The sequence below is a fragment of the Shewanella frigidimarina NCIMB 400 genome (genome assembly GCF_000014705.1).
GTDB lineage: Bacteria > Pseudomonadota > Gammaproteobacteria > Enterobacterales > Shewanellaceae > Shewanella > Shewanella frigidimarina.
The window spans coordinates 115,344-173,014 of the sequence record NC_008345.1; the positions used below are offsets into that span (position 1 = coordinate 115,344).

At 43.0% G+C, this 57,671-nt stretch carries 50 protein-coding genes, 6 tRNA genes and 3 rRNA genes (2 of these 59 cut by a window edge); 48 read left to right on the forward strand and 11 right to left on the reverse strand.

The features are described 5' to 3' along the window. The 3 genes from SFRI_RS00520 to hslR form a co-directional block, all read right to left on the reverse strand. A protein-coding gene (locus tag SFRI_RS00520) for a phosphoenolpyruvate carboxykinase (RefSeq protein WP_081430111.1) crosses the window boundary here: on the reverse strand, positions 1-276 show its 5' end (the start). The gene continues 1,281 nt to the left of window position 1, outside the view; only the first 276 of its 1,557 coding nucleotides appear in the window; it begins with the start codon at positions 274-276; the stop codon falls past the left edge of the window. A gap of 254 nt (positions 277-530) precedes the next feature. Continuing rightward, positions 531-1,391, reverse strand: coding sequence for an Hsp33 family molecular chaperone HslO (gene hslO / locus SFRI_RS00525; RefSeq protein ID WP_011635594.1), 861 nt, complete (start codon positions 1,389-1,391; stop codon positions 531-533). A 25-nt stretch (positions 1,392-1,416) separates the two neighbouring features. Then, positions 1,417-1,815 (reverse strand): ribosome-associated heat shock protein Hsp15, encoded by a 399-nt coding sequence (gene hslR, locus SFRI_RS00530; protein WP_011635595.1) that lies wholly within the window; start codon positions 1,813-1,815, stop codon positions 1,417-1,419. Positions 1,816-2,079: 264 nt separating this feature from the next. Here hslR and gspC point away from each other — a divergent pair, with 264 nt between their 5' ends. From gspC to SFRI_RS00590, 12 genes are all read left to right on the forward strand, one after another. Then, positions 2,080-2,994: a type II secretion system protein GspC gene (gspC, locus tag SFRI_RS00535; protein WP_011635596.1), complete on the forward strand. Its 915-nt coding sequence runs from the start codon at positions 2,080-2,082 to the stop codon at positions 2,992-2,994. 24 nt (positions 2,995-3,018) lie between these two features. Then, the gene (gene gspD, locus SFRI_RS00540) at positions 3,019-5,151 is read left to right on the forward strand and encodes a type II secretion system secretin GspD (protein ID WP_011635597.1); all 2,133 of its coding nucleotides are present in this window, start codon (positions 3,019-3,021) and stop codon (positions 5,149-5,151) included. A 7-nt stretch (positions 5,152-5,158) separates the two neighbouring features. Next, complete coding sequence (gspE, locus tag SFRI_RS00545; protein WP_011635598.1) at positions 5,159-6,703, forward strand: type II secretion system ATPase GspE; 1,545 nt, start codon at positions 5,159-5,161, stop codon at positions 6,701-6,703. 3 nt (positions 6,704-6,706) lie between these two features. Beyond that, positions 6,707-7,939 carry a type II secretion system inner membrane protein GspF gene (gene gspF / locus SFRI_RS00550; RefSeq protein WP_011635599.1) on the forward strand — a complete coding sequence of 411 codons (1,233 nt, stop codon included), beginning with the start codon at positions 6,707-6,709 and terminating at the stop codon, positions 7,937-7,939. A gap of 96 nt (positions 7,940-8,035) precedes the next feature. Continuing rightward, positions 8,036-8,470 carry a type II secretion system major pseudopilin GspG gene (gene gspG / locus SFRI_RS00555; protein WP_011635600.1) on the forward strand — a complete coding sequence of 145 codons (435 nt, stop codon included), beginning with the start codon at positions 8,036-8,038 and terminating at the stop codon, positions 8,468-8,470. 1 nt (position 8,471) lies between these two features. Continuing rightward, complete coding sequence (gene gspH, locus SFRI_RS00560) at positions 8,472-9,044, forward strand: type II secretion system minor pseudopilin GspH (protein WP_011635601.1); 573 nt, start codon at positions 8,472-8,474, stop codon at positions 9,042-9,044. Next, the gene (gspI, locus tag SFRI_RS00565) at positions 9,037-9,474 is read left to right on the forward strand and encodes a type II secretion system minor pseudopilin GspI (protein ID WP_011635602.1); all 438 of its coding nucleotides are present in this window, start codon (positions 9,037-9,039) and stop codon (positions 9,472-9,474) included. The genes gspH and gspI overlap by 8 nt, the downstream gene beginning before the upstream one ends. Beyond that, the gene (gspJ, locus tag SFRI_RS00570; protein WP_011635603.1) at positions 9,455-10,165 is read left to right on the forward strand and encodes a type II secretion system minor pseudopilin GspJ; all 711 of its coding nucleotides are present in this window, start codon (positions 9,455-9,457) and stop codon (positions 10,163-10,165) included. The genes gspI and gspJ overlap by 20 nt, the downstream gene beginning before the upstream one ends. Continuing rightward, positions 10,165-11,151, forward strand: a complete 987-nt coding sequence (gspK, locus tag SFRI_RS00575) for a type II secretion system minor pseudopilin GspK (RefSeq protein ID WP_011635604.1) — start codon at positions 10,165-10,167, stop codon at positions 11,149-11,151. The genes gspJ and gspK overlap by 1 nt, the downstream gene beginning before the upstream one ends. 51 nt (positions 11,152-11,202) lie before the next feature. Then, a complete protein-coding gene (gene gspL, locus SFRI_RS00580; RefSeq protein WP_011635605.1) occupies positions 11,203-12,408 on the forward strand; it encodes a type II secretion system protein GspL in 1,206 nt (401 codons plus the stop codon). A gap of 1 nt (position 12,409) precedes the next feature. Then, positions 12,410-12,886: a type II secretion system protein M gene (locus SFRI_RS00585; protein ID WP_011635606.1), complete on the forward strand. Its 477-nt coding sequence runs from the start codon at positions 12,410-12,412 to the stop codon at positions 12,884-12,886. 9 nt (positions 12,887-12,895) lie between these two features. Beyond that, positions 12,896-13,657 (forward strand): type II secretion system protein N, encoded by a 762-nt coding sequence (locus SFRI_RS00590; RefSeq protein WP_011635607.1) that lies wholly within the window; start codon positions 12,896-12,898, stop codon positions 13,655-13,657. A gap of 168 nt (positions 13,658-13,825) precedes the next feature. Here SFRI_RS00590 and yrfG read toward each other — a convergent pair whose 3' ends face one another. Beyond that, a complete protein-coding gene (yrfG, locus tag SFRI_RS00595) occupies positions 13,826-14,491 on the reverse strand; it encodes a GMP/IMP nucleotidase (RefSeq protein WP_011635608.1) in 666 nt (221 codons plus the stop codon). Positions 14,492-14,568: 77 nt separating this feature from the next. On the opposite strand from yrfG, the gene nudE reads away from it, so the two are divergent. Continuing rightward, the gene (nudE, locus tag SFRI_RS00600) at positions 14,569-15,156 is read left to right on the forward strand and encodes an ADP compounds hydrolase NudE (protein WP_011635609.1); all 588 of its coding nucleotides are present in this window, start codon (positions 14,569-14,571) and stop codon (positions 15,154-15,156) included. A gap of 116 nt (positions 15,157-15,272) precedes the next feature. Beyond that, complete coding sequence (gene cysQ / locus SFRI_RS00605) at positions 15,273-16,082, forward strand: 3'(2'),5'-bisphosphate nucleotidase CysQ (protein WP_011635610.1); 810 nt, start codon at positions 15,273-15,275, stop codon at positions 16,080-16,082. A 240-nt stretch (positions 16,083-16,322) separates the two neighbouring features. Here cysQ and mnmH read toward each other — a convergent pair whose 3' ends face one another. Both mnmH and selD read right to left on the reverse strand, forming a co-directional pair. Then, positions 16,323-17,423: a tRNA 2-selenouridine(34) synthase MnmH gene (gene mnmH, locus SFRI_RS00610; RefSeq protein WP_011635611.1), complete on the reverse strand. Its 1,101-nt coding sequence runs from the start codon at positions 17,421-17,423 to the stop codon at positions 16,323-16,325. After that, complete coding sequence (gene selD, locus SFRI_RS00615; protein WP_011635612.1) at positions 17,423-18,478, reverse strand: selenide, water dikinase SelD; 1,056 nt, start codon at positions 18,476-18,478, stop codon at positions 17,423-17,425. The genes mnmH and selD overlap by 1 nt, the downstream gene beginning before the upstream one ends. A gap of 196 nt (positions 18,479-18,674) precedes the next feature. On the opposite strand from selD, the gene SFRI_RS00620 reads away from it, so the two are divergent. Together SFRI_RS00620 and SFRI_RS00625 are read left to right on the forward strand one after the other, a co-directional pair. After that, entirely contained in the window at positions 18,675-19,289 is a 615-nt protein-coding gene (locus tag SFRI_RS00620) for a TetR/AcrR family transcriptional regulator (RefSeq protein WP_011635613.1), read from the forward strand. Then, positions 19,276-21,132 (forward strand): MFS transporter, encoded by a 1,857-nt coding sequence (locus SFRI_RS00625; RefSeq protein ID WP_011635614.1) that lies wholly within the window; start codon positions 19,276-19,278, stop codon positions 21,130-21,132. Before SFRI_RS00620 ends, SFRI_RS00625 begins: the two co-directional genes overlap by 14 nt. An 81-nt stretch (positions 21,133-21,213) precedes the next feature. Here SFRI_RS00625 and SFRI_RS00630 read toward each other — a convergent pair whose 3' ends face one another. Next, on the reverse strand, positions 21,214-22,323 hold the full coding sequence (locus tag SFRI_RS00630; RefSeq protein WP_011635615.1) for an acyl-CoA desaturase: 1,110 nt from the start codon (positions 22,321-22,323) through the stop codon (positions 21,214-21,216). 156 nt (positions 22,324-22,479) lie between these two features. On the opposite strand from SFRI_RS00630, the gene fabR reads away from it, so the two are divergent. Further along, a complete protein-coding gene (fabR, locus tag SFRI_RS00635; protein ID WP_011635616.1) occupies positions 22,480-23,097 on the forward strand; it encodes an HTH-type transcriptional repressor FabR in 618 nt (205 codons plus the stop codon). A gap of 79 nt (positions 23,098-23,176) precedes the next feature. Here fabR and trmA read toward each other — a convergent pair whose 3' ends face one another. Then, complete coding sequence (gene trmA / locus SFRI_RS00640) at positions 23,177-24,274, reverse strand: tRNA (uridine(54)-C5)-methyltransferase TrmA (protein WP_011635617.1); 1,098 nt, start codon at positions 24,272-24,274, stop codon at positions 23,177-23,179. A gap of 129 nt (positions 24,275-24,403) precedes the next feature. Here trmA and murI point away from each other — a divergent pair, with 129 nt between their 5' ends. Beyond that, positions 24,404-25,183: a glutamate racemase gene (gene murI / locus SFRI_RS00645; RefSeq protein WP_011635618.1), complete on the forward strand. Its 780-nt coding sequence runs from the start codon at positions 24,404-24,406 to the stop codon at positions 25,181-25,183. A gap of 47 nt (positions 25,184-25,230) precedes the next feature. Here murI and SFRI_RS00650 read toward each other — a convergent pair whose 3' ends face one another. Continuing rightward, positions 25,231-25,674, reverse strand: coding sequence for an RNA recognition motif domain-containing protein (locus SFRI_RS00650; protein WP_011635619.1), 444 nt, complete (start codon positions 25,672-25,674; stop codon positions 25,231-25,233). A gap of 646 nt (positions 25,675-26,320) precedes the next feature. Between SFRI_RS00650 and SFRI_RS00655 the strand changes: the two genes are divergently transcribed. The 6 genes from SFRI_RS00655 (at position 26,321) to SFRI_RS21705 (ending at position 31,997) form a co-directional block, all read left to right on the forward strand. After that, a 16S ribosomal RNA gene (locus SFRI_RS00655) occupies positions 26,321-27,863 on the forward strand. Positions 27,864-27,951: 88 nt separating this feature from the next. Continuing rightward, positions 27,952-28,028: transfer RNA gene (locus tag SFRI_RS00660), tRNA-Ile, on the forward strand. Between the two features lie 145 nt (positions 28,029-28,173). Then, positions 28,174-28,249: transfer RNA gene (locus tag SFRI_RS00665), tRNA-Ala, on the forward strand. 341 nt (positions 28,250-28,590) lie between these two features. After that, positions 28,591-31,495: ribosomal RNA gene (locus SFRI_RS00670) — 23S ribosomal RNA — on the forward strand. Positions 31,496-31,646: 151 nt separating this feature from the next. After that, positions 31,647-31,762: ribosomal RNA gene (rrf, locus tag SFRI_RS00675) — 5S ribosomal RNA — on the forward strand. Together the 16S, 23S and 5S rRNA genes with 2 tRNA genes alongside form the textbook arrangement of a ribosomal RNA operon. Positions 31,763-31,871: 109 nt before the next feature. After that, positions 31,872-31,997 carry a hypothetical protein gene (locus SFRI_RS21705; protein WP_011635620.1) on the forward strand — a complete coding sequence of 42 codons (126 nt, stop codon included), beginning with the start codon at positions 31,872-31,874 and terminating at the stop codon, positions 31,995-31,997. Here SFRI_RS21705 and SFRI_RS21145 read toward each other — a convergent pair. Then, positions 31,994-33,020, reverse strand: a protein-coding gene (locus SFRI_RS21145) for an IS630-like element ISShfr2 family transposase (protein WP_076611686.1) whose coding sequence is annotated in 2 segments (ribosomal slippage) — positions 31,994-32,563 and positions 32,565-33,020 — 1,026 coding nt in all. Because the reading frame shifts where the segments join, the coding sequence is not laid out codon by codon here. The two genes, SFRI_RS21705 and SFRI_RS21145, sit on opposite strands and share 4 nt — an antisense overlap. 220 nt (positions 33,021-33,240) lie before the next feature. On the opposite strand from SFRI_RS21145, the gene murB reads away from it, so the two are divergent. After that, positions 33,241-34,257: a UDP-N-acetylmuramate dehydrogenase gene (murB, locus tag SFRI_RS00690; RefSeq protein ID WP_011635623.1), complete on the forward strand. Its 1,017-nt coding sequence runs from the start codon at positions 33,241-33,243 to the stop codon at positions 34,255-34,257. Beyond that, on the forward strand, positions 34,254-35,216 hold the full coding sequence (gene birA / locus SFRI_RS00695; RefSeq protein WP_011635624.1) for a bifunctional biotin--[acetyl-CoA-carboxylase] ligase/biotin operon repressor BirA: 963 nt from the start codon (positions 34,254-34,256) through the stop codon (positions 35,214-35,216). The genes murB and birA overlap by 4 nt, the downstream gene beginning before the upstream one ends. A gap of 36 nt (positions 35,217-35,252) precedes the next feature. Here birA and coaA read toward each other — a convergent pair whose 3' ends face one another. Beyond that, complete coding sequence (gene coaA, locus SFRI_RS00700; RefSeq protein WP_011635625.1) at positions 35,253-36,203, reverse strand: type I pantothenate kinase; 951 nt, start codon at positions 36,201-36,203, stop codon at positions 35,253-35,255. A 223-nt stretch (positions 36,204-36,426) separates the two neighbouring features. Between coaA and SFRI_RS00705 the strand changes: the two genes are divergently transcribed. The 22 genes from SFRI_RS00705 to rplB all read left to right on the forward strand — a co-directional run. Beyond that, a tRNA-Thr gene (locus tag SFRI_RS00705) sits at positions 36,427-36,502 on the forward strand. Between the two features lie 7 nt (positions 36,503-36,509). Further along, positions 36,510-36,594, forward strand: a tRNA-Tyr gene (locus SFRI_RS00710). Between the two features lie 35 nt (positions 36,595-36,629). Continuing rightward, positions 36,630-36,703: transfer RNA gene (locus tag SFRI_RS00715), tRNA-Gly, on the forward strand. Between the two features lie 9 nt (positions 36,704-36,712). After that, positions 36,713-36,788, forward strand: a tRNA-Ile gene (locus tag SFRI_RS00720). 114 nt (positions 36,789-36,902) lie between these two features. After that, on the forward strand, positions 36,903-38,087 hold the full coding sequence (gene tuf / locus SFRI_RS00725; RefSeq protein ID WP_011635626.1) for an elongation factor Tu: 1,185 nt from the start codon (positions 36,903-36,905) through the stop codon (positions 38,085-38,087). Between the two features lie 268 nt (positions 38,088-38,355). Then, complete coding sequence (gene secE, locus SFRI_RS00730) at positions 38,356-38,727, forward strand: preprotein translocase subunit SecE (protein WP_011635627.1); 372 nt, start codon at positions 38,356-38,358, stop codon at positions 38,725-38,727. A 10-nt stretch (positions 38,728-38,737) separates the two neighbouring features. Then, positions 38,738-39,289, forward strand: coding sequence for a transcription termination/antitermination protein NusG (gene nusG, locus SFRI_RS00735; RefSeq protein ID WP_011635628.1), 552 nt, complete (start codon positions 38,738-38,740; stop codon positions 39,287-39,289). A gap of 129 nt (positions 39,290-39,418) precedes the next feature. Continuing rightward, on the forward strand, positions 39,419-39,847 hold the full coding sequence (gene rplK, locus SFRI_RS00740; RefSeq protein ID WP_011635629.1) for a 50S ribosomal protein L11: 429 nt from the start codon (positions 39,419-39,421) through the stop codon (positions 39,845-39,847). A 4-nt stretch (positions 39,848-39,851) separates the two neighbouring features. Beyond that, positions 39,852-40,553: a 50S ribosomal protein L1 gene (gene rplA, locus SFRI_RS00745; RefSeq protein WP_011635630.1), complete on the forward strand. Its 702-nt coding sequence runs from the start codon at positions 39,852-39,854 to the stop codon at positions 40,551-40,553. A 276-nt stretch (positions 40,554-40,829) separates the two neighbouring features. Beyond that, positions 40,830-41,330, forward strand: coding sequence for a 50S ribosomal protein L10 (gene rplJ, locus SFRI_RS00750; protein ID WP_011635631.1), 501 nt, complete (start codon positions 40,830-40,832; stop codon positions 41,328-41,330). 54 nt (positions 41,331-41,384) lie between these two features. After that, a complete protein-coding gene (gene rplL, locus SFRI_RS00755) occupies positions 41,385-41,750 on the forward strand; it encodes a 50S ribosomal protein L7/L12 (protein ID WP_011635632.1) in 366 nt (121 codons plus the stop codon). 235 nt (positions 41,751-41,985) lie between these two features. Next, positions 41,986-46,017 (forward strand): DNA-directed RNA polymerase subunit beta, encoded by a 4,032-nt coding sequence (gene rpoB / locus SFRI_RS00760; RefSeq protein WP_011635633.1) that lies wholly within the window; start codon positions 41,986-41,988, stop codon positions 46,015-46,017. 82 nt (positions 46,018-46,099) lie between these two features. Then, positions 46,100-50,326, forward strand: a complete 4,227-nt coding sequence (gene rpoC / locus SFRI_RS00765; protein ID WP_011635634.1) for a DNA-directed RNA polymerase subunit beta' — start codon at positions 46,100-46,102, stop codon at positions 50,324-50,326. 177 nt (positions 50,327-50,503) lie between these two features. Beyond that, a complete protein-coding gene (gene rpsL, locus SFRI_RS00770; protein WP_011635635.1) occupies positions 50,504-50,878 on the forward strand; it encodes a 30S ribosomal protein S12 in 375 nt (124 codons plus the stop codon). A gap of 82 nt (positions 50,879-50,960) precedes the next feature. Further along, positions 50,961-51,431, forward strand: a complete 471-nt coding sequence (rpsG, locus tag SFRI_RS00775; RefSeq protein WP_011635636.1) for a 30S ribosomal protein S7 — start codon at positions 50,961-50,963, stop codon at positions 51,429-51,431. A gap of 78 nt (positions 51,432-51,509) precedes the next feature. Beyond that, entirely contained in the window at positions 51,510-53,606 is a 2,097-nt protein-coding gene (fusA, locus tag SFRI_RS00780; RefSeq protein ID WP_011635637.1) for an elongation factor G, read from the forward strand. Between the two features lie 69 nt (positions 53,607-53,675). Continuing rightward, on the forward strand, positions 53,676-54,860 hold the full coding sequence (tuf, locus tag SFRI_RS00785; RefSeq protein ID WP_011635638.1) for an elongation factor Tu: 1,185 nt from the start codon (positions 53,676-53,678) through the stop codon (positions 54,858-54,860). A gap of 353 nt (positions 54,861-55,213) precedes the next feature. Then, a complete protein-coding gene (rpsJ, locus tag SFRI_RS00790) occupies positions 55,214-55,525 on the forward strand; it encodes a 30S ribosomal protein S10 (RefSeq protein ID WP_011635639.1) in 312 nt (103 codons plus the stop codon). A 27-nt stretch (positions 55,526-55,552) separates the two neighbouring features. Then, positions 55,553-56,191, forward strand: a complete 639-nt coding sequence (gene rplC, locus SFRI_RS00795; protein WP_011635640.1) for a 50S ribosomal protein L3 — start codon at positions 55,553-55,555, stop codon at positions 56,189-56,191. A 17-nt stretch (positions 56,192-56,208) separates the two neighbouring features. Further along, positions 56,209-56,814, forward strand: a complete 606-nt coding sequence (gene rplD / locus SFRI_RS00800) for a 50S ribosomal protein L4 (RefSeq protein WP_011635641.1) — start codon at positions 56,209-56,211, stop codon at positions 56,812-56,814. Next, a complete protein-coding gene (gene rplW, locus SFRI_RS00805; protein WP_011635642.1) occupies positions 56,811-57,113 on the forward strand; it encodes a 50S ribosomal protein L23 in 303 nt (100 codons plus the stop codon). Before rplD ends, rplW begins: the two co-directional genes overlap by 4 nt. A gap of 16 nt (positions 57,114-57,129) precedes the next feature. Beyond that, positions 57,130-57,671, forward strand: the 5' portion of a protein-coding gene (gene rplB / locus SFRI_RS00810) for a 50S ribosomal protein L2 (protein ID WP_011635643.1). The gene runs 283 nt beyond the window's last position; only the first 542 of its 825 coding nucleotides appear in the window; it begins with the start codon at positions 57,130-57,132; its stop codon lies off the right edge, out of view.

Genomic DNA, 57,671 nt, shown 5'->3' on the forward strand with positions numbered 1-57,671 from the left:
AAGGTAGGCTTCTACCCGGCCCCATAATGCATCAAATTTGCCTGCATCAAACGGGCGGTTTACTTTGCCCCATTCAATGTCGGCTTCTGTATTTGCCTCTTTGACGATAAATCGGTCATTAGGTGAACGACCCGTTCTTTCTCCTGTCTTGGCCACTAAGGCACCATTTGCGGTCAGTTGACCTTCTCCACGAAGAAGCGCGATTTCTACTAGCTGTGCAGTCGTAGGGTTGAGGTGAACGCGGTTAGATACATCCGCCATAGTGTTGATCTCCATGTCTTTTAGGTCGTGTTTCGCTGTGAACTGCTATTGGGGGTTAGGTGTTCAAACTTAGCTTGTTATTATTTTTGCGCGATGGCTATAAGCTAATGTGGGGGATTGTAACGCAAGTTAATGCCGCGGTAACGAACAGTTTGGTAATTTTTTTGAAAGTTTTTGCTGTTTGATGTTTTGTTTAGACGGTTAAGACGTAAAAAAAGCGCGTTAAGCGCTTTTTTTGTAAGTTGTTACGTTGTCGGTAACGATATTGGTTACTGTTGTGACTGGCTGCTATGACTACCAGAATATAACGCTGCAATATCTATCGCATCAAAAGAGTACTTTGCTGTGCAATACTCACAATCCATCTCAATTTTCCCTTCTTCAGCTAGAATCTCTTCAACTTCAGTTTGGGGTAACGTTTTGATTGCTGCAGCACTGCGATCACGAGAACAGCTACATTTGAATGTAACATCAACAGGATCAAATAAGCGTACTTCTTCTTGATGATACAAGCGATGTAATACTTGTTCAGCATCAAGAGTGAATAACTCTTCTGCTTTAATGGTCGAGGTCAATGCTGAGAGATGTTCAAAGTCGTCATTATTACCAGATTTTGCTGGCAATACTTGCAACAACATTCCTGCAGCTTGTTTGCCGTTAGCAAATAACTGTATTTGGGTAGGTAACTGCTCTGATTGATTAAAATACTCTTCTAAGCAAGCAGCTAAGTTTACGTGGTCTAATGACACAATGCCTTGATAACGCTCACCCTCATCTGGAGTTAACGTAATGACCATGTAGCCTTTACCGAACATTTGTTGCAAGCTTGCATCGGCAGCAATATCGCCGTTCCAACGTGCAACACCACGTAATACTTGCTTATTGTTACCATTAATTACCGCTAAAGAAACCGGACCATCGCCCTGTAACTGTACGCTAATGTCACCACTGAACTTGATCGTCGCGGTAAGCAATGATGTTGCGGCCAATAACTCACCGATTAGAGCTTGTAATGCAACCGGATAAATATGTGCAGAAAGCACTTCTTGGTAACTGCTTTCTAATTGGACTATCTCGCCTCGCACATCGGCATTATCAAAAATGTAGCGATGTAAAATATCGTTGTTCATTTGTATTCTCTTACTTTTTGGGCGCCTAGTAATCTTTAAAGCGCATAATCTGTCGTCTTTGTTTTTTATCCGGTTTATGGTCTGGTGCCGGATTGTTCAAAATATTTAGCCGTCGGGCTTCAGCGTTTATAATCCGTTTGCTAATACTCTCAGGTGTTTCTTCGTATAGGGTTTGCGCCACATTAGCACTTTGTCTATGGCCAGATAATTGGAGGACAATAATCTCTTTATCATCATTACCTTGGCGAAGACGGATTTTTGCACCAGCTTCAGCATTCTTACTGGATTTAGTCCGTTGACCGTTGTAATGTACTTTACCGCCATTGATCATGTCTTTTGCGATAGCGCGGGTTTTATAAAATCGTGCCGCCCATAACCATTTATCGAGCCGAATAAAGCTTTTTTCGGGCTGATTTTGAGTCACATGACCTCCAAAACAGGGATGATTTCACAGACTGAGTAACCTAACTGCCATACAATGTGTGTATTATCGTAATAGAGGGCAATATTATGGCTCTTTTTATGGGCGCAAAGTTAGCATATTTGATGGAGATTCGCCAATCGATATGCTCTGGGGTTGTTGCTTTATCCTGTGTGGGTTAGCATGACCGCTACACATATATTTTCGCATTTTATTAACAATTAGAACAGAGACCTGTACCAAGTCGTATAGAGGGTCCAATAACATATGGATTTATTAGATAAACTGATCACCAACGCTGCAAAAATACCACATAAGCTATTGAGTATGATTGTATTTTGGCTTGGCTTGGTCATTGTGTTGCTACTCGCTGCACAGATCACATGGAAGTTGATGCCAGTATCATCGCAGTCTGCGGTGTGGCAACCATCCCCCATATCAGCAGGCACTGCAAAGCGTATTGAGCTTGCCGGTGTACGTAACCTATTGCTTTTTGGTCGCTTAGACAATAATAGCAATAAACCCAAAGCTGAAGTCGTAGAGCAAATCACCGATGCGCCTAAAACAAACTTGTCTATCCAATTGACAGGGGTTGTTGCGTCTACCGAAGAAGCCCAAGGTTTAGCGGTTATTGAATCAAGTGGGCAACAAGAAACCTATAGCTTAGGCGATAAAATTAAAGGGACTTCAGCTTCTTTAAAAGAGGTTTATGCCGACCGTATTATTATTAGTAATAGTGGTCGTTATGAAACTTTAATGCTGGATGGCCTTAAATATACTACCCAAAGCGAAGCTAACTCCCAGTTGCAACAAGCAAAAGTAGGTCAACAGGTAACCCGAGTTGATCGTCGCGATAATCAACGTTTTTCTGAAGATTTGTCTAATTCTCGTGATGAGTTGTTAGCAGACCCAAGTAAAATTACAGACTTTTTAGCTATTTCACCGGTACGTAATGGTGATGAATTAGCGGGTTACCGTTTAAATCCTGGTAAAGATGTCGCGTTGTTTAAGCAAGCGGGTTTTCAAGCTAATGATTTAGCAAAATCAATAAATGGATTTGATCTGACCGATATGGGTCAGGCATTAGAAGTGATGGCACAACTGCCTGAGCTCACCGAAATGGCTGTCATGGTTGAGCGTGAAGGGCAGTTGGTCGAAATCATGTTTAGTTTGCCAGAATAATTTGGCGTTAGAGGATTGAGTAGAATGAATAATAAAGGGATCCGACATAACATTATTGCTGGAATGCTTATGGGCGCTGCAATGATAGCGGCACCGAGTGCTTGGTCGGAACAATATGCCGCCAATTTTAAAGGCACTGACATTCAAGAATTTATTAATATTGTCGGTAAAAACCTCAATAAAACCATTATTGTAGATCCAACAGTACGTGGCAAAATTAATGTCCGTAGTTACGATTTACTTAATGATGATCAATATTACCAATTCTTCCTTAACGTACTTCAAGTGTATGGTTATGCAGTGGTTGAAATGGAAAACCACGTCATTAAAGTCATTAAAGACAAAGACGCCAAAATGGCTTCTATTCGTGTCGCCGATGACAAGTCGCCTGGTGTTGGTGATGAAATGGTCACCCGAATTGTTCCTTTATACAATTCTGAAGCTAAACAACTTGCTCCCTTACTTCGCCAGTTGAATGATAATGCTGGTGGCGGTAACGTTGTTAACTATGATCAATCAAACGTGTTAATGATTTCTGGTCGTGCAGCGGTAGTGAACAAGTTGGTAGAGATTGTTCGCCGAGTTGATAAGCAAGGCGACACCGACGTACAAGTCGTGGCTTTAGATTACGCCTCTGCAGGGGAAATTGTTCGCATAGTCGATACCTTATATCGCTCAAGTGCTAACCAATCACAGCTGCCAGGCCAAGCGCCTAAAGTGGTGGCTGATGAGCGCATGAATGCGGTTATTGTCAGTGGCGATGAAAAAAGTCGTCAACGTGTAATCGAACTCATTAAACGCCTCGATGCTGAACAGGCTAGTACGGGTAACACCAAGGTACGTTATTTACGTTACGCCAAAGCAGAAGACTTAGTTGAAGTATTAACTGGGTTTGCACAAAACTTACAAGATAATAAAGAGGGTGCCAGTACTCAGCAAGGCAACTCAAGTAAGCGTCGTAGTGATATCAATATTATGGCCCACAGCGACACTAACTCACTGGTGATTAGTGCTGAACCAGATCAACTGCGTACCATTGAAAGCGTCATTAATCAGCTTGATATTCGCCGTGCTCAAGTGCTCGTTGAAGCCATTATTGTTGAAATCGCTGAAGGCGATAATGTTGGTTTTGGAGTGCAATGGGGCAGCGAAGCGGGTGGCTTAACGCAGTTTAACAACATTGGCCCAACCATTGGTGAAGTCGGTGCCGGTGTGTGGTCTGCACGCGAAACTGATGGCACTACAGTAACAGTAGGCAATTCAGATGGCGGCTCTACTACCACCACCAATCCAACCTCTGATGGGGATTACACTTTAATCGCGCAAGCATTGGGTAAAGTGAATGGTATGGCGTGGGGCGTGACCACAGGTAACTTTGCGGCGTTAATCCAAGCTGTGTCGAGTGATACAAATTCAAACGTACTAGCAACACCGTCTATTACCACACTAGATAACCAAGAAGCCTCGTTTATTGTCGGTGATGAAGTGCCGATTATTACCGGTTCAACCTCAAGTTCTAACAATGATAATCCATTCCAAACGGTAGAACGTAAGGAAGTCGGAGTTAAGCTCAAAGTGGTACCGCAAATCAACGAAGGTTCATCGGTTAAATTAACTATTGAACAAGAAGTGTCGGGTGTTAATGGTAACACTGGTGTCGACATCAGTTTCTCTACTCGTCGTTTAACGACCACGGTTATGGCAGATTCAGGCCAAATTGTGGTGCTGGGTGGATTAATTAACGAAGAAGTACAAGAAAGTATTCAAAAAGTCCCAATTCTTGGCGATATTCCTTTTATAGGTCATTTATTCAAGTCTTCTTCTAGTAAGAAAACGAAAAAGAATTTAATGATTTTTATTAAGCCCACCATTATCCGTGACGGTATGACAATGGAAGGGATTGCTGGTCGTAAATATAATTATTTCAGAGCATTACAACTGGAACAACAAGCTCGTGGTATTAATTTAATGCCAAATACTCAAGTCCCAGTTCTTGAAGAATGGGATCAAGAGGCCTACTTGCCAGATGAAGTGAATGACATGCTTGATCGCTATAAAAGCGGCAAAGGGCTGAGCACCGATATACGTGATTCAGACCCTGCCTTGCGCACTATCGATGAAAGCATGCAAAAGGACAAGGCTCAAAACAATGACTGATAGCGTGATGACAGAACCATTAGCCCAAGTATCTAGTGAAGTTGCCATGGAAGTTGTTGAAGGTGATGAAGTTTTTCATTCGACGAGTAAAGAGCGCTTGCCGTTTGCTTTTTCGCACCGCTTTCAATTAGTGTTAGCGAAAGAAAACGATCAGCTTTGTCTTTTCTATACCGATAACACACCACTTAGCGCCATGCTAGAGGTACGGCGCTACGCGGGTGTTGAGTTACCGTTAATTAAACTAGAAGTGGCTAAGTTTGAAGCTAAATTGACCCTGGCGTACCAAGCCAACTCTTCAGAAGCGCAACAGCTTATGGAAGATATTGGTAATGAAATGGACTTGTTTACTCTAGCTGAGGAACTGCCACAAACAGAAGACTTGCTTGAGGGCGACGATGATGCGCCGATTATTAAATTAATTAATGCGCTGTTATCAGAAGCAATTAAAGAAGAAGCCTCAGACATTCACGTCGAAACCTATGAGAAACAACTCGTTGTTCGTTTCCGTATTGATGGCGTGTTGAAAGAAGTATTAAAGCCAAATCGTAAATTGTCGTCTTTGTTAGTGTCGCGTATTAAAGTTATGGCACGTTTAGACATTGCCGAAAAACGTCTGCCACAAGATGGCCGTATTTCGTTGCGTATTGCGGGTCGTGCTGTCGATGTGCGGGTATCAACTATGCCATCAAGTCATGGTGAGCGTGTGGTAATGCGTTTATTGGACAAAAATACCGGCAACTTAGACTTACAACAACTGGGTATGACACCAGGCATTCGTGAAAAATTCGATGAGTTAATTCGTAAGCCACACGGCATTATTCTTGTTACCGGGCCTACTGGTTCTGGTAAAAGTACCACTTTGTACGCTGGGTTAACGGAAATAAATTCTAAAGATACCAATATTTTAACCGTTGAAGATCCTATTGAGTATGAGTTAGAGGGCGTTGGACAAACTCAGGTAAACACTAAAGTCGACATGACTTTTGCTCGAGGATTACGCGCAATTTTACGTCAAGATCCCGATGTAGTCATGATTGGTGAAATTCGTGATTTAGAAACGGCGCAAATTGCAGTTCAAGCATCTTTAACTGGTCACTTAGTTATTTCAACCTTGCATACCAATACCGCATCTGGGGCAATTACCCGTCTACAAGATATGGGCGTAGAACCCTTTTTAGTGTCATCAAGTTTGCTTGGCGTGCTTGCACAACGCTTAATTCGAACATTATGCCCACAGTGTAAAGAAGCACATGAGCCTGATGAGCGTGAACGCGAGTTACTGGGTATTACTGCAAACGACACTCGTATCATTTACCGCGCAAAAGGTTGTAAGGCCTGTGGTCAAAATGGTTATCGTGGTCGAACGGGTATTCATGAGTTACTTATCGTTGATGATAATGTCCGTGAGTTAATTCATGGCGGCAGGGGCGAATTAGCCATTGAAAAATATGTGCGTAAATCGATTCCAAGTATTCGCCATGACGGCATGAGTAAAGTACTCGCTGGTGTGACAACGCTAGAAGAAGTATTACGCGTTACACGCGAGGAGTAATCAATGGCGGCGTTTGAATACAAAGCCCTTGATAGCAAAGGCAAGCAACAAAAAGGTGTGATCGAAGCTGATACCGCGCGACATGCAAGAAGCCAGCTGCGTGAGCAGCGCCTTATGCCGCTGGAACTTCAGCCTGTTAGTGAAAAAGAAGCACGTTCACAGCGTGGCGGTTTTAATTTAGCAAACCTATTTAAAAAGCGTATTTCTGTTGCCGAACTGGCATTGATCACACGCCAAATCGCAACATTAGTGGCCGCAGGCTTACCGATTGAAGAAGCGTTAAAAGCCGTGGGGCAGCAGTCTGAGAAAGATCGCTTAGGTAGCATGATTATGGCGGTGCGTTCTCGGGTGGTTGAAGGTTACAGCTTAGCTGACTCAATGGCCGAATTTCCGCATGTATTTGATGATTTATACCGCGCGATGGTAGCGTCGGGTGAGAAATCAGGCCATTTAGAAGTAGTGCTTAATCGACTTGCCGATTACACAGAGCGTCGTCAGCAACTCAAATCCAAGCTTACTCAAGCAATGATTTACCCTATTGTATTAACCGTGGTCGCTATTGGTGTTATTGCCGTGTTATTGGCTGCTGTGGTGCCAAAGGTTGTTGGGCAGTTTGAGCACATGGGCCAAGAATTACCTGGCACAACTCAGTTTTTGATTCTTGCCTCAGATTTTGTACAACATTGGGGGGTTGTGGTCGTACTGCTTATTTTTGCTGCTATGGTGATGTTCCAGCGGCTGCTTACCAATCCGATTATGCGGATGAAATATGATACAGCTCTTTTGCAAATGCCCGTAATTGGCAAAGTCAGTAAAGGGCTTAATACCGCCCGATTTGCGCGAACATTAAGTATTTTGTCAGCCAGCTCGGTCCCATTACTTGATGGGATGCGAATTGCCAGCGAAGTTTTGCAAAATGTTAAGGTGCGCGCTGCTGTTGATGAGGCTACGGCGCGAGTCCGTGAGGGAACTAGTTTAGGCACGGCGTTGACTAATACTAAGCTATTCCCTGCAATGATGTTGTATATGATTGCATCGGGTGAAAAAAGTGGCCAGCTTGAAAACATGTTAGAACGTGCAGCAGACAACCAAGACCGAGAGTTCGAGTCGAACGTTAATATTGCATTGGGAGTATTTGAACCTATGCTAGTCGTGAGTATGGCATCGGTTGTATTATTTATTGTAATGGCCATTTTACAGCCTATTTTAGAGTTAAATAACTTAATCAGCGGCTAGTTTTGAAGTTGTGTATCTTGGTGGGATAACCGTATACCAAGATTAATACTTAATTTTACGCACGAATATATAGACAATTTTTAGAGGAAGTAATTAATGCAACATAATAATAAACAACGTGGTTTCACCTTACTCGAAGTAATGGTGGTGATTGTTATTTTAGGTATTTTAGCGTCAATGGTTGTGCCCAATCTGATGGGTAACAAAGATAAAGCCGATCAACAAAAAGCGGTATCAGATATTGTGGCATTAGAAAATGCATTGGATATGTATAAGTTAGATAACAGTATTTATCCAACCACAGAACAAGGTCTCGATGCGTTGGTGCAAAAACCTACCTCGTCACCAGAGCCGCGTAATTTCCGTGAAGGTGGGTATGTTAAACGTTTACCACAAGATCCATGGCGCAGTGACTATTTATTATTAAGCCCTGGTGAAAATGGCAAAATTGACATCTTCAGCGCAGGACCAGATGGACAACCAGGTTCTGAAGACGATATCGGAAGCTGGAATTTACAAGATTTCCAATAAGATGATTCATCATCGTCAAGCCGGTTTCACTTTATTAGAGGTGTTAATTGTGGCATTGCTAATGGGTTTGGTTGCCTCTGCGGTAACCATGTCTATTAGTGTTGCTGGGCCGGAACAAATGCTCAAAAAACAGGCGCAACGTTTTATGACTGCAACTGAGATGGTACTTGATGAAAGTGTCTTAAGCGGTCAGTTTATTGGCATTGTGATTGACGAAGATCAATATCAGTTTGTGTTTTATAAAGAAGGTAAATGGATGCCTGTTGATCAAGACCGGCTATTATCGGCCAAAAAAATGGATACCGGTATTACCTTAGATATTGTGATCGATGGCATGCCATTAGTTCAAGAAGACGAGCAAAATGAGTCTTGGTTTGATGAGCCTTTTATCGACGAAGAGAGCGAAGAAGATAAAAAGAAACATCCTGAACCGCAAATTTTATTGTTTCCCAGCGGAGAGATGACTCCCTTTGAACTGGGTTTTAATACGATCAATGATGACCGTCAGCCAGTCAATGTGCTGGTTGTGGGTGATGCGTTAGGTCGCTTAACATTAGGGCGTGTAGATGAATAAACTCACATCATATCGACGCCCTCAATACTGGAAAGTTAACAGCTCAGATATTAAAAGCTTACGCGGTAAGAATCGTGGTATGACTTTACTTGAAGTTATCGTTGCTTTAGCGGTGTTTTCCATTGCAGCGGTATCGGTTACCAAAAGTTTGGGCGAACAAATGGCGAACATGCCCATTTTAGAAGAACGAACGTTAGCGCAATGGGTAGCCAGTAATCAAATGGTCGACGTGCGTTTACCTGGTACCTTTCCTGATATAGGCCAAAAAACGGGTCAGTCAGAGCTCGCAGGTCGTGAATGGTATTGGCGCCAAGAAGTGATTAAAACCACCGATGATAAATTTAGAATGATCCGTATTAGCGTCAGTGACGACGACAAATTTAAACGCGTAGTGGCTCAGGTAAGCAGTTATGTCCATAACAAAGCCTAGGCATTTTAGCGGCTTTACCTTACTCGAAATGCTTATCGCGATTGCGATTTTTGCCATGCTGGGTATCGCGGCAAACTCAGTATTGTCGACGGTAATGAAAAATGATGAAGTGACCAAAGAGTTTGCTACTCGGCTTAAGTCATTACAGCAAGGTTTTGGTGCGTTAGAGCGTGATTTGGGCCAAATGGTGGCGCGTAGCCCTAGATTATTTGAAGGTGATCGTGGCAGCCGTTTTTTTCAGGCTGGCGATAATATTCTCGACTCAGAAACCGAAGCACTGGTATTTTACCGTTTGGGCTGGTTAAACCCCGATGGCATGTTACCTAGAGGAAGTCTGCAATCGGTTGCTTATGTGGTTCAAAATGGCCGCCTTGAGCGTTGGTATTATCCTTATCCTGAACCTGTATCAGGTGCTGAGCCATTAAAAAGCGTGGTTATTGACCATGTGCTGTCAATTGAGTATTCGTTTTATATGGATGATAAATGGCAGAAGCAAGTTGATGGAACCGTGATGCCAAAAGGGATTGCGATGGAAATAGAATTAGAAGGTTTGGGTAAAATTCAGCGTCGTTTTTTACTGCCTAAAGGTGCACCAGCAACTAAGTCTGACAACGATAGTGGTAACAATCGTAACGGTTCAAATAGTAAAGATGAAAATGATATCGCAGCCAATGATGGGAAATCCTCATAATGGGCGGCCAAAAGCAACGCGGGGTTGCATTAATAGTAGTGATGCTAATTGTTGCTATGGTGGTGATTATCGCCACCAACATTAGTAGTCGTAATCAGCTGTCAATGCGCCGAACGCTTAATCTAGCACAATACGATCAGGCTTATTGGTATGCCCTTTCTGCTGAAGAGCTGGCGATGAAAGTGCTCAAGCAAGATTTTGAAGATTCAGAGGGAACGGTACATTTACAACAGTATTGGGCCTTGGCCAATGTGGCATTTCCTGCTGAATACGGTGAAATTGTCGGTGAAATACAAGATATGCGGGCATGCTTTAATGTTAATGCAGTCGGTCAGGCATCGGAAAAAACCAAAAATGGGCAGCCCGAAATGACCGTTGCAGCCATACAGTTTCAATCGTTACTGATCAGCTTAGGGGTTGATGAGTTTGGCGCAGAGCAATTAACGTCAACCCTTAAAGATTATATCGATGAAGACACGTTATCTGGCCCATATGGTGCTGAAGATGCCGAATATGAATCGCGTAATGTGCCATATCGTGCAGCCAATACCTTAATGCAGCATCGCAGTGAGTTACGTGCAGTGTTAGGATTCAGCCAAGATGTTTACCTGAATCTTTTACCTTATGTATGTGCAATACCTGGTGAAGACAGCCAATTATTAAATGTAAATACCATTAAGGTCGAGCAAGCTGCTTTACTGGCAGCAATGCTAGAAAATAAAATATCAGTCAGCGAGGCTGAAAATATTATTAACAATCGTCCAGCAGATGGATATGAAAAGATTGAAGAGTTTTGGGAAGGATCGTCACTTAGTGGCATAAAATCCGAAGCGAATGTAAAGTCGAGTTTTGTGGTTGATAGCCAGTACTTTTTATTGAAAGCTGGCGCCAAAGTCGATACAGCAATATTTCGAATGGAAAGTGTCCTGAAGCGTAATGGTAAAGATTTAGATGTGCTCACCCGTCAGTATGGTGGCCAACAATAATAACAAATTCATTGCGTAACAATACGTATTGAGATCGGTGGAGAATAAACAGTGTCTGAACGGCTATTTATCCGGTTAGGAAAATCATCAGAACACCCATGTTCGTGGCTTGTATGGTCAGAACAAGAGCAAGAGATCATCGCTTCTGGTGAATTATCTGATGCCGCCAGTCTCAGCACTTTAGCTGAGCGTGCGGGTAATCGTCCTGTTGATGTACTTGTGCCTGCGGCCAACATGACATTGACACAAATTATGTTGCCCGAAAAAGGTCAACGCCAAGCATTAAAGGCGTTGCCATACATGTTAGAGGAATCATTAGCGACGAATGTAGACAATATGCATTTTGTTGTTGGGCCTCGTGAAGGTGAGCAGCTCAATGTAGCTGCAGTGGCACATGAGCAAATGCAAATTTGGCTTGAATGGCTTCATCATGCAGGCTTAAAAGTAAAACGTATCGTGCCAGATTGTTTAGCGTTGCCGTTAGAGCAATGTCGTTGGGCAGCAATGAGTGTTGGTAGCGAGTATTTAATCCGAACGTCTGAAGGTAGCGGTGTTAGCATGCCTAAAGCATGGTCTGCATTTGCACTGCCAAAGCTATTAATAGCTGCAAAACCTAATGATAATGAATCGATTAGTGTTGCAAGCTACAGTGACGATATTGTATTTGAAGGTGTGGATATTAATAACAAGCCACTAGATTTACCGATGATGGTACTAGCAAAAGGCATTTTGAACGCCCCAATCAATTTACTAAGTGGCATTTATAAACCTAAGCATGAATACAGTAAACAGTTACTCACCTGGAAAAACGCGGCGATTGTAGTGATGATTGCGATTGTTTTAGCCTTAGCAAATAAAGGCATCGCCATCCATCAACTGAATAATCAGACCACAGAGCTGCAAGCTCAAAGCGAAATGATTTTTAAACAAGCTGTACCGGGTGTAAACCGTATTGTTAATATGCGCTCACAAATGGGCAGTGAATTACGCAGCATGCAAGGCCAAGGTGGCGGTGCAGTATTTTTTGAAATGTTAGATGGTTTAAAGCCAGCGTTTAGTAAGGTGCCAGAACTTAAACCGAATACTTTGCGTTACGAAGCCAATCGTAATGAGTTACGAATGCAAGTCACAGCAAAAACGTACGGCCAAATAGATACATTTAAAGAGCTTGTTAGCAAAGACTACCTCCTCGAAGGTGGTGCCATGAATAGTAGCGAAGAAAGCGTTACCAGTACGCTGACGTTAAGGAATAAATAACATGGAAAACATGCGTAGTTGGTGGCAAGGTTTAGCCATTAGAGAACAACAACTTGTTGGTTTTTGTGCCGCAGTATTGGCAATTGGCATTATGTATTGGGGCATTTGGACACCCATTTCGAATGCTCAAGATACCGCCGAACGTGATAACAGCGCAGCGCAACAAACGTTAAATTATGTTAAACAAACCGCCAATAAAATAGCGGGTCTGAAGCAAGCGGGTGCGCAAGCTAAAGTCCGTGGCAGTTTAAGTTCTGTGGTAAATCAAACGGCCGGACAATATAAATTAGAGATCACCCGTATGCAGCCGCAAGGCGATAAAATTCAGCTATGGATGGATGACGTGCCATTTGATGCGTTACTGGGTTACTTACATGACTTAGTAGAGCAAAAGGGCTTAACGTTAGACAGCGTAGATCTAACCGAATCAGACGTTGCTGGCTTTGTAAAAGTAAGACGTATTCAGCTTTCTCAGTAAGGATTTTTTGTGAGCTTATTTTCAAAAATAGTCATTGGCGTCATTATTTACCTCGCGTTTTTATTGGTTTATTTACCTGCGAACTGGTTAGTCAGTATCGCTCCGTTACCTAATAATGTGGTTATCACAGGTGCCGAAGGTACGCTTTGGCAAGGAAAGGCGGCGTTAATCACCATTGAACAACGTCAAATAGAACACGTTAGTTGGCAGTTAAGTCCTTGGGGATTACTGCTTGGTAAAGCCGATATTGATTTTAATATTGGTAATCGAGCTACGGCTGTAAGTGGTAAAGGTAGTGTGAGTTGGTCGTTATCTGGGTTGAGTGCGAAAAATATTCGACTTGATCTACCCGATAGTTTTTTATTAGCGGGAGCCCGTTTACCTTTTAAAACCCAAATTGATGGCGATGTGAGTTTAATGGTTGCAGTGCTAGAGCAAGGTAAACCATGGTGCGAACAATTAAACGGTAAATTATTTTTAAATAACACCAATGTTAAAAATCAATATGGTGCGTACCCTTTAGGTAACATTGCATTGGGGCTCAGTTGTCTTGATGGTCAATTACAAATTGCCACTGATGAAACCCAAAACGTATTAGGCTTAACGGGAACCGCTATTCTAGGCGAGTCAAACTTGGTTAAAGTAAGTGCTAAAATTAAACCGACCGATGCCCAACCTAAAGATTTACGCGATTCGTTATCCTTTTTAGGCCGACAAGACAGCCAAGGTTATTACCCTATCAACTATCAAGGCGTTGTGCCTGGCTTGTAAAATCGGTTGATACTTGAATAACTAATGCCTTGATATCACTATCAAGGCATTTTTATATCGGCAATAATTTATCGAATAACCTTATCAACTACTTTATTAACTATGTTCAGACATCAACCGCTATTTAACGATCATTCACTACTTGGGTCGTTTTTATAGCGACATCGCTTATACCGAGTTCAGTGCCAACGATAGCGGCTGGTAATCTGTAATCGCGGGAAAGTTGGCAAATTCAATATGAGGTTTCTGGCTATCGGGATTTTTAATCCCGAGTTGATAACCTATACCTGCCTTTTTCGATGCCGCTAATATCACTTCGCTGTCATCAATAAATAAACACCGTGACGGATCCAAGTTGAACTTAGTCAGTGCATACTGCCAAAATTGCGGATGTTCTTTGGGATAACCGCTTTCATGGCTCGATAACATTTTATCTAAACCGTGGCCTAAATTGGTATGAGTTAGCTTAAGCGCTAAGCTTTGAGGGTGAGCATTGGTAAACAAAATGCGTTGTTTGCTTGCCCCTGCTAATGCTTGTAAAAAGGGCATACTGTCTTGGCGAAGTTTAATTCTGTCTGCCGATGCATGGTGTAGCGCCAAAATATCGAGTTGTAAATAGCGTTGCCAGTAATCAAGACAATACCAATCTAAGGTTCCTACCACATCATAATAAGCTTGTTTGACGAGTGTATTGGCTTCATCCAAGCTTATTTTGCGTTGCATGCTTAATTGTTGCGGTACAAGATGTAACCAAAAGTGGTTATCAAAATGCAGATCAAGCAAGGTACCATCCATGTCGAGAAGCACCGTATCTATTTTATACCAAGGAAACATGTAAATTCCGGTTGTAGAATATACCTAGAATAGTAAGATTGTACCCTGTATATATTAATTCGTCACATGAGGCTTCAATGACACAGCGGCATAAAAAGCCGGAAATCCTGCATACTGAAATTGTTGCCAAAAGCAGACTGTTTCAAATCGAGCAGGTACACCTTAAGTTTTCTAATGGCGTAGAGCGTCAATATGAAAGAATGAAGGGCGGTAGCAGAGGTGCTGTGATGATTGTGCCTATTCATCAAGGTAATTTACTATTAGCTAGTGAATACGCAGCCGGCACTGATAATTATGAACTCGGTTTTCCTAAAGGGTTGATAGACCCTGGCGAAACAGCAGTTGAAGCCGCTAATCGTGAGCTCCAAGAAGAAATTGGTTTTGGCAGTTATCAATTGACTCATCTAAAAGAGTTATCACTTGCGCCAGGCTACTTTTCCAGCAAAATGCATATTTTTGTCGCTGAAAAACTGTACCCTAGCCGTTTAGAAGGGGATGAGCCTGAGCCAATAGACGTGATCCCTTGGCCATTATCTGATTGGCAGTTATTACTCGAGAATGTTGATTTTTCAGAATCTCGTAGTGTTAGTGCGCTTTTTTTAACTCAGCAATATCTCAATACACCAACAGATAATCTTACAAATGAAGTCAACGGCGTAAAATAGATTATTCACTAGTGGTATTGAGTTAGTCATTAAACAGCAACATCGAATAGGCAATAGCCTTATTTATTGGTGTCCTTGTGAGGTCATCTTTATCGAATCCAGCAATTGGAGTAATAATGAAGCCAGAAGATGTAATTGAGCAAGTTATAGACATCGCAACGGAAGCTGGGCAAAAAATTCGTGATATTTACCTTAAAGGTAACTTCAAGCGCGAAATTAAGTCCGACAATACTCCTGTCACGTCTGCCGATTTAGCCGCGCACGATATTATTTGCCGCCAGTTAGCGGAGCTAACGCCTGATATTCCTATTTTAAGTGAGGAAGCTGCAGATATTCCATTAAGTGTCCGTGAAAAATGGAAACGCTATTGGTTAGTTGATCCATTAGATGGCACGGGTGAGTTTATTGCGGGTAGTGGTGATTTTTCTGTGATTATTGCCTTAGTTGAACATAACCGTCCTATTATAGGAGTGGTTTATGTGCCGATGACTAAGGTGTGTTATTACGCAATAGCCGGGCTAGGTGCTTATAAGCGTGATGGTAAGAACGAGATACGTATCACCAGTAAACAATTAACCGGTGATGAACCAGAGAATTTACGTTTAGCGGTCAGTCGTCGTCAAGATCCGCAATCAGTTTTAAAGTTACTCAATAAACCTAATCATTGTGAGTTAGTGGTGATGGGTGGTGCAGCATTAAAAAGTTGTTTAGTGGCCGAAGGACGTGCTGATTGCTATGTACGCTTAGGACCTACTGGGGAATGGGATACCGGTGCTGCGCAGATCATTATTGAAGAAGCAGGCGGTGCACTGATTGATATTAATTTACAGCCTATGACCTACAATGAGCGTGAAACACTCGAAAACCCAAATTTTATTGTTGTAGGCAGTGCAAATCTCCCGTGGGATATATTGTTAACTAATTAGTTTGTTTATATTTTCAATGAAGATTAATTGATTTTTTGATGTGTTGTTTTTTTAAACATAGGTCAATTTATTAATCATATACTTGGCAACGACATTAAACACGTGATGTAAGTCGTGATGGCTGTGTGCGGTACCAATGAGCCTTGAGCAACTGTTGCCTGATTCATGTTGATTTGAATACTGTATCTGACAAGTTACATATAAAAATGCCCTCATCACGAGGGCATTTTGTGAAATGACTTATGACTTATGTTTATCTAACCATTGATGTATAGCTTGTCTGTCGCCTTGAAAGATAACTCTGTCCTGTTTCTTTTCAAGTTGATATAGATACATCGGGTCATAATAAATATCGAGTAACAGATTTATCCAGTCTAAATGCTTACTGGTATCATTTTGGCTTTGTTGTACGTTTAGCGCATTATCAACCAAGTCCTGCAATTCTTGATGTTGCTTACCGCCTAAGCGTTTACGAATGCCCAATAAGCTTTGAGCCAAATAAGCTTTAAATGCATCGAAACCCGCTTGCTCACCTAATCCAGATACATAATCAGTCAGTTTTTGTTCAACATAGTCATTTAATAAACGCGGCAAACGTGCGTCTAATGGTTCGTCGAGTACGATAATATCAGCTTGCTGCATCGCGCTGTAAAAATGCTTCGGCAGGGCTGAACGACCAATTAGCATACTTTCATCTTCTAATAGCAAATGGTTATGTTGCTGTTGTTGATGCTTCAGCAATGCCACGGCTAAATTATTTTCGAAGTTAATTTGACTGGGTTGCGGATCGATATTTTTGCCAAAGCTAGACCCTTTATGGTTGGCAAGGCCTTCAAGGTCGACAGACTCATCTCGCTGATGGATAACTTCCGTTTTACCACTACCTGTTATACCACTTAAAATCAGCACTTTAGATTGGCTTGGCGCTTGCTCGATAGTATTAATTAAAAAACTACGTATGGCTTTGTAACCCCCTTCAATATAAGGGATGTCCATGCCTGATTCTTTAATCCATTGCTGTGATAGCTTTGAGCGCAAACCGCCACGAAAACAATATAAATAACTGTCAGGATGTTGTGAGAGCTGAGCAAGCCAAGCATCTATACGTTGTTGTTTAACTTTACCTTTCACCAGCTCATGACCTAATGCTATAGCAGCTTCTTGGCCACGTTTTTTATAGCATGTACCCACTTTTTCGCGTTCACCATCTTGCATTAACGGTAAATTAATCGAGTGGCCAAAAGCGCCTTTAGTAAATTCGATAGGCGCTCTTACGTCTATTAATGGACGGTTTTCTAATAGAAGTCTGCCATATTCTGAGCTGGGAATAACCTCGCTCATTAGCTTAATTCCACAAGGACATCGTGTCCGTCAGCGTGAGGCTCATAAGTATTGAGCATACCGATACAAATAGCGTCAATTCCATTGGCTTCTAATAGTGTTTTAAGTTCCTGTTCTGCCTCTGCACTCACGGCAACTAATAGTCCTCCACTGGTTTGTGGGTCGCAAATAATTGCTTTTTGGTCATCCGTTAGTGGCGGTAAATGTTCGCTATAACTGTCAAAATTACGATGAGTACCACCTGGAATACAGCCTTGAGCGAGGTAATCACTGACTTTAGGGAGTAAAGGGACTTGGGATAAAACGATATTAGCTTTAAGTTGTGCGCCTTGGCATACTTCAATTAAGTGACCTGCCAGTCCAAATCCTGTGACGTCCGTTAATGCATTAACCCCAACAATTTTAGCGATATCAATACCAATCGTGTTGAGCTGACACATGGCATTAGGGGCAATTTGGCTGTCTTCATCACGCAGCTTTTTCTGCTTTTGTGCTGTAGTCAGAATGCCAATACCAATCGGTTTGGTGAGGTATAGACGGTCATTCGCTTTGGCAGTGTTGTTCTGTTTTACTCGCTCAAGCGGTATTTGGCCTGTAACCGCTAAACCAAAAATAGGTTCAGGCGCATCAATACTGTGACCGCCAGCCAACATAATACCGGCATCGGCACAAGCTTGGCGTCCGCCATCAACTACTTGTTGGGCTACTTCAGGTGGTAATAAGTTAACCGGCCAGCCTAATATCGCAATAGCCATAATTGGCGTGCCGCCCATGGCATAGATATCGCTGATTGCATTGGTTGCGGCAATTCTACCAAAGGTAAATGGATCATCCACAATGGGCATAAAGAAGTCGGTAGTACTGATAATACCGGTTTGTTCATTGAGTTTGTAAACTGCAGCATCGTCACGGGTTTGATTACCGACTAATAAATTAGGGTCAGTAAACACAGGGAGTTGTGACGCAAGAATAGTGCTTAAGACTTTAGGAGAGATCTTACAGCCGCAGCCTGCGCCATGGCTATATTCGGTGAGTTTTATATCGGTATGAGGCATGGTTGTCTTTCTGTCGCTGGCTTATTGATGATCAATTATAATGTTTCTCAATGATTATTTCTTGGTTATTCGCGGTTTATCAAACTTAGTCGTGTATTTTTAATTAAAAAAATAATTATTGTGAACGTTGTTTTTTATTTTGTTTGCTGTTAATTTATCAACTTAATAAGGTGCATATCATTTTTAGGTTGGTATTGTGGCGAGACGAAAAGAGCATACGCATGAGCAGATCCGCCATATGGCTATTAGTGCAGTGGTTGAGCATTTACAATGTCATGGCGTCGATAACCTAAGTTTACGAAAAGTTGCGACAACCATTGGTTACGTGCCAAGTACGTTAATTAATATTTTTGGTAGTTACCAATACTTATTACTCGCGGTATCTGAGCAAACATTGTTACAGCTTGCTGCGCAGTTACAGTTAATTAAACCGACCACGCCAACCAAAACCATTGAGCAAATGGCAATCGTTTATAGTCAGTTTGCTTTAGCGAATCGACGCTGTTTCCGATTGGTATTTGAATTAACAATGACAGATGACCAACCTTTACCTGCAGCTCACCTCGGGTTGATTAAGTCATTATTTTCTGATGTTGAGTTCCAACTAAGTCAATACTTTCCTTCTGCATGTGAGCAAGAGGTGGAAATGATGAGCCGCGTACTTTGGGGGGGAATACACGGGTTAACGTGTTTGTCATTGGATGGAAAACTATTTGAGACACAATCCTGTTTACAAGACATGTTGACGAGTCATGTAAGTAGTTATATTGATGGAATGAGCATAAAAAGGAATTCAAATGCTGCTAACTAAACGATTTTTTCCCTATTTTGCGACCTTATGCTTAGGGGCGCTTAATGACAACTTTTATAAAAATGTGTTGCTCTTGTTAGTGACGTACAGCCAATTAAATGCATTACCGATTGATGTTAACTTGTTTGTTAATTTGGCCGCTGGCGTATTCATTTTACCTTTTTTCTTGTTTTCTGCTCATGCTGGTATCGTGGCTGACAATATGAATAAGGCAAAATTGATTCGACGGTTAAAGTTGTTAGAGCTGATTATCATGTCGACAGCGGCTATCGCTATTATCAGTCAGAGTTATATGGTGATGTTGCTGCTGCTATTTTTAACCGGCAGCCAGTCTGCATACTTTGGTCCAGTAAAATACTCATTATTACCTCAAGCCCTAAGCGAAGCAGAGTTAGTGAAAGGGAATGCTCTGGTTGAAATGGGCACTTTTTTGTCGATTCTTGTTGGTACCCTAAGCGCCGGTTTGGTGGTGTCTAATGAAAATGGTTTAACGTGGGCTGCAATCATTGTCTGTGTGTTGGCGATTTGTGGTTATCTTGCTAGCCGTGCGATTCCTTCATTGCCTGCCCAAGGTGATTTAAACCCTAGCAAGTTTTCGTTATTTTCTGGCACTTGGCGTTGTATCAATAAAGCGCGACAAACCAAGACTATTTGGATGGCCATTCTCGCCATTAGTTGGTTTTGGTTCTTAGGGGCCACCTATTTGACTCAATTTCCAAATTTTGCCAAGTTGCATTTACATGCAGATGCTACTGTTGTTTCATTGTTACTGGCGTTATTTTCTGTCGGTATTGCGGTTGGGTCATACGTGTGTGAACGTTTTTCGTTTGGGCATGTTGAGTTAGGCTTATTACCATTTGGGGTATTGGGCTTGAGCGTGTTTAGTTTTGACATGATAGCGGCTATTCCGCTTGAGCTTGTTGAACCTGGTTTTGTGTATAGCTTCGAGTCATTTATCGCTAACGCGCAGCATTATCGTGTGATGATCGATTTGTTTCTTGTCGGCCTAAGTGGCGGGATATTCATTGTGCCACTGTATGCGTTTATTCAAACTCGTGCAGAAAAACAAGAATGTGCTCAAGCTATTGCGGCGAATAACATCATTAATGCCTTCTTTATGGTGGGCTCTGCAGTATTATCGATAGTGTTGCTTGGGGTATTTCAGTGGAGTATCCCTGAATTATTTATGCTTGTCGGCGTGCTTAATTTGGTTGTGCTGTTATATGTTTACTCGCAAGTGCCAGAGTTTACCCAACGCTTTATCAGTTATTTGCTGAGCCATGTTATGTATAGGGTGAATGTACGAGGTAGAGAACATATTCCGGCACAAGGGGCAGGAATTATTGTCAGTAATCATGTGAGTTACGTTGATGCGTTAGTCATTATGGGCGCATCGACTCGACCTATTCGGTTTGTAATGGATAAGTCTATTAGCGAAATTCCATTATTAAAGTATTTGTTTCGGCACGCTGGCGTTATCCCAATCTGTTCACCTAAAAAGTGTGAGTCGACATATCTAAATGCATTTGAACAGATACACCAAGCATTAGCTAACGATGAGTTAGTGTGTATTTTTCCGGAAGGGAAGTTAACTCCAGACGGTGAAATTGGTGAGTTTAGACCTGGCATTGATAAAATTTTACAACGGGATCCTGTGACGGTAATACCGTTAGCGTTAACAGGGTTATGGGGATCTTACTTTAGCCATAAAGGTGGGCATGCACTGACCACTTTTCCTAAACGTTTCTGGTCTAAAGTATCGGTGAGTATTGCACCTTCAGTTGACGGAGCTACGACCAATTGCAAAGCGTTACAGCAGCAGGTGACTCAGCAATTTAATTAGCACATGATGTACTAGTGAAGCTGCTCAAAACAAAAAAAGGTCACGTGCGTACGTGACCTTTTAAATGGTTAGGCATTAGCTTTACTGGGCGTAGGCACCTGTGAGGCTTTTCCAATTTCGTTGTTGTTCAAGAAACTGATTACGTAATAATTGCACTTGTTGCTTCAGATTGTGATCTGTAAGTTGCTTACGCTTCGCCTCTAACAAACTCTTTTTGGCTTGATAATAGTCAACTAAGTGTTGCTTCATCAGCTCATACTCTGCTTGAAACTTTTCTATAATTTCATCGCAGTTAGGTAAGTGAGCAACCTGATTCTGAGCTTGTAAAAGTTGCATCTGCAAACGTGCACTTTCAATACGCTCTTGTGGCACTTTACGTAAATCACTCGCTAAACCAAACCAGTTCATAAGCTTGATTAACCATTTGGTTGGATCGTAGTCCCACCATTTGATGCCATTGCGATAATCATTTTCAAAAATATGATGGAAGTTGTGATACCCCTCACCGTATGTAAGTAACGCTAAAAATGCATTATCTCGGGCTGAGTTTTTATCTGTGTACGGTTGTTTACCCCAAATATGGGCTAATGAGTTAATAAAGAAAGTACAGTGATGTACAACCACTAGGCGTAGTAAACCGGCCATAAGAACCATTGATAAAATATCGCCATTTAACCAACCTATAAATGCTGGTAAACCAATATTCATTAAGATCACTAAGGCTAAGTAGTGCTTGTGCTGCCACATAACGATACGATCGTTTTGTAAGTCGCGCACGTTGTTGTAGTCGCTGTAACGACTCGCTTGATACTCACGTAGCATCCAACCTATGTGGCTGTACCAAAATCCCATTTGAGCTGAGTACGGGTCTTTATCATTATTATCAACATGTTTGTGATGGATGCGGTGATCACTACACCAATGCAATGCGCTGTTCTGTAGCGCCAATGCTCCACCTAATGCGTATAAAAAACGAACTGATGCATGGGCTTTATAAGCTTTGTGTGACCATAATCTGTGGTAACCCGCAGTAATCGATAGACCACTTGCGTAAGCGAAAACAACAAATGCAATCCATTCAATGCCATCAAAGCCATGGGTAAAACCACGCCAAGGGATTAATACCACGGCGCCGATAAAAGTAATGGCAAATAACAAGGTATTAAGCCAAATGATTGGAGGTTTTTTCATTTAGTAGGGTTCCAATAATAGGTTTAAATAAGTTGAGCGTACAATTGTACGCTAATTTAACTTAGTGAACTAGTCATGGTCAAGCTTAACAGGGCTGTGTTTCTGTTTTAAAAACGGTATTATCTGTGAATTAATATTGACTGAATGGATTAGTAAATGGGTGTTAGAGCACAACAAAAGGAAAAAACACGTCGTGCATTAGTGGATGCTGCATTTAATCAACTCAGTGCTGAACGAAGTTTTTCCAGCCTAAGCTTACGTGAAGTTGCTCGCGAAGCTGGTATTGCGCCCACATCATTCTATCGCCATTTTAAAGATATGAACGAACTTGGCTTGACCATGGTCGATGAAGGCGGATTAACATTACGTCAAATGATGCGTAAAGGTCGTCAACGTGCGGAAGCTGGTGGTAGTGTGATCCGTATTTCTGTCGACACTTTTATGGAAGTATTAGAGTCAAATCCGAACGTATTTCGAATACTATTACACGAACGCTCCGGTACCTCAGCAGCATTTAGAGCTGCAGTTGAGCGTGAAATTGAACATTTTATTTCTGAACTTGCCCATTACACCGAAGCACAGGCAAACCGAACACCTGTATTAGCGCGTGCTCAAGCTGAAGCGTTGGTTATTTTAGTGTTTAATGCGGGAGCATCAGCTTTGGACTCTAAACGTAGTGAGCGTAAATCATTGGCCGATCAGCTCGTACTGCAGTTGCGTATGGTCGCAACGGGAGCTGAAGCGCTACAGCACAAAATAGACAATCGCGCCTAAGTATAAGCATGACGTGATAGATACAAAAAGGGCGCGAATATTCGCGCCCTAGTATTATGTGTAACTAAAATTAATCAGGTTACTTGCGAACCAGTAATACGCCCGATTCCATATGGTCGGTATATGGAAATTGGTCAAATAGCGCAAAGCGCGTTATTTTATGCGTTTGGCCTAAGGTTAACAAATTGTCATTCAGTGTTTCTGGATTACATGAAATATACAAAATCCGCTCATAACCTTGGATAAGCTTTAATGTTTCAGGGTCAATGCCTGCACGAGGAGGGTCAACAAAGATAGTATTACAATCGTAGCTGTCTAAGTCGATGCCTTCTAAACGTCTAAATTGGCGCTTTTTCGCCATAGCATCACTAAAGTCTTCAGCAGACATGCGAATAATTTGAACATTATCAACGTGATTAATATCGATGTTGTATTGCGCTGCATCAACTGAAGGCTTGGCCAGCTCTGTTGCCAATACACGATTGAAATTTCGTGCCAGTGCAATCGTAAAATTACCATTACCACAGTACAATTCTAGTAAATCACCCTGGCTGTCTTTAGTCGCATCAATAGCCCATTCCAACATTTTTACAGAGACTTTTGCATTCGGCTGAGTAAAGCTGTTTTCAATTTGTTTGTAATGCAATACCTGTTCATTAACCGTTAAGGTCTCAACAACAAAATCTTTGTCTAAATCGATTTTTTGCTTACGCGCACGGCCTATAATGTTGACATTGAATTGAGCAGATAGCTTAGCTTTTAATTGAGTCGCTTGTTCACGCCATTCTTCATCAAGCTGGCGGTGGTACAACAAAGACACTAAAATTTCGCCACTTAACGTCGACAAGAAATCAACTTGAAACAACCGATAACGTAATGCAGGGTTAGGTGTTAATTCTGCAATTAATGCAGCCATCATTTGATTAATGATTAAACCCGCAGGTAAATATTGATCGCAACGCACTTTTGCATTCAGTGCTTTATCAAACATGTAGTAATATAAGTCATCACCTTGATGCCACATCCTAAATTCAGCACGCATACGATAATGCATAGGCTCAGAAGCAAAGACTTCAAGTGCTGGTGGATTGAAATCGGCAAAGGCCTTTTCTAGCTTGATGCGCTTTTGTTGTAATTGTGCATCGTAGTTTTTAGGATCCATTGCAGCTAAATTCATATCGTCCACCTAATTACGTAAAAAAGGGCGCAAATATTATACTAAATGACGCTGATGTCTAGTATTACGCACCTAAGTATAAAGTGACCCGACGATTAATGCTGAGCATATACATATTTGGAGCCCATATTGTCTGGACCTATTTTAGTGTTTGATTCTGGTATCGGCGGATTGTCGGTAATGAACGAAATTAGAAAACAGCTACCACTGCATGATTATTGTTACTTATTTGATAATGCACGTTTACCCTATGGCAATTTATCAGAGCAAGAGTTAATAACTGGATGTGTTGCACTTATTACTCATCATGCGCGACGTTTGAATGCCAGTATTGTGGTGGTTGCCTGTAATACCGCCAGCACTTTGGTATTGCCTCTATTACGCCAGCAATTAACCATTCCTATCGTGGGAGTTGTTCCTGCTATTAAACCTGCGGCAATGTTATCGAAGAAAAAGCACATTGGCTTATTGGCTACGCCTGGAACAGTGAAACGAGATTACACTCAAGCATTAATCAATCAGTTTGCAGGAAACTGTAAAGTTGAATTATTTGGGACTTCAGATTTAGTATTACTTGCTGAGCAGTATGTTGCTCAACAGCAAATAGATATGGACAAGCTAAACGAAATCTTAGCACCAATAGCGGCATCAAATATTGATGTCCTAGTATTGGGCTGTACCCATTTCCCTATGATAGCGACAGAAATAAGTCATTATCTTGGTGAAGGGGTAACACTATTAGATTCAGGGGAGGCGGTAGCAAAGCGGGTAAGGTTTTTACTGAGTAAAGAAAGTAATAGTAATAAACAATTACAAGCGTGTTATACCAAAGATATTGGCCAAGGGCTGAAAGCAGCATTAGTCGATTATGGTTTTAGTGATTTTTCGCTGGTAACCATAACCGACTAACAACACTATTAATTAACGATAGTGCTAAGAACCTAGTTCAATAACGATTAGCTATTTTCTGAATCAGATTCTTGTGATTTAGCTTCTCTTACCTTTAACGTGCGCTCTTGAAAGCTATAGTCGTTTAATTTCGACATTGCTTTTTGAGCTCCCGCCTCAGACATCTCAACAAATCCAAATCCCTTGCGACGTCCAGTTTTACGGTCTCGTACTAAACGAACTGAGTTAACAGGCCCGTACTCACCAAACAATGCCTTTACTTCTCCCTCATGAACACGATAAGGCAAGTTGCCAACATATAGTGTCATTGTAGGACCAACATAAGGTTCGTCAGAAGAGCTTGAACCACTAGATGGCATAAAGGTGAAAATTAACGTTGCAACGACTACACCAGCAATAAACGCTACCGAAGATGATGTGCTGCCAAACTGAGAAAAAACAAAAGCGCCAAGAAGCGCCGCAATCAAAACAATCACGAATGATTTCTGCATAAAATAATCTCTAATGAATATAAAAATGATAAATAACTGTTAAATACTATTACATACTAATTAAAAATTACCAGATAAACCAGACCACTGTTGAAAAATTGAGCTCAAAAGCGACTTAAATATCAAAAACAAGTAATTTACTAATTAGCCAAAGGTGGTTCTTTAATCAAAAAAGTTAAAAAAAGAACGATCTGCATAAAAGTTCAACGCTCGAAACATATCTTGCACAAAAGCGCTTGCACTAAATTTTAAGCTGCCTATAATGCGCATCCACTGACACGGCATACAGCGAAAGCGAAAACCAGTTAGCGTTATTAACAGTCACTTAGTGATGTTGATAACAGGCAAAAAGAAGTTTGAAAAAACACTTGACGCCATAAGGGGAATGCGTAGAATACGCAGCCCTGACCTACTGAAACGGTCAACGCTCTTTAACAATTTATCAAGTAATCTGTGTGGACATTCACAGGTATTGAGTTATTCGAAATTGTCTTCTGTTCTTCGGAATGTTGGCAATCAAAAAATTTAAACTCAATGCAACAATGAATGTTCATAGTAATATGTACAAACATTAATTAGATTCTTCCGAGTCTAATTAATGAAATCAGAATTCATTGAGCCGAAACCTTCGGGTTTCAAAAAACTTTAATTGAAGAGTTTGATCATGGCTCAGATTGAACGCTGGCGGCAGGCCTAACACATGCAAGTCGAGCGGTAACACAAGGGAGCTTGCTTCTGAGGTGACGAGCGGCGGACGGGTGAGTAATGCCTAGGGATCTGCCCAGTCGAGGGGGATAACAGTTGGAAACGACTGCTAATACCGCATACGCCCTACGGGGGAAAGGAGGGGACCTTCGGGCCTTCCGCGATTGGATGAACCTAGGTGGGATTAGCTAGTTGGTGAGGTAATGGCTCACCAAGGCGACGATCCCTAGCTGTTCTGAGAGGATGATCAGCCACACTGGGACTGAGACACGGCCCAGACTCCTACGGGAGGCAGCAGTGGGGAATATTGCACAATGGGGGAAACCCTGATGCAGCCATGCCGCGTGTGTGAAGAAGGCCTTCGGGTTGTAAAGCACTTTCAGTAGGGAGGAAAGGTAATAGTTTAATAAACTATTACTGTGACGTTACCTACAGAAGAAGGACCGGCTAACTCCGTGCCAGCAGCCGCGGTAATACGGAGGGTCCGAGCGTTAATCGGAATTACTGGGCGTAAAGCGTGCGCAGGCGGTTTGTTAAGCCAGATGTGAAATCCCCGGGCTCAACCTGGGAATTGCATTTGGAACTGGCGAACTAGAGTCTTGTAGAGGGGGGTAGAATTCCAGGTGTAGCGGTGAAATGCGTAGATATCTGGAGGAATACCGGTGGCGAAGGCGGCCCCCTGGACAAAGACTGACGCTCATGCACGAAAGCGTGGGGAGCAAACAGGATTAGATACCCTGGTAGTCCACGCCGTAAACGATGTCTACTCGGAGTTTGGTGACTTAGTCACTGGGCTCCCAAGCTAACGCATTAAGTAGACCGCCTGGGGAGTACGGCCGCAAGGTTAAAACTCAAATGAATTGACGGGGGCCCGCACAAGCGGTGGAGCATGTGGTTTAATTCGATGCAACGCGAAGAACCTTACCTACTCTTGACATCCACAGAAGAGACCAGAGATGGACTTGTGCCTTCGGGAACTGTGAGACAGGTGCTGCATGGCTGTCGTCAGCTCGTGTTGTGAAATGTTGGGTTAAGTCCCGCAACGAGCGCAACCCCTATCCTTATTTGCCAGCACGTAATGGTGGGAACTCTAGGGAGACTGCCGGTGATAAACCGGAGGAAGGTGGGGACGACGTCAAGTCATCATGGCCCTTACGAGTAGGGCTACACACGTGCTACAATGGCGTATACAGAGGGTTGCAAAGCCGCGAGGTGGAGCTAATCTCACAAAGTACGTCGTAGTCCGGATCGGAGTCTGCAACTCGACTCCGTGAAGTCGGAATCGCTAGTAATCGTGGATCAGAATGCCACGGTGAATACGTTCCCGGGCCTTGTACACACCGCCCGTCACACCATGGGAGTGGGCTGCAAAAGAAGTGGGTAGTTTAACCTTCGGGAGAACGCTCACCACTTTGTGGTTCATGACTGGGGTGAAGTCGTAACAAGGTAGCCCTAGGGGAACCTGGGGCTGGATCACCTCCTTACCTATACGACTAACTCAATACCTAAAGTGCAGAGATGCATGTGAGTGTTCACACAGATTACTTGATAGAAAGAAAGAGAAATTACGTTGGGTCTGTAGCTCAGCTGGTTAGAGCGCACCCCTGATAAGGGTGAGGTCGGTGGTTCAAGTCCACTCTGACCCACCAATCTTTCCTACTCTGCGTTGGATGATAACTCGTTTAGTAAACTAAACGTCGCTATCAACCGCCTTGATTAGAAACGATTGGCAAGCCAAAATTTTTGGTAAGACCTTCATTGAAGGTGAACGTAAAATCTCAAACTGTATGTAAAGGGGTTATAGCTCAGCTGGGAGAGCGCCTGCCTTGCACGCAGGAGGTCTGCGGTTCGATCCCGCATAGCTCCACCATTACATACAATTGGTAAGAGATGCCAAAGATAAACGAAATTTTATCTTTGGCTTTTTTAAGCCCGCTCTTTAACAATTTGGAAAGCTGATAGTACTAACTAAAGGCGCATGAATGATGATTCGTTGTCGTTTGTGTGATTACGTTAGTGCGAAAAACGTTAATGCGAAAGCATTAACACTTGAGTTCTCAAAACACTGTTTAAGTGTCTTGAATATTCTAAAAAACTAAGGCGAGTCCACTTCCTACCCTGGAGGTGAGACAAGTAAAAACCAGCTGGTCATGATATGACCCAGAGCTCTTCTCTTGTTAATTCAAGGTGTGAAACTCATTTGGGTTGTATGGTTAAGTGACCAAGCGTATACGGTGGATGCCTTGGCAGTCAGAGGCGATGAAGGACGTAATAACTTGCGAAAAGCGTTGGCGAGCTAGTAATAAGCATTTGAGCTAACGATATCCGAATGGGGAAACCCACATGCATAAGCATGTATCACAACATGAATACATAGTGTTGTGAGGCAAACCCGGGGAACTGAAACATCTAAGTACCCGGAGGAAAAGAAATCAACCGAGATTCCCCTAGTAGCGGCGAGCGAACGGGGATTAGCCCTTAAGTCTATGGGGTGTTAGTGGAATGTGTTGGAAAGCACAGCGGCACAGGGTGATAGCCCCGTACATGAAAACTAACCATAGATGAAAACGAGTAAGGCGGGACACGTGACATCCTGTTTGAATATGGGGGGACCATCCTCCAAGGCTAAATACTCCTGACTGACCGATAGTGAACCAGTACCGTGAGGGAAAGGCGAAAAGAACCCCTGTGAGGGGAGTGAAATAGAACCTGAAACCGTATACGTACAAGCAGTGGGAGCGGTTCTTGAGACCGTGACTGCGTACCTTTTGTATAATGGGTCAGCGACTTACATTTTGTAGCGAGGTTAAGCGAATAGCGGAGCCGTAGGGAAACCGAGTGTTAACTGCGCGTTTAGTTGCAAGGTGTAGACCCGAAACCGAGTGATCTAGCCATGGGCAGGTTGAAGGTTGAGTAACATCAACTGGAGGACCGAACCGACTTATGTTGAAAAATGAGCGGATGACTTGTGGCTGGGGGTGAAAGGCCAATCAAACTCGGAGATATCTGGTTCTCCTCGAAAGCTATTTAGGTAGCGCCTCGAGCGAATACCATTGGGGGTAGAGCACTGTTAAGGCTAGGGGGTCATCCCGACTTACCAACCCTTTGCAAACTCCGAATACCAATGAGTACTACTCGGGAGACAGACAGCGGGTGCTAACGTCCGTTGTCAAAAGGGAAACAACCCAGACCGTCAGCTAAGGTCCCAAAGTGTATGTTAAGTGGGAAACGATGTGGGAAGGCTTAGACAGCTAGGATGTTGGCTTAGAAGCAGCCATCATTTAAAGAAAGCGTAATAGCTCACTAGTCGAGTCGGCCTGCGCGGAAGATTTAACGGGGCTAAACATACCACCGAAGCTACGGGTGCATTTCATTAGAAGTGCGCGGTAGAGGAGCGTTCTGTAAGCGGTTGAAGGTGAAGGGGTAACCCACACTGGACGTATCAGAAGTGCGAATGCTGACATGAGTAACGATAAAGGGAGTGAAAAACTCCCTCGCCGGAAGACCAAGGGTTCCTGTCCAACGTTAATCGGGGCAGGGTGAGTCGACCCCTAAGGTGAGGCCGAAAGGCGTAATCGATGGGAAACAGATTAATATTTCTGTACTTCCGCTAACTGCGATGGAGAGACGGAGAAGGCTAGGCTAGCGCGGCGTTGGTAGTCCGCGTTTAAGGTGGTAGGTTGATTTCTTAGGCAAATCCGGGAAATCGTACTTTAATGTACAGGCTGAGAGCTGATGACGAGTCACTACGGTGATGAAGTAGTTGATGCCATGCTTCCAGGAAAATCTTCTAAGCTTCAGGTTAGTGGGAATCGTACCCCAAACCGACACAGGTGGTCGGGTAGAGAATACCAAGGCGCTTGAGAGAACTCGGCTGAAGGAACTAGGCAAAATGGTACCGTAACTTCGGGAGAAGGTACGCTGCTGTTGGTGATGGGACTTGCTCCCTAAGCTGACGGCAGTCGCAGATACCAGGTGGCTGCAACTGTTTATCAAAAACACAGCACTGTGCAAAATCGCAAGATGACGTATACGGTGTGACGCCTGCCCGGTGCCGGAAGGTTAATTGATTGGGTTATCTTCGGAGAAGCTCATGATCGAAGCCCCGGTAAACGGCGGCCGTAACTATAACGGTCCTAAGGTAGCGAAATTCCTTGTCGGGTAAGTTCCGACCTGCACGAATGGCGTAATGATGGCCACGCTGTCTCCAGCCGAGACTCAGTGAAGTTGAAATTGCGGTGAAGATGCCGTATACCCGCGGCTAGACGGAAAGACCCCGTGAACCTTTACTATAGCTTGGCACTGAACATTGAACCTACATGTGTAGGATAGGTGGGAGACTTTGAAGCTTGGACGCTAGTCTGAGTGGAGTCAATCTTGAAATACCACCCTTGTAGTTTTGATGTTCTAACTCTGGCCCCTTATCGGGGTTGAGGACAGTGCCTGGTGGGTAGTTTGACTGGGGCGGTCTCCTCCCAAAGAGTAACGGAGGAGCACGAAGGTTGGCTAAGTACGGTCGGACATCGTACGGTTAGTGCAATGGCATAAGCCAGCTTAACTGCGAGACATACACGTCGAGCAGGTACGAAAGTAGGTCATAGTGATCCGGTGGTTCTGAATGGAAGGGCCATCGCTCAACGGATAAAAGGTACTCCGGGGATAACAGGCTGATACCGCCCAAGAGTTCATATCGACGGCGGTGTTTGGCACCTCGATGTCGGCTCATCACATCCTGGGGCTGAAGTCGGTCCCAAGGGTATGGCTGTTCGCCATTTAAAGTGGTACGCGAGCTGGGTTCAGAACGTCGTGAGACAGTTCGGTCCCTATCTGCCGTGGGCGTTGGATGATTGAAGGGAGCTGCTCCTAGTACGAGAGGACCGGAGTGGACGAACCGCTGGTGTTCGGGTTGTCATGCCAATGGCATTGCCCGGTAGCTACGTTCGGAATCGATAACCGCTGAAAGCATCTAAGCGGGAAGCGAGCCCTAAGATGAGTCATCCCTAGAGCTTTAAGCTCTCTAAAGGGCCGTAGGAGACTACTACGTTGATAGGCAAGGTGTGTAAGCGTTGTGAGGCGTTGAGCTAACTTGTACTAATGACCCGTGAGGCTTAACCATACAACCCAGATGGGTTTTACTAACCTTAGTGTTAGAATGAGGCGCTTAAACAGTGTGAACTCAAGACTCTTAATAAGAGTAAAAGCAATCAGCTTTCCGAATTATTATTTAATGCCTAATGAAGAATTAGTGCGTTAGATAAACAAATTTGTCTGGAAACCATAGAGCTGTGGCACCACCTGATCCCATTCCGAACTCAGAAGTGAAACACAGTATCGCCGATGGTAGTGTGGGGTCTCCCCATGCGAGAGTAGGTCATTTCCAGGCGCCTAATTGACTTGCAAGAGTCGTGAAACAGCCCGCTATTATGTAGCGGGCTTTTTTACGTCTGTCATTGTCCCGTCCTGAGATAAGTTGACACATTGGAGACTTATCTATGAAACCTTCAGTATCAATCAATATAAAACGTACTCAACGAGATTACACGTTAGGCTTTAAATTAGCGGTTGTTAGTCAAGTAGAAAAAGGCGAGCTAACGTATAATACCATTTACATTAATTAATTGGTCAATTTTGTCCACCGTCTAGAACATAGTTGAATCACCCTTTCCGGCTCTGCAATAAATCGATTCCATGCAATGGAACACTGCTCAACAATATCGTCATATCCACTAAAGCAACGATTTGCGAGTTCATTCTGACGAAGCCATTGCCACACTTGTTCTATAGGGTTGAGTTCTGGCGAATAGGGCGGAAGCTTAAGGATACTAAGGTTATCAAAGTCCTCAGTCAGATCTTGTTGATGCCAACCTGCACCATCCATGATGACCAAAGCATGGCGACCCGATTCGGTTGCCTCTGAAATTAATGTTAAATGCTCCCACATATATTCACTGTTGGCATGCGGGGCAATCATAGCCTCTGTCGTGCCCGTTGCAGGACACACCGCACCATATAAATATGCTGATTCGAACTGTTGTTGCCTTACCGCTCGTGGTCGGGTTCCTTTCGTTGCCCAAATGCGGGTCGTGGTATTTTGCTGACCAAATCTAGCTTCATCTTGAAACCAAACATCAATGCGATCTAACGCCACATGACCAGGGGTGTTAAGGATCGTTGACAGCTGGAAGTTTTTTAAAAGCGTCCTGAATATCTTGAGATTGTTTTGGGTGTCGAGAGCGGGTCGTTATCCATGACAATCCTAATTGATGCAGTAATCTGTAGATATTTGCCTGTTTAAAGGTCACCCCAAATTCAGACTGAATAAAAAGACTGACATCTCTTGCCATCAATCTTCCGCCACTCTCAGACAAGCTTTGACGTTGTACAAATTCTTTCAGATTTACCAGTTGTTTCGCCGATAGTTGAGCGGGTCTACCTGGATTATGTTTATCATCTAGGCCGCTAATGCCATGAGTTAAATAATGAGTAACCCAAGTATTTACACTGGTTCTACTGACCTTCAGCATGTTGGCTATAGCAGTACGAGAATGACCTTCGGTAAAATGAAGTAAGGCGAGATAACGCATACGTTTACGTGCGCGTTTCTCAGATTTAACTAATGCTGCAAGATTGAGATTATTCATCGATACTGAAGTAAGGAAATGACGAGCAATTAGATCACATATTTAATGTAAATGGTATTATATCCAACCTACATATGAGTCATCGGTGTCACTAAAGTTATCAGAATAGTTGACGTATACAGCTTTTTCATTGATATGTTTTTAGTGTAATCATGCTAATTTGTTAGCTATTCCCTGCTACAATAGCGATATATTTTTTGAATTTGATGCTTTTCTATTTATGCCTATTTCGCTTACTTCATTAAACACATTTGGTCTTAACCAGCATTGCGACTCTTTAGTTGAAGTGACTAACAAAGATGAGCTAATAAAGACAAGCCTTATGCTGTATCAACAACAGCAAAGTATGCTCATCCTCGGAGGAGGCAGTAACGTAGTATTTACTGACGATTTTCAGGGAACCGTAGTTAAAGTTAGCACGAAGGGCATTACGATTAATGAAGTTGATGATTATTATTATCTCACTATTCAAGCTGGTGAAAATTGGCATCAATTAGTTGAATATTGCTTAACTAAACATATTTATGGTTTAGAAAATATGGCTCTGATCCCCGGAACCGTAGGTGCTGCGCCAATACAAAATATAGGTGCTTATGGTGTTGAGTTTAATCGTTTCTGTCACAAGATTGAATTTTTACAACTCGATACGGGTGACTTAGTACATTATGATAATCAACAATGTGAATTTGGCTATCGCGAATCCATTTTTAAACAACAACTTAAAAACTTAGCCGTCATTACTGAAGTGACTCTAAAGCTGCCTAAGAAGTGGGAACCAGTGGTAAATTACGGGCCATTACAACACTTTGATGCTATGGATGTTACTGCACAACAGGTATTTGATTGTGTTTGCCATGTACGTCAATCCAAGCTTCCCGATCCTAAAGTATTAGGTAATGTAGGGAGTTTCTTCAAAAACCCTGTTGTATCAGTAGTAGATTATCATTCACTTAAAAATCGTTACGAAGACTTAGTGGGTTACCGCCAGGTTGATGACCATTATAAGCTTGCAGCAGGTTGGCTAATCGAGCATGCCGGTTTGAAAGGAATTAATATCGGTGGTGCAGCTGTTCATCAAGATCAAGCTTTGGTGTTGGTTAATCTAGGCCAAGCAACTGGTGACCAAGTATGCCAATTAGCGAAACACATAATTCAGACTGTTTTTGATAAATTTGCGGTCACATTACAACCAGAGCCTAGGATTATGGGCTCAGTTGGGGAGATAGAAGTAAAATGAATGAGCATTGGTCGCGTAAACGGCAAATATTAGCATGTTTGCATCATGAGCGTTTTGTTTCTGGTGAGGTAATTGCGCAATCCTTGTCGCTTACTCGTGCAGCAATTAATCAGCATATAGATGCATTAAAAGATTATGGTATCGAAATTTATAGTGTGAAAGGAAGAGGCTATAAATTAGCAAATCCAGTGTCGTTGGTAAATGAGTCTCATCTTGTTAATGGAATTGATGGCCGTTGTTTTTATTTTGATGAAACGACCAGCACTAATGCTTTTATGCTTGGACATGCCTCAGAATTAAAATCGGGTGATATTTGCATTGCTGAATATCAATCCGCTGGTCGAGGTCGAAGAGGGCGTCAATGGTTGTCTCCTTATGCTCATCATATTTATGCTTCCATGTTTTGGCGTTTAAATAATGATATTAGTCATGCCAGTGGTTTAAGTTTAGTTGTAGGTTGTTCTATTGTTAAATCTTTAGCTGACTTTGGAGTTGAGGGGTTGGGACTGAAATGGCCAAATGATATCTACCTTGATCATAAAAAATTGGCTGGGATTTTAGTTGAGGTCAGCAATTCGTCAGCTCAGAAAACAGAATTAGTCATTGGTTTTGGGATTAATATGAGTATGTCTGTAGAGCAGGGGGAGCTAATAGACCAGCCATGGAACGATCTATCTGGTTTGGTGAATATGCCTGATAAAACGGAGCTATTAATTAAACTACACAAAACCCTTAAGGCTGATTTACAGCTGTTTGAGCAGAAAGGGTTGGAGGCTTTCCTTGATCGTTGGAATAAATTTGATTTATTTATTGGCCGTGAAGTATCACTACTAATGGCACCTAATTCTGTTAACGGTATCTGTCGAGGTATTGACGAGCAAGGGGCTTTGTTACTTGAAAACGAGCAAGGGGTTACACGTTATCTTGGCGGTGAAATTAGCCTGCGAGCAGTAATGTAGATGCTAGAAATGAGCCTGCAATAGGCTCATATATTGTTATTTTCTAAGTAAAACTCGGTCCATTAAGTGGTTTGGGCCTTTTTGTAAGATGAGGTTTGCCCGTTCACGCGTTGGTTGAATGTTGAGTGATAAATTGGGGCCGTTAATCGTATCCCAAATATTTGCAGCAATAGTATTAGCTTCATCATCAGTTAGACATGAATAGTGATGAAAGAATGAGTTTGGATCACTAAATGCGCCTTTCCTAAATTGTAAAAAACGCTGTTTATACCACTCTTTCAATAATGACTCATCAGCATCAACGTAAATCGAGAAATCAACAAAATCTGATACAAACGGCCTTCTTGTATCGATAGGCGTATCCAAACCCGTTTGCAGCACATTTAGCCCTTCTAAAATTAAAATATCGGGCTGACGGATGGCTTGATGTTCATCGTGACATCTATCGTATGTAACATGCGAATAAAGCGGTGCAAGAATCTCTTTTTGCCCAGCTTTAACTGCCGAAATGAATTCAACCAACATTTTCATGTCGTAACTTTCAGGAAAACCTTTACGTTGGAGTAACCCTTTACGTTTAAGGTCTGCAAGAGGATACAAAAAGCCATCTGTGGTAACTAAATCAACTTTAGGATGCTCAGGCCAACGTTGCAATAACGTTTGTAATATACGCGCTGTAGTGCTCTTACCCACGGCGACACTTCCTGCGATACTAATAATATAAGGACCTGGGGAAGCTTTTTGCTCCAGAAACTTATCAAGAACAAGCCCACGCTGCTGTTTTGAGCCGACAAATAAATTCAGTAAACGGCTGAGAGGAAGGTAAATGTCAGTGACTTCATCTAAAGACAGCTTTTCATTCATACCACGCAGATTTTCTAATTCTGCCTGGCTCAATGTAAGCGGCACTGATTTGCGTAATTCAGCCCAATGCTTGCGCTGAAAAGCAAAGTAGAGTGCATCTTGTATTGAGTTAATTGGATTCATAACCATTCCTCTAGGTTGGTCAGGCACATTACACTATCGAATAAATGGCGACAATAGTCTGCGGCTCATTTGTCTTCATCCCCCATTACATTTGCCTACAAATCACACTTTTTAAGTGAAACGAGTGTAAAAAAACGTCATTTGAAACTTTTTTTTGGTTTTTTATCATTTTCCTATTGCACTCCGAGGCACATTTACCTAATATCCGAACCCGAAATGACACGCCGGCATAGCTCAGTTGGTAGAGCAACTGACTTGTAATCAGTAGGTCCCGAGTTCGACTCTTGGTGCCGGCACCATTTTTCTGGAGGGGTTCCCGAGTGGCCAAAGGGATCAGACTGTAAATCTGACGGCTCAGCCTTCGAAGGTTCGAATCCTTCTCCCTCCACCACTTTCTAGGTAGTTAGGTAGCCTAAAATAGGTTGCGCGGATGTCGTATAATGGTATTACTCCAGCCTTCCAAGCTGATAACGCGGGTTCGATTCCCGCCATCCGCTCCAAATTTGTTCGCTGATATGGCTCAGTTGGTAGAGCGCACCCTTGATGAGGGTGAGGTCGGCAGTACGAATCTGCCTATCAACACCACCATGTCATGAATAAACTTCCTAACCCTAAATAATCGATTCGATGTCATTTCTATGCATCGGATTTTTACTATATGTGTTTTCATCACCAAGATAATTGGACTGAGGCAATACCATGGCAAAAGCTAAATTTGAACGTAACAAGCCCCATGTGAACGTGGGCACCATCGGTCACGTTGACCATGGTAAAACAACTTTAACAGCAGCAATCTCTGCCGTTTTGTCTAAAACTTATGGTGGTGAAGTTAAAAACTTCGCTCAAATCGATAACGCTCCAGAAGAGCGTGAGCGCGGTATTACCATTAATACTTCTCACATCGAATATGACACACCAATCCGTCACTACGCACACGTAGATTGTCCAGGTCACGCGGATTATGTTAAAAACATGATTACCGGTGCTGCACAGATGGACGGCGCAATCTTAGTAGTTGCTGCTACAGATGGCCCAATGCCACAGACTCGTGAGCACATCCTGCTTTCTCGTCAAGTAGGCGTACCTTTCATCATCGTATTCATGAACAAGTGTGACATGGTAGATGACGAAGAATTACTAGAATTAGTAGAAATGGAAGTGCGTGAGCTTCTTTCAGAATACGACTTCCCAGGTGATGATTTACCAGTAATTCAAGGTTCAGCTCTTAAGGCACTAGAAGGCCAGCCAGAGTGGGAAGCTAAAATTCTTGAGCTTGCAGAAGCCCTAGATACTTATATTCCAGAACCAGCTCGTGACATCGATAAGCCATTCCTACTACCAATCGAAGACGTATTCTCGATTTCAGGTCGTGGTACAGTGGTAACAGGTCGTGTTGAACGTGGTATCGTTCGCGTATCAGACGAAGTTGAAATTGTTGGTGTTCGTCCAACAACTAAAACAACTTGTACTGGTGTAGAAATGTTCCGCAAGCTACTTGACGAAGGTCGTGCTGGCGAAAACTGTGGTGTGTTATTACGTGGTACTAAGCGTGATGACGTTGAACGTGGTCAAGTACTAGCTAAGCCTGGTTCAATTAACCCACACACAACTTTCGAATCAGAAGTTTACGTGTTGTCAAAAGAAGAAGGCGGACGTCATACTCCATTCTTCAAAGGCTACCGTCCACAATTCTTCTTCCGTACAACAGACGTAACAGGCACAATTGAGTTACCAGAAGGCGTAGAAATGGTTATGCCTGGTGATAACATCAAGATGGTCGTTACTCTGATTTACCCAATCGCGATGGACGACGGTTTACGTTTCGCTATCCGTGAAGGTGGCCGTACAGTTGGTGCAGGTGTTGTAGCTAAAATTATCGCGTAATAGCGACTTTAGTGAACACTAAAAAAGGAAGCCTAGGCTTCCTTTTTTATTTTTAGGGTGAAGTTAGTAACAAAAAACGATTTTTTGATTGATTTGTTAATCTTACTTTGCCTGTATTGTTGCGAACAAAGCTGAATAAGAATACAATCTATGGCCGATTTTTGACCCTGTGCTTATGCATTTTCTGGGAAAGTTCGGAAATGCGGATTTGGTAAATATGTTGTTTACCAAGCTAAGCCCAGGTCGTAGTGAGTAACGGAATTAACCGATGACAACAAATACTGAAAACCAGAGTAATTCTTTGGATATCGTTAAGTGGGGCATAGCTGCATTGCTAATTGCTACTGCTGTTATAGGCAATCAATTTTATGCAGACGCTAATGTTGTAGCTCGTGTTGCTGGGGTAATTATTGCCTTCGCTATTGCAGGCATCATTGCACTGCAGACAAGCAAGGGTAAGCAGGCACAATCTTTTGCTAGAGAAGCCCATATTGAAGTGCGTAAAGTCGTTTGGCCAACTCGCCAAGAGGCGCTAAACACTACCTTTATAGTACTTGCAGCTACTGCAGTAATGGCATTAATCCTTTGGGGATTAGATGCTATATTGTTACGAGTAGTCAATTTAATTACTGGCGTATAGGCATCTGAAAATGACTGAAGTTACAGAAGCGAAAAAAAGATGGTATGTGATCCAAGCCTTTTCAGGCTATGAAGGCCGTGTGCTTAAAACACTGCTTGAACATATCAAAATGCACAATATGGAAGAATACTTCGGTGAGATTTTAGTTCCTACCGAAGAAGTTGTTGAAATGCGTGCAGGTCAACGTCGTAAGAGTGAGCGTAAGTTTTTCCCTGGTTATGTATTAGTCCAGATGGAAATGAACGACGATAGCTGGCATTTAGTCAAAAGTATTCCACGTGTAATGGGCTTTATCGGTGGTACATCCGATCGCCCGGCACCGATTTCTGACAAGGAAGCTGACGCTATTCTTCAACGTCTTCAAGACACTGTTGAATCACCAACTCATCGTATTATGTACGAGCCGGGTGAAGTTGTTCGTGTGTGTGACGGTCCATTTGCTGACTTTAACGGTACTATCGAAGAAGTCGATTATGAAAAAAACCGTATTAAAGTTTCGGTGATGATTTTCGGTCGTTCAACACCAGTAGAATTAGATTTTAATCAAGTTGAAAAAAGCTGATTAAAATAACTACAAAATAAACATTGTTTGCGGGTGCGTATTTTTATATAATTCGCACCCGTTGTTTTCAGGGGAGCGTATTGGCATGTCGCCAACATGCGTTTGAACCCAAATTGAGGAAATGTCGACATGGCAAAGAAAATTGAAGCTTATATTAAGCTACAAGTAGCAGCTGGCGCTGCAAACCCGTCTCCACCAGTTGGACCTGCTTTAGGTCAAAAAGGTGTGAACATCATGGAATTCTGTAAAGCATTCAACGCTCGTACTGAAAAGTTCGAAAAAGGCATGCCAATTCCTGTTGTTATCACTGTATATAATGACCGTTCTTTCACTTTTGAAACTAAGACTCCACCTGCATCTTTCCTACTGCTTAAAGCAGTTGGTCTGAAATCAGGTTCTGGCCGTCCTAATACTCAAAAAGTAGGTACTATCAAGCGTAGCGCAGTTCAGGAAATTGCTGAAACTAAAGCTGCTGATATGACTGGTGCTGATATTGAAGCGATGACTCGCTCAATTGAAGGTACTGCACGTTCAATGGGTTTGGTAGTAGAGGATTAATATAATGGCAAAGCTAACTAAGCGTGCTCGCGTTATCCGCGAAAAAGTTGATGCAACAAAATTGTATGACATCAACGAAGCCGTAGTACTTTTACAAGAATTAGCGACTGCTAAATTTGTTGAGAGTGTTGACGTAGCTGTTAATCTAGGTATCGATCCTCGTAAATCAGATCAAAACGTGCGTGGTGCTACTGTACTTCCACATGGTACTGGTCGTGATGTTCGTGTTGCTGTATTCACACAAGGTGCAAACGCTGAAGCTGCTATCGCTGCTGGCGCTGAACTAGTGGGTATGGAAGATTTAGCTGAAAAAGTTAAAGCTGGCGAAATGAACTTTGACGTTGTTATCGCATCTCCAGATGCAATGCGCGTTGTTGGTATGTTAGGTCAAATCTTAGGCCCACGTGGTTTAATGCCTAACCCTAAAACTGGTACAGTAACGCCAAACGTTGCTGAAGCAGTTAAGAATGCCAAAGCGGGTCAAGTTCGTTACAGAAACGACAAAAACGGTATTATCCATACAACTATCGGTAAAGTAACTTTTACTACTGAGCAGTTGAAAGAAAACTTAGAATCGTTAGTGTCAGCACTGAAAAAGGCTAAGCCTGCAGTTGCTAAAGGCATTTACGTGAAAAAGATTAGCATCTCTACCACTATGGGTGCAGGTGTTGCTATCGACCAGGGTTCTTTGGAAGAAGCGAAGTAATATACAAGGCGCGCGTATTAGTCTATAATGCGCGCACTTTGTGGGTTGAAGCCGCTTTTATGCATTAGTTTTGAACTTTTTGTATATTAGAGTCGGTTTCCGTCCAAGACCGCAGGTGTTAATCGTTAGATTAACTTAATTTCCAGCGTAGACGGTGTCAGGCCCCAGCTAAATTTTTTTACTGGAAAATCTGCACCGTAAGTAATTAAGCACATAAGTGTTTAATTTGGTAAATACTAGAGAAAATTCTCTAGGTAGAATCCAGGAGTAAAGCCAATGGCATTAAGACTCGAAGACAAACAGGCAATTGTTGCTGAAGTCAACGAAGCTGCCAAAGGTGCACTTTCTGCAGTTGTTGCCGATTCACGTGGCGTAACTGTAGGTGCTATGACCGGTCTGCGTAAAGCTGCTCGCGAAAATGGTGTGTTTGTACGTGTAGTACGTAACACTCTTGCTCGTCGTGCAGTTCAAGGTACAGCTTTTGAGTGCCTAGCAGAAACGTTCACTGGCCCAACTTTAATAGCTTTCTCTAACGAGCATCCAGGTGCTGCAGCGCGTCTTTTAAAAGACTTCGCTAAGGGACAAGCAAAATTTGAAGTTAAAGGTGCAGCTTTCGAAGGGATGTTTATCCCTGCAGCTGATATTGATCGTTTAGCGAAACTACCAACATACGAAGAAGCACTAGCTCAGTTGATGATGACTATGAAAGAAGCATCTGCTGGCAAGTTCGTTCGTACATTGGCCGCCCTTCGCGATCAAAAACAAGACGCCGCTTAATTTTAGGCTGGCAGCTTAATAAAATTGAATTCAGAACAATAGGAAATATTTCTAATGTCTATCACTAAAGACCAAATGTTAGAAGCTTTTGCAGCAATGTCTGTAATGGAAGTAGTTGAACTAATCGAAGCTATGGAAGAGAAATTCGGCGTTTCTGCTGCTGCTGCAGTAGTTTCAGGCGGCGGCGACGCTGTTGCTGCTGAAGAGCAAACAGAATTTGACGTAGTACTTACTTCATTCGGCGAAAACAAAGTAGCTGTTATTAAAGCTCTTCGTAGCGCTACAGGTTTAGGCCTGAAAGAAGCTAAGACTATGGCTGAATCTTCTCCAATCGCAGTTAAAGAAGCTGTGTCTAAAGAAGAAGCTGCAACTCTTAAAGCTGATCTAGAAGCCGCTGGTGCTTCTGTTGAAGTTAAGTAAGCTATAATTTAGCTTGCATCACCCAAGTGATTGGGTGAAGGCTGACGGTTTTTTAACCGTTGGCCTTTTTTGCGCTTTATGCGCAGGCGATTTTTTTCACCTTTTGTCGCCAGTTTTAACAGTCCCTAGCAGAGATTACTGGTTAGGTTCTTGTCAACAAGGGTGATAGGCAAACGTGCTGATTTAATTAATATTAATTTCAGTCTTGGTCACATCTCGTAAGCAGAGGAAACCCATGGTTTACTCCTATTCTGAAAAGAAGCGTATTCGCAAAGACTTTGGTAAGCGTCCAAAAGTTTTGGACATCCCTTATTTATTGTCTATCCAGTTAGACTCTTTTAAGAAGTTCACCGATCATGACCCTACGGGTGAGCGTGGCTTAGAAGCCGCATTCCGTAGCGTTTTTCCTATCAAGAGCTTTTCTGGCTATTCTGAGCTGCAATATGTCAGCTACAAGCTAGGTGAGCCAGTTTTTGATGTGAAAGAATGTCAGATCCGCGGTGTAACTTATTCGGCACCACTACGCGTTAAATTACGCATGGTGTTGTTCGACCGTGAAGCTGCTGCTGGCACTGTTAAAGACATTAAAGAGCAAGAAGTCTACATGGGTGATATTCCTATGATGACTAATAACGGTACTTTCGTTATTAACGGTACTGAGCGTGTAATCGTGTCTCAGTTACACCGTTCTCCAGGTGTGTTCTTTGATCATGACCGTGGTAAAACCCACTCTTCTGGTAAGGTGCTGTATAACGCACGTATTATTCCTTACCGTGGTTCATGGCTTGACTTTGAATTTGATCCTAAAGATGCTCTATTCGTTCGTATTGACCGTCGTCGCAAATTACCAGCGACTATTATCTTACGTGCACTTGAATATTCTACTCAAGATATCCTCGATTTATTCTTCGAGCGTATTGAGTTTAAGATTAAAAAAGATTCATTAGTCATGGCACTTGTGCCTGACCGTCTACGTGGTGAAACTGCTGGCTATGACATTAAAGATGCTGAAGGCGCTTTATTGGTTGAAGCTGGTCGTCGCATCACTGCACGTCATATTAAGCAACTTGAAAAAACCAATACTACTGAGCTAGAAGTGCCAGTAGATTATATTGTTGGTAAGTATGCTGCTCAAGACTACATCGATGAAGATACCGGTGAAGTTTTAGTGACTGCAAACAGCGAGATTACCTTAGAAGATTTAGCTAAGTTATCACTTGCTGGTATTAAGAATATTGATACTTTATTTATCAATGATCTTGATCACGGTGCTTATATTGCTGATACATTGCGCATTGATTCAACAACTAACCGCTTAGAAGCACTAGTTGAAATCTATCGTATGATGCGTCCTGGCGAGCCACCAACCAAAGATGCAGCTGAAGGTTTATTCCAAAACCTATTCTTCAGTGAAGAGCGTTATGACCTATCTAAAGTAGGTCGTATGAAGTTCAACCGTCGTCTTGAGATTGCTGAAGACGAAGGTAACGGTGTGTTGTCTAAAGAAGACATCGTATCTGTTATGAAGAAAATCATCGAAATCCGTAACGGTTATGATGAAGTCGACGATATTGACCACTTAGGTAACCGTCGTATTCGTAGCGTTGGTGAAATGGCTGAAAATCAGTTCCGTGTTGGTTTAGTCCGTGTTGAGCGTGCTGTTCGTGAACGTCTATCTTTAGGCGATTTAAACGAGCTTATGCCACAAGACTTAATTAACGCTAAGCCAATTTCTGCGGCAGTGAAAGAATTCTTTGGTTCTTCACAGTTGTCACAGTTTATGGATCAAAACAACCCGCTATCAGAAGTAACGCATAAGCGTCGTATTTCTGCGCTTGGTCCAGGTGGTTTGACTCGTGAGCGTGCTGGTTTCGAAGTTCGTGACGTACATCCAACTCACTACGGTCGTTTATGTCCAATTGAGACCCCAGAAGGTCCAAACATTGGTCTAATCAACTCGTTAGCAAGTTTTGCACGTACTAACTCTTACGGCTTTTTAGAAACACCTTACCGCAAAGTGGTTGATGGTGTGATTACTGATGATGTTGAATACTTATCAGCAATCGAAGAAGGTCGTTACGTTATTGCTCAGGCTAACATCGAAGTTGATGCTGATGGCCGTATGGCAGAAGAACAAATTGCTTGTCGCCACAAAGGTGAATCTACCTTTATGCGCGCAGCTGATGTTCAGTATATGGACGTATCTCCACAACAGATTATTTCTGTTGCAGCATCATTAATTCCGTTCTTAGAACACGATGATGCTAACCGCGCATTGATGGGTGCAAACATGCAACGTCAAGCAGTACCCACTTTACGTGCTGATAAGCCGTTAGTCGGAACGGGTATTGAACGTACTCTTGCTGTTGACTCTGGTGTGGTTGTAGCTGCTAAACGTGGCGGTGTGGTTGATTATGTTGATGCTAGTCGTATCGTAGTTAAAGTAAATGAAGATGAGCTACACGCAGGTGAAGCCGGTATCGACATTTATAACCTAACTAAATATACCCGTTCAAACCAAAACACTTGTATTAACCAACGTCCTTGTTGTTCTGTTGGTGAGCCTGTGGTTCGTGGTGACGTATTGGCAGATGGTCCATCTACCGATTTAGGTGATTTGGCTCTTGGTCAGAACATGCGTATCGCGTTCATGCCTTGGAACGGTTATAACTTCGAAGATTCGATCTTAATTTCTGAGCGCGTAGCGCAAGAAGACCGTTTCACTACTATCCATATCCAAGAGCTTTCTTGTATTGCTCGTGATACTAAATTGGGTAGCGAAGAAATCACTGCTGATATTCCAAACGTAGGTGAGTCTGCTTTATCTAAACTAGATGAATCAGGTATCGTTTATATTGGTGCAGAAGTGAAGGGTGGCGACATTCTAGTGGGTAAAGTGACACCTAAAGGTGAAACACAGTTAACCCCTGAAGAGAAACTACTCCGAGCTATTTTTGGTGAAAAAGCGTCTGATGTTAAGGACAGCTCATTACGTGTTCCTAACTCAGTGAAAGGCACCATCATCGACGTACAGGTATTTACCCGTGACGGCGTTGAGAAAGACAAGCGTGCGCTTGAAATTGAAGACATGCACGTTCGTCAAGCTCGTAAAGACTTAGGCGAAGAGTTCAAGATCCTTGAAGAAGGCGTATTGGGCCGTGCACGTAACTTGTTACTGTCTGTGGGTTATTCTGAAGCTAAGTTAGCTGAGATCCCACGTAAAGACGTATTGATTCAAGTTATCGACGACGAAACTAAACAAACTGAATTAGAGCAGTTAGCTGAACAGCACGAAGAGCTAAAAGCTGACTTTGATAAGACATTTGAAATTAAGCGTCGTAAGATCACCCAAGGTGATGACTTGGCTCCTGGTGTATTGAAGATTGTTAAGGTTTACCTTGCAGTTAAACGTACTATCCAGCCTGGTGACAAGATGGCGGGTCGTCATGGTAACAAAGGTGTTATCTCGAAGATTTGTCCTGTTGAAGACATGCCATACGACGAAGAAGGTAATCCTGTAGACATCGTACTTAACCCATTGGGCGTACCATCGCGTATGAACATCGGTCAGGTACTTGAAGTCCACATGGGCGCAGCAGCTAAAGGTATCGGTAATAAGATTACTGCTATGCTTGAAGAGCAGCGTGAAATTGCCGAACTTCGTGGTTACATCAAGCAAGTATACGAATTAGGTGATGACGTGCTTCAGCGCGTTGATATCGATTCGTTTACTGATGATGAAGTTGTGCGCTTGGCTACCAACCTTAAAGGTGGTATTCCAATTGCAACACCAGCATTCGACGGTGCTAAAGAGAAAGAGATCAAGCAAATGCTTGCTCTTGCAGGCTTACCTGAGTCTGGCCAGTTGACATTATGTGACGGCCGTACCGGTAACGAATTTGAGCGTAAAGTAACCGTTGGTTACATGTATATGCTTAAATTGAACCACTTAGTTGATGACAAGATGCATGCTCGTTCTACGGGTTCATACAGCTTAGTGACTCAACAACCATTGGGCGGTAAAGCTCAATTCGGTGGTCAGCGTTTCGGTGAGATGGAAGTGTGGGCACTTGAAGCATATGGTGCTGCTTATACTCTACAAGAAATGCTAACAGTTAAGTCAGATGACGTTAACGGTCGTACTCAGATGTATAAAAACATCGTCGACGGTAACCATCAGATGCAACCAGGCATGCCTGAGTCTTTCAACGTATTGTTGAAGGAAATTCGTTCACTTGGTATTAATATCGAGTTGGACCAAGAGTAAGCATCGCACTTAAGCAATGTTTGGTAACCAAGGGTGCTTTGCATAAGCAAAGCACCTGGTTTAACTCCTTCAGGAGAGAAACGTGAAAGACTTATTAAAGTTTCTTAAACAGCAAAGTAAGACTGAAGAATTTAACGGTATAAAAATTGGTTTGGCCTCGCCAGATCTAATCCGTTCTTGGTCTTTTGGTGAAGTAAAGAAGCCAGAAACCATTAACTACCGTACATTCAAGCCTGAACGTGAAGGTTTGTTCTGTGCGCGTATCTTTGGTCCAGTTAAAGATTACGAATGTTTGTGTGGTAAATACAAGCGTTTGAAGCATCGTGGTGTTATTTGTGAAAAGTGTGGCGTAGAAGTTACCCAGACTAAAGTGCGTCGTGAACGCATGGGTCACATTGATCTGGCTAGCCCAGTTGCCCACATTTGGTTCTTAAAATCACTTCCGTCACGTATTGGCTTAATGCTAGATATGACGTTGCGTGATATTGAACGCGTACTGTATTTCGAATCATTTGTTGTGATCGAGCCTGGCATGACCACGCTTGAGCGCGGCCAAATGCTAACCGAAGAAACGTATCTTGATGCGTTAGAAGAATACGGTGACGAGTTTGAAGCTAAAATGGGTGCTGAAGCAGTTCTTGAATTGCTACGAGCTATCAACTTAGCTGAACAGATCGAGCAAATGCGCGAAGAGTTGCCTTCAATTAACTCTGAAACCCGTCGCAAGAAGGTCACTAAGCGCCTTAAGCTGATGGAAGCATTCTTCACATCTGGCAACAAGCCAGAGTGGATGATCTTAAAAGTATTACCGGTTCTTCCACCTGATCTACGTCCATTAGTGCCGTTAGATGGTGGTCGTTTCGCGACATCTGATCTTAATGATCTATACCGTCGTGTGATTAACCGTAACAACCGCTTAAAGCGTCTGTTAGATTTAGCTGCGCCTGACATTATCGTACGTAACGAAAAACGTATGTTACAAGAGTCAGTTGATGCGCTATTAGATAACGGTCGTCGCGGTCGTGCTATTACGGGTTCTAACAAGCGTCCGCTTAAATCTCTTGCTGATATGATCAAGGGTAAGCAAGGTCGTTTCCGTCAGAACTTACTTGGTAAGCGTGTTGACTATTCAGGTCGTTCGGTAATTACCGTAGGTCCTACTTTACGTCTGCATCAGTGTGGTCTTCCTAAGAAGATGGCACTTGAGCTATTCAAGCCATTTATTTACGGCAAGCTAGAAGCCCGTGGTTTAGCGACTACGATTAAAGCTGCTAAGAAAATGGTTGAACGCGAACAGGCTGAAGTATGGGATGTGTTAGACGAAGTAATTCGTGAACATCCAGTAATGCTTAACCGTGCACCAACACTTCACAGACTAGGTATTCAAGCATTTGAACCTGTTCTGATTGAAGGTAAAGCAATTCAATTGCATCCGTTAGTTTGTGCGGCATACAACGCCGACTTCGACGGTGACCAAATGGCGGTTCACGTTCCATTAACGCTTGAAGCTCAGTTAGAAGCTCGTGCGCTAATGATGTCAACCAACAACATTTTGTCACCTGCTAACGGTGAGCCTGTAATTACTCCGTCTCAGGACGTTGTATTAGGTTTGTACTACACCAGCCGTGAATGTATTAACGGTCGCGGTGAAGGTATGGCGTTCGCTGATGTGTCAGAAGTAGAAAAAGCTTACGCTACTGGTGTTGCTGAACTACATGCTCGCGTTAAAGTACGGATTACCGAAACGAACATCGCAGATGATGGCGAAAGAACTAAATCAACTCGTATCATTGATACCACAGTTGGTCGTGCTCTTTTATCATTAATTTTGCCTGAAGGCTTATCGTATGATTTGGTTAACCAAAACATGGGTAAGAAACAGATTTCTAAACTGTTGAACACTTGTTATCGTCAACTAGGTCTTAAAGATACAGTTATCTTTGCTGACCAATTGATGTATACCGGTTTCCGTTTTGCAACCATTTCTGGTGCCTCTGTTGGTATCGATGACATGGTTATTCCAGACGAGAAATACACCTTAGTAGCTGACGCTGAAGCTGAAGTGCTTGAAATTCAAGAGCAGTTCCAATCAGGTCTTGTTACTGCCGGTGAGCGTTACAACAAAGTCATCGATATCTGGGCAAGTGCGAACGAAAAAGTTTCAAAAGCGATGATGGAAAACCTGTCAACTGAGACAGTGATTAACCGTGATGGCGTACCTGAGCAACAAGCTTCGTTTAACAGCATCTATATGATGGCTGACTCGGGCGCTCGTGGTAGTGCTGCACAGATCCGTCAGTTAGCGGGTATGCGTGGTTTGATGGCTAAGCCAGATGGCTCAATCATCGAAACCCCAATTACGGCTAACTTCCGTGAAGGTCTAAACGTACTTCAGTACTTTATTTCTACTCACGGTGCGCGTAAAGGTCTTGCCGATACAGCATTGAAGACAGCTAACTCGGGTTACTTGACTCGTCGTTTAGTAGACGTTGCACAAGACTTAGTCGTTATCGAAGATGACTGTGGTGTTGAGCATGGTCTTACAATGAAACCGCTTATTGAAGGTGGTGATGTTGTTGAGCCATTGCGTGAACGTGTTCTAGGTCGTGTAGTTGCTCTTGACGTAATGAAGCCAGGTACTAATGAAGTGCTTGCTCCACGCAACACACTTCTTGATGAAGCATGGTGTAATACGTTAGAAGAACACAGCATTGATGAAGTGATTGTACGTTCTGTAATTACCTGTGACACAGACTTCGGTGTGTGTGCAGCGTGTTATGGTCGTGACTTGGCTCGTGGTCATATTATTAACCACGGTGAAGCTATTGGTGTTGTTGCAGCTCAGTCAATTGGTGAACCTGGTACACAGTTAACCATGCGTACCTTCCACATTGGTGGTGCGGCATCTCGAGCTTCTGCAGAAAACAACGTTCAAGTTAAGAATGCGGGTTCTCTGAAGTTACACAATGCTAAGCATGTTTCTAACATCGACGGTAAGCTCGTTATCGTATCTCGTTCTTCTGAGTTAGCTATCATCGATGAGCTAGGTCGTGAGAAAGAGCGTTATAAAGTGCCTTACGGTACAGTATTAGAGAAATTGGAAGACAGTGAAGTTGCAGCTGGCGAAATCATCGCTAACTGGGATCCACATACTCACCCAATTATTTCTGAAGTTGCTGGTAGCGTGAAGTTCGTTGACATGATTGATGGTGTCACTATGACACGTCAAACAGATGAGTTAACGGGCCTATCTTCTGTCGTTGTGCTCGATGTTGGTGCGCGTACTTCAGCCGGTAAAGAATTGCGTCCAGCAATTCGCTTAGTTGATGCTGATGGTAATGACTTAATGATCCCTGGTACTGAAGTACCAGCTCAATACTTCTTACCGGGTAACGCGATTGTATCGAAAGATGATAACGCGAAAATCAACGTTGGTGATCCATTAGCACGTATTCCACAAGAATCGTCTAAAACTCGCGACATCACCGGTGGTCTTCCACGTGTTGCTGACTTATTCGAAGCGCGTAAACCAAAAGAGCCTGCAATTCTTGCAGAAATCTCTGGTACGATCTCGTTCGGTAAGGAAACGAAGGGTAAACGTCGTCTAGTGATCACTCCAGCTGATGGCAGTGAACATTATGAAGAAATGATCCCTAAGTGGCGTAACTTGAACGTGTTCGAAGGTGAAAAAGTCGAACGTGGTGAAGTTATTGCAGACGGTCCAGAAGCGGCTCATGACATCTTGCGTCTTCGTGGTATCCACAACGTAGCAAACTACATTGTGAACGAAGTACAGGACGTTTACCGTCTACAGGGCGTTAAGATCAACGATAAGCACATCGAAGTTATCATTCGTCAAATGTTACGTAAGTGTTTAATCACTTCAACAGGCGACACTGAGTTCTTAGAAGGTGAGCAAGCAGAAGTATCACGCGTGAAGATTGCTAACCGTGAGTTAATCGCTCAAGGTAAAACACCCGCAACGTTTGAACGTGAATTACTCGGTATTACCAAAGCTTCTTTGGCAACTGAATCATTCATCTCTGCAGCATCGTTCCAGGAGACCACTCGTGTGTTAACTGAAGCGGCCGTTGGCGGTAAGAGCGATCCATTACGTGGTTTGAAAGAAAACGTAATCGTAGGTCGTTTGATCCCAGCAGGTACAGGTTATGCTTATCACAAAACCCGTAACGAAGAACGTGCTAAAATATTAAGCTCTCGTGGCAAAGTGGAAACTACTACAGTAACCGCAAGCGAAGCTGAAAAGAACCTAGCAGATCTACTAAATCTGGCTGGTAGCCAAGATTAAGTTAGTAATTTGTTAAAAAAAGGCGCCAATGGCGCCTTTTTTATTGGAATTTGCACGAAAAGTTGTCTATTTCTTGACAGGCAGCCATTACCTTTCTAAAATTCCGCGTCCCACCATTGTGGGATATAGATTTTTCACACCTAATTGTTGAGTTTAAATCAACTGTCGGAGCTATACATGGCAACTGTTAACCAGTTGGTACGTAAGCCACGCACGCCAAAAGTCGAAAAGACTAATGTGCCTGCGTTGAACGCGTGCCCACAAAAACGTGGTGTTTGTACTCGTGTGTACACTACAACACCTAAAAAACCTAACTCTGCACTACGTAAAGTAGCTCGTGTGCGTCTAACTAACGGTTTCGAAGTAACTTCGTATATCGGTGGTGAAGGCCATAACTTGCAAGAGCACAGTGTAATTCTAATCCGTGGTGGTCGTGTTAAAGACTTACCTGGTGTGCGTTACCACACTGTTCGTGGCGCATTAGACTGTGCTGGCGTGACTTCACGTCGCCAAGGCCGTTCTAAGTACGGTGCTAAGCGTCCTAAGTCTTAACGTATCCCGTTTAAGTAAGGCCAAGCTAGTATTTATTTGACATTCCAGTTTTGGAAATACCTGAAGCATACGGAGAATTAATATGCCAAGACGTCGCGTTGTAGGACAACGTAAAATCCTACCAGATCCAAAGTTTCACAGTGAGTTGTTGGCTAAGTTCATCAACGTCATTATGCAGGACGGCAAAAAGTCGACTGCAGAAAAAATTATCTACAAGGCACTAGATGTTGTCGCTGAAAAGAAAAGCGAAAATCATTTAAGTATCCTTGAGGCAGCCCTTGATAACGTTCGCCCATCAGTCGAAGTTAAATCTCGTCGTGTTGGTGGTTCTACTTATCAAGTACCATGTGAAGTTCGTCCTGTGCGTCGTAACGCACTAGCGATGCGCTGGTTAGTTGAAGCTGCTCGCAAGCGTGGTGAAAAATCTATGGCTCTACGTCTAGCAGGTGAAATGCTAGATGCGTCTGAAAACAAAGGTACTGCGGTTAAGAAGCGTGAAGACGTGCATCGCATGGCTGAAGCTAACAAAGCCTTTGCCCATTACCGTTGGTAATATGATGGAGCGGACTTCGGTCCGCTCCATATTGTTGATATTGCTAAAGCCAAAAGCTTTAGCTGAGAGGGTATAATAGTGGCTCGTACAACCCCAATTGAGCGTTATCGTAATATCGGTATTGTAGCTCATGTGGATGCAGGTAAAACTACCACAACAGAACGTGTTCTGTTCTATACCGGTATGTCTCATAAAATCGGTGAGGTGCATGACGGCGCCGCCACGACAGATTGGATGGTACAAGAGCAAGAGCGTGGTATTACTATCACCTCAGCCGCTGTAACCACATTTTGGCGCGGAATGGAGGCTCAGTTCGCTGAACACCGAATTAATATCATCGATACCCCAGGTCACGTAGACTTCACTATTGAAGTCGAGCGTTCATTACGCGTACTCGATGGCGCTGTAGTAGTCTTCTGCGGCTCGTCTGGCGTTGAACCACAATCTGAAACCGTATGGCGTCAAGCTGACAAATACCACGTTCCGCGTTTGGTGTTTGTTAATAAGATGGACCGTGCAGGTGCAGATTTTGACCGTGTAATAAATCAAATTCGTAACCGCCTTGGTGCGACTTGTGTGCCAATTCAATTGAATATTGGTGCAGAAGAAAACTTCAAGGGTGTTATTGATTTAATTAAGATGAAAGCCATTAACTGGTCTGAAACCGATCAGGGTATGACTTTCACTTATGAAGACATTCCTGCAAATCTAGCAGCAAAAGCTGCAGAAATGCATGAGTATCTCGTGGAAGCAGCAGCTGAAGCCTCTGATGAACTGATGAATAAGTACCTTGAAGAAGGTGAGTTATCAGAAGTCGAGATCAAAACAGCGTTGCGTCAGCGCACAATTAACAATGAGATCGTGTTAGCCACTTGCGGTTCTGCATTTAAGAACAAAGGTGTGCAAGCGGTACTCGATGCGGTAGTTGACTTCTTACCCGCTCCTATTGATGTTCCTGCAATTACAGGCATCGATGAAAGCGAAAATGAAGTAAAACGCCCACCAGATGACAATGCCCCTTTTGCGGCTTTAGCATTTAAAATTGCGACTGATCCATTTGTTGGTACACTGACCTTTATCCGCGTGTATTCAGGTGTACTTGAATCAGGTGCTGGTGTTTATAATTCTGTTAAACAGAAACGTGAACGAGTAGGTCGAATTGTGCAAATGCACGCAAATGACCGAACAGAACTGAAAGAAGTACGTGCTGGCGATATTGCAGCTGCTATCGGTCTTAAAGATGTAACAACCGGTGATACTCTTTGCGATAATAATCACAGAGTGATTCTTGAGCGCATGGATTTCCCTGAACCCGTAATTACCATAGCCGTTGAGCCACGTTCAAAAGCAGACCAAGATAAAATGGGAATTGCGCTGCAAAAATTAGCAGCAGAAGATCCATCATTCAAAGTTGAGACTGATGAAGAGTCGGCACAAACACTAATATCTGGTATGGGCGAATTGCATCTAGACATTATCGTTGACCGTATGCGTCGCGAATTTGGTGTAGAGTGTAACGTAGGTAAACCTCAGGTTGCTTACCGTGAAACAATTCGTTCTAAAGTAGAAGTGGAAGGTAAATTCGTACGTCAATCTGGCGGACGTGGCCAATTTGGTCATGTTTGGTTAAGAATTGAACCACTCGAAGAGGGTGCGGGCTACGAATTTGTTAACGAGATTGTAGGTGGTGTAGTTCCTCGTGAATTCATTCCTGCCGTTGACAAAGGTATTCAAGAACAGATGAAGAATGGCGTATTAGCCGGCTATCCTGTACTTGATGTGAGAGTCAGTTTGTTTGATGGTTCATATCATGATGTGGACTCGAACGAAATGGCGTTCAAAATTGCAGGTTCTATGGGCTTCAAAAAGGGTGCGCTAGAAGCTACCCCTGTGTTGCTCGAACCTTGTATGAAAGTAGAAGTAACTACACCTGAAGATTATATGGGCGATGTTGTGGGTGATTTAAACCGCCGTCGTGGCATAATTGAAGGTATGGACGATGGCATCGCAGGTGTTAAACTTGTCCATGCAGTAGTGCCTCTATCTGAAATGTTTGGTTATGCGACTGATTTGCGCTCTGCATCTCAGGGTCGTGCTTCATACTCTATGGAGTTTTTGAAGTACACTGATGCACCGCAAAACATTGCAAAAGCGATTATAGAATCTCGTAACTAATATTGGTTACGGCATCAATGTTATATTGCTCGAATTAATCGAGCACTTCTGAAAAGAAAGGAATATATCGTGGCAAAAGCTAAATTTGAACGTATTAAGCCTCACGTAAACGTGGGCACCATTGGTCACGTTGACCATGGTAAAACAACTTTAACAGCAGCAATCTCTGCCGTTTTGTCTAAAACTTATGGTGGTGAAGTTAAAAACTTCGCTCAAATCGATAACGCTCCAGAAGAGCGTGAGCGCGGTATTACCATTAATACTTCTCACATCGAATATGACACACCAATCCGTCACTACGCACACGTAGATTGTCCAGGTCACGCGGATTATGTTAAAAACATGATTACCGGTGCTGCACAGATGGACGGCGCAATCTTAGTAGTTGCTGCTACAGATGGCCCAATGCCACAGACTCGTGAGCACATCCTGCTTTCTCGTCAAGTAGGCGTACCTTTCATCATCGTATTCATGAACAAGTGTGACATGGTAGATGACGAAGAATTACTAGAATTAGTAGAAATGGAAGTGCGTGAGCTTCTTTCAGAATACGACTTCCCAGGTGATGATTTACCAGTAATTCAAGGTTCAGCTCTTAAGGCACTAGAAGGCCAGCCAGAGTGGGAAGCTAAAATTCTTGAGCTTGCAGAAGCCCTAGATACTTATATTCCAGAACCAGCTCGTGACATCGATAAGCCATTCCTACTACCAATCGAAGACGTATTCTCGATTTCAGGTCGTGGTACAGTGGTAACAGGTCGTGTTGAACGTGGTATCGTTCGCGTATCAGACGAAGTTGAAATTGTTGGTGTTCGTCCAACAACTAAAACAACTTGTACTGGTGTAGAAATGTTCCGCAAGCTACTTGACGAAGGTCGTGCTGGCGAAAACTGTGGTGTGTTATTACGTGGTACTAAGCGTGATGACGTTGAACGTGGTCAAGTACTAGCTAAGCCTGGTTCAATTAACCCACACACAACTTTCGAATCAGAAGTTTACGTGTTGTCAAAAGAAGAAGGCGGACGTCATACTCCATTCTTCAAAGGCTACCGTCCACAATTCTTCTTCCGTACAACAGACGTAACAGGCACAATTGAGTTACCAGAAGGCGTAGAAATGGTTATGCCTGGTGATAACATCAAGATGGTCGTTACTCTGATTTACCCAATCGCGATGGACGACGGTTTACGTTTCGCTATCCGTGAAGGTGGCCGTACAGTTGGTGCAGGTGTTGTAGCTAAAATTATCGCGTAATAGCGACTTTAGTGAACACTAAAAAAGGAAGCCTAGGCTTCCTTTTTTTATTTCTAAAAAGTAACAATCATTAGTAGCATTAACATATAAAATGTGTAAAATGCGCGGCAGTTGATTGTAAGAAGACTTTTAGAAGACTATTTACACAATGGGCTTGATCTTAGAAAGAAGATCTGTATAATTGCCCACTCGCTGACTAGTCAGCGTAAATTATAATGTTTAACCAAGTAGGTTACTCATTTTCACAGCGACTCCGATTGGGAGTCGAACGGTTAAATCATCTCGCTCTGCTTTTCCATTAGGAAGAAGCTAGAGGGTGATTTTTTATATGTCCATTTTAGGAGCTCTGGTCAATGCAGAACCAAAGAATCCGTATCCGCTTGAAAGGCTTTGATCATCGTTTAATTGATCAGTCTACAGCGGAAATCGTTGAAACTGCTAAGCGTACAGGCGCGCAGGTACGTGGTCCTATTCCACTACCAACACGCAAAGAGCGTTATACCGTTTTGATCTCTCCGCACGTTAATAAAGATGCTCGTGATCAGTACGAAATTCGTACCCACAAGCGTTTAGTTGACATCGTAGAGCCAACAGAAAAGACTGTAGACGCATTAATGCGTTTAGATCTTGCGGCTGGTGTCGACGTTCAGATTAGCTTAGGTTAATTGAGATCCTTAGAAGAGGTTTGAGAGATGGCTATCGGTCTTATTGGTCGTAAAGTGGGTATGACTCGCATCTTCACTGAAGATGGTACGTCAATCCCTGTAACAGTAATCGAGATTGCAGGCAACCGTGTTACTCAAGTGAAAACTTTAGAAACTGACGGTTATCGTGCACTTCAAGTGACTACTGGTACCAAAAAAGCCAATCGCATCACTAAAGCAGAAGCAGGTCACTTTGCCAAGGGCGGCGTAGAAGCCGGTCGTGGTTTGTGGGAAATGCGTTTAGCAGATGGTGAAGGCGAAGGCATTGAAGTTGGTGCTGAAATTAATGTTGATATTTTCGCTGATACAGTGAAAGTTGATGTTACTGGTCAATCAAAAGGTAAAGGTTTCCAAGGCGGCGTTAAGCGTTGGAACTTCCGTACTCAAGATATGACTCACGGTAACTCTTTGGCACACCGTTCGAATGGTTCTATCGGTCAGAACCAAACGCCTGGTCGTGTATTCAAAGGCAAGAAAATGTCAGGCCATATGGGTGCTGAGCAAGTAACAACTCAAAATCTACACGTAGTACGTGTTGATGCAGAGCGTAACTTGTTATTAGTACGCGGCGCAGTTCCAGGCGCTACCAATGGTGACTTGATTATCAAGCCAGCAGTTAAAGCTTAAGGTCTGAGGAGATAGTAATGGAATTGGTATTGAAAGACGCCCAGAGCGCTCTTGAAGTTTCCGAAACTACCTTCGGCCGTGACTTTAACGAGGCATTGGTTCATCAGGTAGTTGTAGCATATGCTGCAAACGCGCGTCAGGGCACTCGTGCTCAAAAGACTCGTGCGGAAGTAACTGGCTCAGGCAAAAAGCCTTGGCGCCAGAAAGGCACAGGCCGCGCTCGTGCCGGTAGTGTTAAAGGCCCAATCTGGCGTGGCGGTGGCGTAACATTCGCTGCTAAAACACAAGATCACAGCCAAAAAGTTAACAAGAAGATGTACCGTGGTGCTCTAAAGAGCATATTCTCTGAATTGGTACGTCAAGAACGTCTAGTTGTTGTTGAATCGTTTGGTGTTGAAGCTCCTAAAACTAAAGAGCTGAAAGCTAAATTAAAAGCAATGAACTTAGAAGATGTTCTAATTGTTACAGCTGAAGTTGATGAGAATTTATTCTTAGCAGCTCGCAACTTATACAAAGTTGACGTGCGTGACGTAGCGGGTCTTGACCCAGTTAGTCTAATTGCGTTCAACACTGTTCTTGTTACTGCTGATGCAGTGAAGCAAATCGAGGAGATGCTAGCATGATCCGCGAAGAACGTTTGCTAAAAGTTATTCTTGGTCCACATATCTCTGAAAAGAGTACTGTGCTTGCTGAGAAAAACAACACTGTAGTTTTCCGCGTAGCCATCGATGCAACTAAAGCAGAGATTAAAGCTGCAGTAGCGAAGCTATTTGAAGTTGAAGTTGATTCTGTTCGCACTTTAGTTAATAAAGGCAAAACCAAGCGTACCGGTGGCCGTGTAGGTCGTCGTATCGATTGGAAAAAAGCTTATGTTACTTTAGCTGCTGGTGCTGAAATCGATTTCGTCGGCGGCGCTGAATAAGCAAAGGAGAATTATCATGGCAGTTATTAAGTGTAAGCCAACCTCTCCAGGTCGTCGCCACGTAGTTAAAGTGGTGAATACGGACCTGCATAAGGGTAAACCTTTTGCTGGCCTGTTGGCGAAAAAAACTAAAAGTGGTGGCCGTAATAATACTGGCCGTATCACTGTACGCCACGTAGGTGGTGGACATAAGCAGCACTATCGTATTGTTGACTTCAAACGCAACAAAGATGGTATCCCTGCGAAAGTTGAACGTCTTGAATACGATCCAAACCGTACAGCGCACATCGCGCTAGTACTGTATGCAGATGGTGAGCGTCGTTATATTCTTGCTGCAAAAGGCATGAAAGCTGGCGACCCAATCCAATCTGGCTTGGATGCAGAAATCAAGACTGGTAACGCTAGACCGTTACGCAACATTCCAGTAGGTAGTGTTGTACACGCTGTCGAAATGAAGCCTGGTAAAGGCGCTCAAATCGCACGTTCAGCTGGTGCTTATGTACAAGTTGTTGCTCGTGATGGTGCTTATGCAACTCTACGTCTTCGCTCTGGCGAAAT

What these genes read in the sequence shown, in the direction of transcription:
- hslO (WP_011635594.1), bottom strand. Translation starts at nt 1,391, where the DNA reads ATGAACAACGATATTTTACATCGCTACATTTTTGATAATGCCGATGTG.
- gspC (WP_011635596.1), top strand. Translation starts at nt 2,080, where the DNA reads ATGGATTTATTAGATAAACTGATCACCAACGCTGCAAAAATACCACAT.
- gspD (WP_011635597.1), top strand. Translation starts at nt 3,019, where the DNA reads ATGAATAATAAAGGGATCCGACATAACATTATTGCTGGAATGCTTATG.
- gspE (WP_011635598.1), top strand. Translation starts at nt 5,159, where the DNA reads ATGACAGAACCATTAGCCCAAGTATCTAGTGAAGTTGCCATGGAAGTT.
- gspF (WP_011635599.1), top strand. Translation starts at nt 6,707, where the DNA reads ATGGCGGCGTTTGAATACAAAGCCCTTGATAGCAAAGGCAAGCAACAA.
- gspG (WP_011635600.1), top strand. Translation starts at nt 8,036, where the DNA reads ATGCAACATAATAATAAACAACGTGGTTTCACCTTACTCGAAGTAATG.
- gspH (WP_011635601.1), top strand. Translation starts at nt 8,472, where the DNA reads ATGATTCATCATCGTCAAGCCGGTTTCACTTTATTAGAGGTGTTAATT.
- gspI (WP_011635602.1), top strand. Translation starts at nt 9,037, where the DNA reads ATGAATAAACTCACATCATATCGACGCCCTCAATACTGGAAAGTTAAC.
- gspJ (WP_011635603.1), top strand. Translation starts at nt 9,455, where the DNA reads ATGTCCATAACAAAGCCTAGGCATTTTAGCGGCTTTACCTTACTCGAA.
- gspK (WP_011635604.1), top strand. Translation starts at nt 10,165, where the DNA reads ATGGGCGGCCAAAAGCAACGCGGGGTTGCATTAATAGTAGTGATGCTA.
- SFRI_RS00585 (WP_011635606.1), top strand. Translation starts at nt 12,410, where the DNA reads ATGGAAAACATGCGTAGTTGGTGGCAAGGTTTAGCCATTAGAGAACAA.
- yrfG (WP_011635608.1), bottom strand. Translation starts at nt 14,491, where the DNA reads ATGTTTCCTTGGTATAAAATAGATACGGTGCTTCTCGACATGGATGGT.
- nudE (WP_011635609.1), top strand. Translation starts at nt 14,569, where the DNA reads ATGACACAGCGGCATAAAAAGCCGGAAATCCTGCATACTGAAATTGTT.
- cysQ (WP_011635610.1), top strand. Translation starts at nt 15,273, where the DNA reads ATGAAGCCAGAAGATGTAATTGAGCAAGTTATAGACATCGCAACGGAA.
- mnmH (WP_011635611.1), bottom strand. Translation starts at nt 17,423, where the DNA reads ATGAGCGAGGTTATTCCCAGCTCAGAATATGGCAGACTTCTATTAGAA.
- selD (WP_011635612.1), bottom strand. Translation starts at nt 18,478, where the DNA reads ATGCCTCATACCGATATAAAACTCACCGAATATAGCCATGGCGCAGGC.
- SFRI_RS00625 (WP_011635614.1), top strand. Translation starts at nt 19,276, where the DNA reads ATGCTGCTAACTAAACGATTTTTTCCCTATTTTGCGACCTTATGCTTA.
- SFRI_RS00630 (WP_011635615.1), bottom strand. Translation starts at nt 22,323, where the DNA reads ATGAAAAAACCTCCAATCATTTGGCTTAATACCTTGTTATTTGCCATT.
- fabR (WP_011635616.1), top strand. Translation starts at nt 22,480, where the DNA reads ATGGGTGTTAGAGCACAACAAAAGGAAAAAACACGTCGTGCATTAGTG.
- trmA (WP_011635617.1), bottom strand. Translation starts at nt 24,274, where the DNA reads ATGAATTTAGCTGCAATGGATCCTAAAAACTACGATGCACAATTACAA.
- SFRI_RS00650 (WP_011635619.1), bottom strand. Translation starts at nt 25,674, where the DNA reads ATGCAGAAATCATTCGTGATTGTTTTGATTGCGGCGCTTCTTGGCGCT.
- SFRI_RS21705 (WP_011635620.1), top strand. Translation starts at nt 31,872, where the DNA reads ATGAAACCTTCAGTATCAATCAATATAAAACGTACTCAACGAGATTAC.
- murB (WP_011635623.1), top strand. Translation starts at nt 33,241, where the DNA reads ATGCCTATTTCGCTTACTTCATTAAACACATTTGGTCTTAACCAGCAT.
- birA (WP_011635624.1), top strand. Translation starts at nt 34,254, where the DNA reads ATGAATGAGCATTGGTCGCGTAAACGGCAAATATTAGCATGTTTGCAT.
- coaA (WP_011635625.1), bottom strand. Translation starts at nt 36,203, where the DNA reads ATGAATCCAATTAACTCAATACAAGATGCACTCTACTTTGCTTTTCAG.
- tuf (WP_011635626.1), top strand. Translation starts at nt 36,903, where the DNA reads ATGGCAAAAGCTAAATTTGAACGTAACAAGCCCCATGTGAACGTGGGC.
- secE (WP_011635627.1), top strand. Translation starts at nt 38,356, where the DNA reads ATGACAACAAATACTGAAAACCAGAGTAATTCTTTGGATATCGTTAAG.
- nusG (WP_011635628.1), top strand. Translation starts at nt 38,738, where the DNA reads ATGACTGAAGTTACAGAAGCGAAAAAAAGATGGTATGTGATCCAAGCC.
- rplK (WP_011635629.1), top strand. Translation starts at nt 39,419, where the DNA reads ATGGCAAAGAAAATTGAAGCTTATATTAAGCTACAAGTAGCAGCTGGC.
- rplA (WP_011635630.1), top strand. Translation starts at nt 39,852, where the DNA reads ATGGCAAAGCTAACTAAGCGTGCTCGCGTTATCCGCGAAAAAGTTGAT.
- rplJ (WP_011635631.1), top strand. Translation starts at nt 40,830, where the DNA reads ATGGCATTAAGACTCGAAGACAAACAGGCAATTGTTGCTGAAGTCAAC.
- rplL (WP_011635632.1), top strand. Translation starts at nt 41,385, where the DNA reads ATGTCTATCACTAAAGACCAAATGTTAGAAGCTTTTGCAGCAATGTCT.
- rpoB (WP_011635633.1), top strand. Translation starts at nt 41,986, where the DNA reads ATGGTTTACTCCTATTCTGAAAAGAAGCGTATTCGCAAAGACTTTGGT.
- rpsL (WP_011635635.1), top strand. Translation starts at nt 50,504, where the DNA reads ATGGCAACTGTTAACCAGTTGGTACGTAAGCCACGCACGCCAAAAGTC.
- rpsG (WP_011635636.1), top strand. Translation starts at nt 50,961, where the DNA reads ATGCCAAGACGTCGCGTTGTAGGACAACGTAAAATCCTACCAGATCCA.
- rpsJ (WP_011635639.1), top strand. Translation starts at nt 55,214, where the DNA reads ATGCAGAACCAAAGAATCCGTATCCGCTTGAAAGGCTTTGATCATCGT.
- rplC (WP_011635640.1), top strand. Translation starts at nt 55,553, where the DNA reads ATGGCTATCGGTCTTATTGGTCGTAAAGTGGGTATGACTCGCATCTTC.
- rplD (WP_011635641.1), top strand. Translation starts at nt 56,209, where the DNA reads ATGGAATTGGTATTGAAAGACGCCCAGAGCGCTCTTGAAGTTTCCGAA.
- rplW (WP_011635642.1), top strand. Translation starts at nt 56,811, where the DNA reads ATGATCCGCGAAGAACGTTTGCTAAAAGTTATTCTTGGTCCACATATC.